Annotated in this window: 57 protein-coding genes, 1 tRNA gene and 1 riboswitch (2 of these 59 only partly in view); of the genes, 29 read left to right on the top strand and 29 right to left on the bottom strand. The window is 72.2% G+C overall.

Going from position 1 to position 55,379, the window contains the following annotated elements:
- Positions 1–1,334, top strand: the 3' portion of a protein-coding gene (locus ASD62_RS02190) for a glycoside hydrolase family 31 protein (protein ID WP_082580516.1). The gene continues 1,084 nt to the left of window position 1, outside the view; only the last 1,334 of its 2,418 coding nucleotides appear in the window; the start codon falls outside the window, past its left edge; it ends in the stop codon at positions 1,332–1,334.
- 62 nt (positions 1,335–1,396) lie between these two features.
- On the opposite strand, the gene ASD62_RS02185 is transcribed toward ASD62_RS02190, so the two are convergent.
- Positions 1,397–1,663: a hypothetical protein gene (locus ASD62_RS02185; protein ID WP_056914571.1), complete on the bottom strand. Its 267-nt coding sequence runs from the start codon at positions 1,661–1,663 to the stop codon at positions 1,397–1,399.
- Positions 1,664–1,872: 209 nt separating this feature from the next.
- Positions 1,873–2,751 carry a hypothetical protein gene (locus ASD62_RS02180; RefSeq protein ID WP_056914570.1) on the bottom strand — a complete coding sequence of 293 codons (879 nt, stop codon included), beginning with the start codon at positions 2,749–2,751 and terminating at the stop codon, positions 1,873–1,875.
- Positions 2,752–2,869: 118 nt separating this feature from the next.
- On the opposite strand from ASD62_RS02180, the gene ASD62_RS02175 reads away from it, so the two are divergent.
- Positions 2,870–3,646, top strand: a complete 777-nt coding sequence (locus ASD62_RS02175; protein WP_056914569.1) for an isocitrate lyase/phosphoenolpyruvate mutase family protein — start codon at positions 2,870–2,872, stop codon at positions 3,644–3,646.
- A 12-nt stretch (positions 3,647–3,658) separates the two neighbouring features.
- On the opposite strand, the gene ASD62_RS02170 is transcribed toward ASD62_RS02175, so the two are convergent.
- Positions 3,659–4,585 (bottom strand): acetamidase/formamidase family protein, encoded by a 927-nt coding sequence (locus tag ASD62_RS02170; RefSeq protein ID WP_056917091.1) that lies wholly within the window; start codon positions 4,583–4,585, stop codon positions 3,659–3,661.
- A gap of 125 nt (positions 4,586–4,710) precedes the next feature.
- Here ASD62_RS02170 and ASD62_RS02165 point away from each other — a divergent pair, with 125 nt between their 5' ends.
- Complete coding sequence (locus tag ASD62_RS02165) at positions 4,711–5,679, top strand: aldo/keto reductase (protein WP_056914568.1); 969 nt, start codon at positions 4,711–4,713, stop codon at positions 5,677–5,679.
- Between the two features lie 11 nt (positions 5,680–5,690).
- Here ASD62_RS02165 and ASD62_RS02160 read toward each other — a convergent pair whose 3' ends face one another.
- Entirely contained in the window at positions 5,691–6,698 is a 1,008-nt protein-coding gene (locus tag ASD62_RS02160; RefSeq protein WP_056914567.1) for a CNNM domain-containing protein, read from the bottom strand.
- The gene (locus tag ASD62_RS02155) at positions 6,695–8,110 is read right to left on the bottom strand and encodes a hemolysin family protein (protein WP_056914566.1); all 1,416 of its coding nucleotides are present in this window, start codon (positions 8,108–8,110) and stop codon (positions 6,695–6,697) included. Before ASD62_RS02155 ends, ASD62_RS02160 begins: the two co-directional genes overlap by 4 nt.
- Before the next feature lie 283 nt (positions 8,111–8,393).
- Here ASD62_RS02155 and ASD62_RS02150 point away from each other — a divergent pair, with 283 nt between their 5' ends.
- Both ASD62_RS02150 and ASD62_RS02145 read left to right on the top strand, forming a co-directional pair.
- On the top strand, positions 8,394–9,296 hold the full coding sequence (locus tag ASD62_RS02150; RefSeq protein ID WP_056914565.1) for a homocysteine S-methyltransferase family protein: 903 nt from the start codon (positions 8,394–8,396) through the stop codon (positions 9,294–9,296).
- The gene (locus ASD62_RS02145; protein WP_056914564.1) at positions 9,277–10,449 is read left to right on the top strand and encodes an acyl-CoA dehydrogenase family protein; all 1,173 of its coding nucleotides are present in this window, start codon (positions 9,277–9,279) and stop codon (positions 10,447–10,449) included. Before ASD62_RS02150 ends, ASD62_RS02145 begins: the two co-directional genes overlap by 20 nt.
- Here the strand turns inward: ASD62_RS02145 and ASD62_RS02140 are convergent.
- Positions 10,446–12,659 carry an ATP-binding protein gene (locus tag ASD62_RS02140; RefSeq protein WP_056914563.1) on the bottom strand — a complete coding sequence of 738 codons (2,214 nt, stop codon included), beginning with the start codon at positions 12,657–12,659 and terminating at the stop codon, positions 10,446–10,448. The two genes, ASD62_RS02145 and ASD62_RS02140, sit on opposite strands and share 4 nt — an antisense overlap.
- Positions 12,660–12,932: 273 nt before the next feature.
- Here ASD62_RS02140 and ASD62_RS02135 point away from each other — a divergent pair, with 273 nt between their 5' ends.
- Positions 12,933–14,615, top strand: a complete 1,683-nt coding sequence (locus ASD62_RS02135) for a glycoside hydrolase family 13 protein (protein WP_056914562.1) — start codon at positions 12,933–12,935, stop codon at positions 14,613–14,615.
- Positions 14,616–14,656: 41 nt separating this feature from the next.
- Here ASD62_RS02135 and ASD62_RS02130 read toward each other — a convergent pair whose 3' ends face one another.
- Positions 14,657–14,950, bottom strand: a complete 294-nt coding sequence (locus ASD62_RS02130) for a putative quinol monooxygenase (RefSeq protein ID WP_056917090.1) — start codon at positions 14,948–14,950, stop codon at positions 14,657–14,659.
- A gap of 202 nt (positions 14,951–15,152) precedes the next feature.
- Here ASD62_RS02130 and ASD62_RS02125 point away from each other — a divergent pair, with 202 nt between their 5' ends.
- Complete coding sequence (locus ASD62_RS02125; protein ID WP_162254746.1) at positions 15,153–17,231, top strand: SpoIIE family protein phosphatase; 2,079 nt, start codon at positions 15,153–15,155, stop codon at positions 17,229–17,231.
- On the opposite strand, the gene ASD62_RS02120 is transcribed toward ASD62_RS02125, so the two are convergent.
- Positions 17,206–17,979: a DUF4118 domain-containing protein gene (locus ASD62_RS02120; protein ID WP_235530744.1), complete on the bottom strand. Its 774-nt coding sequence runs from the start codon at positions 17,977–17,979 to the stop codon at positions 17,206–17,208. The two genes, ASD62_RS02125 and ASD62_RS02120, sit on opposite strands and share 26 nt — an antisense overlap.
- A 97-nt stretch (positions 17,980–18,076) precedes the next feature.
- Here ASD62_RS02120 and ASD62_RS02115 point away from each other — a divergent pair, with 97 nt between their 5' ends.
- Positions 18,077–18,499, top strand: a complete 423-nt coding sequence (locus ASD62_RS02115) for a VOC family protein (RefSeq protein ID WP_056914559.1) — start codon at positions 18,077–18,079, stop codon at positions 18,497–18,499.
- A gap of 3 nt (positions 18,500–18,502) precedes the next feature.
- On the opposite strand, the gene ASD62_RS02110 is transcribed toward ASD62_RS02115, so the two are convergent.
- Positions 18,503–19,486 carry a universal stress protein gene (locus tag ASD62_RS02110; RefSeq protein WP_056914558.1) on the bottom strand — a complete coding sequence of 328 codons (984 nt, stop codon included), beginning with the start codon at positions 19,484–19,486 and terminating at the stop codon, positions 18,503–18,505.
- 135 nt (positions 19,487–19,621) lie between these two features.
- Here ASD62_RS02110 and ASD62_RS02105 point away from each other — a divergent pair, with 135 nt between their 5' ends.
- On the top strand, positions 19,622–20,266 hold the full coding sequence (locus ASD62_RS02105; protein WP_056914557.1) for a CBS domain-containing protein: 645 nt from the start codon (positions 19,622–19,624) through the stop codon (positions 20,264–20,266).
- Between the two features lie 68 nt (positions 20,267–20,334).
- Here the strand turns inward: ASD62_RS02105 and ASD62_RS02100 are convergent, their stop codons facing one another.
- The gene (locus tag ASD62_RS02100; protein ID WP_056917089.1) at positions 20,335–20,919 is read right to left on the bottom strand and encodes a hypothetical protein; all 585 of its coding nucleotides are present in this window, start codon (positions 20,917–20,919) and stop codon (positions 20,335–20,337) included.
- Between the two features lie 92 nt (positions 20,920–21,011).
- Positions 21,012–21,494, bottom strand: a complete 483-nt coding sequence (locus ASD62_RS02095) for a universal stress protein (RefSeq protein ID WP_056914556.1) — start codon at positions 21,492–21,494, stop codon at positions 21,012–21,014.
- A 161-nt stretch (positions 21,495–21,655) separates the two neighbouring features.
- Here ASD62_RS02095 and ASD62_RS02090 point away from each other — a divergent pair, with 161 nt between their 5' ends.
- Positions 21,656–23,380, top strand: coding sequence for a GAF domain-containing sensor histidine kinase (locus ASD62_RS02090; RefSeq protein WP_056914555.1), 1,725 nt, complete (start codon positions 21,656–21,658; stop codon positions 23,378–23,380).
- Positions 23,381–23,447: 67 nt separating this feature from the next.
- Positions 23,448–24,104 (top strand): response regulator transcription factor, encoded by a 657-nt coding sequence (locus ASD62_RS02085; protein ID WP_056914554.1) that lies wholly within the window; start codon positions 23,448–23,450, stop codon positions 24,102–24,104.
- A gap of 89 nt (positions 24,105–24,193) precedes the next feature.
- Here the strand turns inward: ASD62_RS02085 and ASD62_RS02080 are convergent, their stop codons facing one another.
- Positions 24,194–24,676, bottom strand: coding sequence for a pyridoxamine 5'-phosphate oxidase family protein (locus ASD62_RS02080; RefSeq protein WP_056914553.1), 483 nt, complete (start codon positions 24,674–24,676; stop codon positions 24,194–24,196).
- Positions 24,677–24,731: 55 nt separating this feature from the next.
- Positions 24,732–25,610, bottom strand: coding sequence for a universal stress protein (locus ASD62_RS02075; protein ID WP_056914552.1), 879 nt, complete (start codon positions 25,608–25,610; stop codon positions 24,732–24,734).
- A gap of 134 nt (positions 25,611–25,744) precedes the next feature.
- Here ASD62_RS02075 and ASD62_RS02070 point away from each other — a divergent pair, with 134 nt between their 5' ends.
- Together ASD62_RS02070 and ASD62_RS02065 are read left to right on the top strand one after the other, a co-directional pair.
- Entirely contained in the window at positions 25,745–26,197 is a 453-nt protein-coding gene (locus tag ASD62_RS02070) for a pyridoxamine 5'-phosphate oxidase family protein (RefSeq protein ID WP_056914551.1), read from the top strand.
- A complete protein-coding gene (locus ASD62_RS02065; RefSeq protein ID WP_056914550.1) occupies positions 26,194–27,135 on the top strand; it encodes a universal stress protein in 942 nt (313 codons plus the stop codon). The genes ASD62_RS02070 and ASD62_RS02065 overlap by 4 nt, the downstream gene beginning before the upstream one ends.
- Before the next feature lie 29 nt (positions 27,136–27,164).
- Here the strand turns inward: ASD62_RS02065 and ASD62_RS02060 are convergent, their stop codons facing one another.
- The 3 genes from ASD62_RS02060 to ASD62_RS02050 form a co-directional block, all read right to left on the bottom strand.
- Positions 27,165–28,538 carry an MBL fold metallo-hydrolase RNA specificity domain-containing protein gene (locus ASD62_RS02060; RefSeq protein WP_056914549.1) on the bottom strand — a complete coding sequence of 458 codons (1,374 nt, stop codon included), beginning with the start codon at positions 28,536–28,538 and terminating at the stop codon, positions 27,165–27,167.
- On the bottom strand, positions 28,535–28,876 hold the full coding sequence (locus tag ASD62_RS02055; protein WP_056914548.1) for a hypothetical protein: 342 nt from the start codon (positions 28,874–28,876) through the stop codon (positions 28,535–28,537). Before ASD62_RS02055 ends, ASD62_RS02060 begins: the two co-directional genes overlap by 4 nt.
- 122 nt (positions 28,877–28,998) lie before the next feature.
- Complete coding sequence (locus ASD62_RS02050) at positions 28,999–30,132, bottom strand: DUF4185 domain-containing protein (RefSeq protein WP_056914547.1); 1,134 nt, start codon at positions 30,130–30,132, stop codon at positions 28,999–29,001.
- Between the two features lie 162 nt (positions 30,133–30,294).
- Positions 30,295–30,549: riboswitch (cobalamin riboswitch) on the top strand.
- A gap of 130 nt (positions 30,550–30,679) precedes the next feature.
- On the opposite strand from ASD62_RS02050, the gene ASD62_RS02045 reads away from it, so the two are divergent.
- The 3 genes from ASD62_RS02045 (at position 30,680) to ASD62_RS02035 (ending at position 34,405) form a co-directional block, all read left to right on the top strand.
- Positions 30,680–33,085 carry a ribonucleoside-diphosphate reductase subunit alpha gene (locus ASD62_RS02045; RefSeq protein WP_056914546.1) on the top strand — a complete coding sequence of 802 codons (2,406 nt, stop codon included), beginning with the start codon at positions 30,680–30,682 and terminating at the stop codon, positions 33,083–33,085.
- Positions 33,082–34,125, top strand: coding sequence for a ribonucleotide-diphosphate reductase subunit beta (locus ASD62_RS02040; RefSeq protein ID WP_056914545.1), 1,044 nt, complete (start codon positions 33,082–33,084; stop codon positions 34,123–34,125). The genes ASD62_RS02045 and ASD62_RS02040 overlap by 4 nt, the downstream gene beginning before the upstream one ends.
- Positions 34,126–34,198: 73 nt before the next feature.
- A complete protein-coding gene (locus tag ASD62_RS02035; protein ID WP_056914544.1) occupies positions 34,199–34,405 on the top strand; it encodes a hypothetical protein in 207 nt (68 codons plus the stop codon).
- 6 nt (positions 34,406–34,411) lie between these two features.
- Here the strand turns inward: ASD62_RS02035 and ASD62_RS02030 are convergent, their stop codons facing one another.
- Genes ASD62_RS02030 through ASD62_RS02020 form a run of 3 tightly spaced genes read right to left on the bottom strand, consistent with a single transcriptional unit; the run spans position 34,412 to position 36,634 of the window.
- A complete protein-coding gene (locus ASD62_RS02030; RefSeq protein WP_056914543.1) occupies positions 34,412–35,395 on the bottom strand; it encodes a magnesium transporter CorA family protein in 984 nt (327 codons plus the stop codon).
- Between the two features lie 10 nt (positions 35,396–35,405).
- Complete coding sequence (locus ASD62_RS02025) at positions 35,406–35,831, bottom strand: OsmC family protein (protein WP_056914542.1); 426 nt, start codon at positions 35,829–35,831, stop codon at positions 35,406–35,408.
- A 35-nt stretch (positions 35,832–35,866) separates the two neighbouring features.
- Complete coding sequence (locus ASD62_RS02020) at positions 35,867–36,634, bottom strand: SDR family NAD(P)-dependent oxidoreductase (protein ID WP_056914541.1); 768 nt, start codon at positions 36,632–36,634, stop codon at positions 35,867–35,869.
- Positions 36,635–36,797: 163 nt separating this feature from the next.
- Between ASD62_RS02020 and ASD62_RS02015 the strand changes: the two genes are divergently transcribed.
- Entirely contained in the window at positions 36,798–37,022 is a 225-nt protein-coding gene (locus tag ASD62_RS02015; RefSeq protein WP_056914540.1) for a hypothetical protein, read from the top strand.
- 12 nt (positions 37,023–37,034) lie between these two features.
- Here the strand turns inward: ASD62_RS02015 and ASD62_RS02010 are convergent, their stop codons facing one another.
- From ASD62_RS02010 to ASD62_RS01975, 8 genes are all read right to left on the bottom strand, one after another.
- Positions 37,035–37,877: a hypothetical protein gene (locus ASD62_RS02010; protein ID WP_200956831.1), complete on the bottom strand. Its 843-nt coding sequence runs from the start codon at positions 37,875–37,877 to the stop codon at positions 37,035–37,037.
- Complete coding sequence (locus ASD62_RS02005) at positions 37,874–38,620, bottom strand: hypothetical protein (RefSeq protein ID WP_157581213.1); 747 nt, start codon at positions 38,618–38,620, stop codon at positions 37,874–37,876. Before ASD62_RS02005 ends, ASD62_RS02010 begins: the two co-directional genes overlap by 4 nt.
- Positions 38,621–38,636: 16 nt before the next feature.
- Positions 38,637–39,560 carry a peptidoglycan-binding protein gene (locus tag ASD62_RS02000; RefSeq protein ID WP_056914537.1) on the bottom strand — a complete coding sequence of 308 codons (924 nt, stop codon included), beginning with the start codon at positions 39,558–39,560 and terminating at the stop codon, positions 38,637–38,639.
- Entirely contained in the window at positions 39,557–40,585 is a 1,029-nt protein-coding gene (locus tag ASD62_RS01995; RefSeq protein ID WP_056914536.1) for a hypothetical protein, read from the bottom strand. Before ASD62_RS01995 ends, ASD62_RS02000 begins: the two co-directional genes overlap by 4 nt.
- Positions 40,582–41,601 (bottom strand): serine protease, encoded by a 1,020-nt coding sequence (locus tag ASD62_RS01990; RefSeq protein WP_056914535.1) that lies wholly within the window; start codon positions 41,599–41,601, stop codon positions 40,582–40,584. The genes ASD62_RS01995 and ASD62_RS01990 overlap by 4 nt, the downstream gene beginning before the upstream one ends.
- Positions 41,602–41,770: 169 nt before the next feature.
- Complete coding sequence (locus tag ASD62_RS01985; RefSeq protein WP_056914534.1) at positions 41,771–42,418, bottom strand: FMN reductase; 648 nt, start codon at positions 42,416–42,418, stop codon at positions 41,771–41,773.
- The gene (locus ASD62_RS01980; protein ID WP_056914533.1) at positions 42,415–43,506 is read right to left on the bottom strand and encodes an LLM class flavin-dependent oxidoreductase; all 1,092 of its coding nucleotides are present in this window, start codon (positions 43,504–43,506) and stop codon (positions 42,415–42,417) included. The genes ASD62_RS01985 and ASD62_RS01980 overlap by 4 nt, the downstream gene beginning before the upstream one ends.
- A 94-nt stretch (positions 43,507–43,600) precedes the next feature.
- Positions 43,601–44,791 (bottom strand): CapA family protein, encoded by a 1,191-nt coding sequence (locus ASD62_RS01975; RefSeq protein ID WP_082580511.1) that lies wholly within the window; start codon positions 44,789–44,791, stop codon positions 43,601–43,603.
- Positions 44,792–44,826: 35 nt separating this feature from the next.
- Between ASD62_RS01975 and ASD62_RS01965 the strand changes: the two genes are divergently transcribed.
- The 11 genes from ASD62_RS01965 to ASD62_RS01920 all read left to right on the top strand — a co-directional run bounded on the left by ASD62_RS01965 (position 44,827) and on the right by ASD62_RS01920 (position 52,305).
- On the top strand, positions 44,827–45,873 hold the full coding sequence (locus ASD62_RS01965; RefSeq protein WP_056914530.1) for a chorismate-binding protein: 1,047 nt from the start codon (positions 44,827–44,829) through the stop codon (positions 45,871–45,873).
- Complete coding sequence (locus ASD62_RS01960; RefSeq protein WP_200956830.1) at positions 45,870–46,712, top strand: aminotransferase class IV; 843 nt, start codon at positions 45,870–45,872, stop codon at positions 46,710–46,712. Before ASD62_RS01965 ends, ASD62_RS01960 begins: the two co-directional genes overlap by 4 nt.
- On the top strand, positions 46,709–47,206 hold the full coding sequence (locus ASD62_RS01955; protein ID WP_157581210.1) for a TIGR02611 family protein: 498 nt from the start codon (positions 46,709–46,711) through the stop codon (positions 47,204–47,206). Before ASD62_RS01960 ends, ASD62_RS01955 begins: the two co-directional genes overlap by 4 nt.
- Positions 47,207–47,291: 85 nt before the next feature.
- Positions 47,292–47,368, top strand: a tRNA-Val gene (locus ASD62_RS01950).
- A 137-nt stretch (positions 47,369–47,505) separates the two neighbouring features.
- A complete protein-coding gene (locus tag ASD62_RS19990) occupies positions 47,506–47,676 on the top strand; it encodes a hypothetical protein (protein ID WP_157581207.1) in 171 nt (56 codons plus the stop codon).
- 78 nt (positions 47,677–47,754) lie between these two features.
- Complete coding sequence (locus ASD62_RS01945; RefSeq protein WP_056914529.1) at positions 47,755–48,507, top strand: dienelactone hydrolase family protein; 753 nt, start codon at positions 47,755–47,757, stop codon at positions 48,505–48,507.
- A 1-nt stretch (position 48,508) separates the two neighbouring features.
- Positions 48,509–48,769 carry a DUF6295 family protein gene (locus ASD62_RS01940; RefSeq protein WP_056914528.1) on the top strand — a complete coding sequence of 87 codons (261 nt, stop codon included), beginning with the start codon at positions 48,509–48,511 and terminating at the stop codon, positions 48,767–48,769.
- A complete protein-coding gene (locus tag ASD62_RS01935) occupies positions 48,769–49,122 on the top strand; it encodes an MOSC N-terminal beta barrel domain-containing protein (protein WP_056914527.1) in 354 nt (117 codons plus the stop codon). Before ASD62_RS01940 ends, ASD62_RS01935 begins: the two co-directional genes overlap by 1 nt.
- Positions 49,123–49,154: 32 nt before the next feature.
- On the top strand, positions 49,155–50,573 hold the full coding sequence (locus tag ASD62_RS01930; RefSeq protein ID WP_235530600.1) for an FAD-binding oxidoreductase: 1,419 nt from the start codon (positions 49,155–49,157) through the stop codon (positions 50,571–50,573).
- A complete protein-coding gene (locus tag ASD62_RS01925) occupies positions 50,570–51,883 on the top strand; it encodes a class I SAM-dependent methyltransferase (protein WP_056914525.1) in 1,314 nt (437 codons plus the stop codon). The genes ASD62_RS01930 and ASD62_RS01925 overlap by 4 nt, the downstream gene beginning before the upstream one ends.
- Positions 51,868–52,305, top strand: coding sequence for a VOC family protein (locus ASD62_RS01920; protein ID WP_235529160.1), 438 nt, complete (start codon positions 51,868–51,870; stop codon positions 52,303–52,305). Before ASD62_RS01925 ends, ASD62_RS01920 begins: the two co-directional genes overlap by 16 nt.
- On the opposite strand, the gene ASD62_RS01915 is transcribed toward ASD62_RS01920, so the two are convergent.
- Both ASD62_RS01915 and ASD62_RS01910 read right to left on the bottom strand, forming a co-directional pair.
- Entirely contained in the window at positions 52,302–54,218 is a 1,917-nt protein-coding gene (locus tag ASD62_RS01915) for an acyl-CoA dehydrogenase (RefSeq protein ID WP_082580510.1), read from the bottom strand. The genes ASD62_RS01920 and ASD62_RS01915 overlap by 4 nt on opposite strands.
- A 17-nt stretch (positions 54,219–54,235) precedes the next feature.
- Positions 54,236–54,886, bottom strand: coding sequence for a TetR/AcrR family transcriptional regulator (locus ASD62_RS01910; RefSeq protein ID WP_056914524.1), 651 nt, complete (start codon positions 54,884–54,886; stop codon positions 54,236–54,238).
- Between the two features lie 75 nt (positions 54,887–54,961).
- Between ASD62_RS01910 and ASD62_RS01905 the strand changes: the two genes are divergently transcribed.
- A protein-coding gene (locus ASD62_RS01905; protein WP_056914523.1) for an acetyl-CoA C-acetyltransferase crosses the window boundary here: on the top strand, positions 54,962–55,379 show its beginning. Its footprint extends 875 nt past the window's final position; the window shows 418 of its 1,293 coding nt (coding positions 1–418); the start codon lies at positions 54,962–54,964; its stop codon lies beyond the right edge, outside the window.

Raw genomic sequence — 55,379 nt, 5'->3', positions numbered from 1 at the left:
ACGGGCTCGAGCGCGACGTCTTCTGCCGGACCGAGGGCGGTGACACCTACATCGGCCAGGTCTGGCCCGGCAACACCGCGTTCCCGGACTTCGTCACGCCCGAGGCGCGCGCGTGGTGGGGAGAGCTCAACGCCAGGCACGTCCAGTCCGGCCTGGCCGGGATCTGGAACGACATGAACGGGCCGGCCACCGGGTCGATCGCGCCCGACGGCATGCGGTTCGGGCACGGCGAGTTCTCCCACGACCGCTACCGCAACCAGTACGCGTTGCTCATGGCCATGGGCACCACCGAGGGCCTGCGGGCAGCGATGCCGGAGCTGCGCACGTTCATCCTGTCGCGCGCCGGGTTCGCGGGCATCCAGCGGTATGCCGCGAACTGGATGGGCGACAACCTCTCCCGGTGGGACCACCTCTGGCTGAGCATCGCCATGGGTTCTGGTTTCGGGGTGTCGGGCCAGGCGTTCGTCGGTGCCGACGTGGGTGGGTTCGCGGGCAGCTCCGACCCCGAGCTCTTCACCCGGTGGATGCAGTACGGCGTGCTGACACCGTTCTGCCGCAACCACTCGATGATGGGGAACGTCGACCAGTACGCCTGGGCGTTCGGGCCGGTGGTCCAGGACCTCGTCCGCGAGGCGGTGCGCCTGAGGTACCGCCTGCTCCCCTACATCTACACAGCATTCGTCCGGGCCTCCGAGACCGGTGAGCCGGTGCAGCGGCCCCTGGTGTTCGACCACCAGTACGACGGCACCGTCCGCGACATCGACGACCAGTACCTGTTCGGGACCGACCTGCTCGTCGCCCCGGTGATCGACGCCGGGACGACCTCCCGGCAGGTCTACCTGCCCGAGGGGGACTGGTACGACTGGCACTCCGACGAGGTGCTGCCCGGCCGCTCGTTCGTCGTGGCCGCGACACCGATGGACCGCATCCCGGTCTACGCCCGTGGGGGAGCGGTTGTGCCGATGTGGGTGGAGGCCCCGGCATCGACCGACGGCCACCACCCCGAGGCGGTCGAGCTGCACGTCTTCGTCCCCCGGTCGGACGGCGTGCACACGTCACGACTGGTCGAGGACGACGGCCTGACGACCGCGTCGGTGCAGGGGGCTGCCTGGCGGACGACGTTCACGCTGACGCGGGACGGTGCCTCGGTGTCGCTGCGGGCCGGGGTGGAGGGCGAGGGCTATCCGCAGTTCCGGCGTCGCGCATTCCACCTCGTGCTGCACGGGGCTGCCCCGGCGAGCGTGGACCTGGACGGGACCGAGGTGCCGGTCCGGGACGCGGTGGCGGTGCTGCCCGTGGGTGCAGAGGAGTTCATGGCGACCTTCGTGCTCTGACCGGTCCCGCGACATCTGCGCGCAGGGGTGCGTCAACCACTCGACGTCCTGGTGACGCCGGCTCAGTCCAGGTCGGGTTCGAGGGCGCCTTGGTACGCGGCCCGGTAGAGCCGCGCGGCGGCGACCATCCGCCCACCCCCGGGGGTTCGGCACACGACGCGCATGGCGGGTGAGGCGTCGAACGGGGATGCGTCGGACCCCGAGGCGGCGGCGCGGCCGGCGTCCTCGGCGATGGCGGTCATGAGCTCGAGCTCGAGTGGGGGAACGGTGGAGGTGATGGCACCCGGGTCGAAGGGGACCGGCGAGGTGGCGTCGACAGATGCGGTCATCGGAGGTGGACCTTCCACGGGCGGGGTCGATGCAGGACCCGCCGGGGTCCGGGGCGATTCTCGGACGGTAGCAGGGCTCATGGGCGCACGCATCGCACGACGTCGATCCACGGACGGGCGGTTCCTGCGATGGCCTTCCTCCGCCGAGCGTCAGCAACGCCCGCTCGTGCCGACGTGGCCTGCGACGGCAGCACCACCGCTCCAGCCCCTCAGGTCCAGCCGGTCGTGTGGACCGGGCAGCGCCCAGGGCTGTGCGTGCTGCGCCGCCGGACCGCGGTGCGCACCGCCCAGCGGATCCGGCGTCGCGCGAGGAGCAGCAGCACGCCGACCCACAGCCCGACGGCCCATCGTTGTGGCCCGACGGGTGGGTCGGGCACCGGTCGGTAGCCGCCGTCGTCGAGTCCGGCTGCCTGCTCGAAGTGGTTCTCCGACCCGGGGAACAGGGTGTCGTCGACGAGGTACGCGACAGGCAGCAGGGCGATGCCACCGACGAGGGTGAACACCGCCCACTGGTCCACGTGGCGGGACTCGTGCTGCGCCAGGAGCCTGGCGCGGACCGGGTTCACGCGGGGGGTGGGGGAGGCGAGGAACACCTCGCCGACCATGCTGCCGGGGAGGTCCTTGGCGGCCGGGATGAAGGCCAGCGTGATCTGTGGGTCGCCGACGCTGCACAGCCCACGCCCCTTGAGCTCGGCGAACCCCAGCGCCAGCCCGCTGACCGGGGCGGTGAGCAGCGACCTGACGCGCGAGCGCACCGACGACCGGGCCGGCATGACGGGGTCGGCGATGGTCCGTCCCTCCGAGATCGAGATCGGTGCCACGCAGGCCGGCAGTGCCCGCGCCTTCTGCGACACCCGGAGCCCGAGCCCCACGACCGACAGCAGGGCGAGGACGACCATCGCCGCGAGCAGGCGGCGGTGACGACGCTGGCACAGGTCGCAGGCCAGGACTCGGCGTGGGCGCAGGACCCGGGTCCGGGGCAGGACCAGCAGCAGTCCCAGCACCCCGGCCCCGGCGAAGGCGACCACGGCCCACACGACCCGCATGGGTGCGGAGGTCGGGCGGCGCCGCCCGGGTCGGTCGTCCACGAGGGTCATCCTTGCGCCGCCCAGCCGCCCCGCGCCAGCCATGGGAAGGGGTGGGCGCCGCCTTGTCCCGGTTCGCGCTCGGAAGGCCGATTCGTTCTGGCTCAGGTAATTTCGAGTCATGACCTCCAATGCCGACAAGGCCCGTGAGCTCCTCCGACTCCACACCGACCCCGAACTGCTGCTCGTCGTCAACGTCTGGGACGTCATCACCGCGAAGGTGGTCGCGGACACCCCCGGCACCAAGGCGCTGGCGACCGCCAGCCACTCGATCGCCGCCTCCTACGGCTACCCCGACGGCGAGCAGATCCCGCGCGACCTCATGATCGAGGCCGTCGGCCGGATCGCGGCCGCGGTCGACCTGCCCGTGACCGCCGACCTCGAGGGCGGCTACGGCGACGCGGGGGAGACGGTGAGCCGCGCGATCGACGTCGGCATCGTCGGGGCGAACCTCGAGGACCAGATGAAGCCGCTGGCCGACTCGGTCCGTGCGGTCGAGGCTGCCGTCGCCGCCGGGGAGAGGGCCGGCATCCCCTTCGTCCTCAACGCCCGCACCGACGCCTTCGTCAAGGCCGGGGACCGCGACCTGCAGGAGGTCCTCGACGAGGCCGCTGCGCGCGGCCGCGCCTACCTCGACGCCGGAGCCTCGACGTTCTTCGTCCCGGGACCCCTGGACGAGGCCATGGTGAGCCGGCTCGTCGACGAGCTCGGCCCCCAGAAGGTCAACGTCATCGGCATCCCCGGTTCGGTGCCGCTGGCCCGCCTCCAGGAGCTGGGCGTCGCCCGGGTCTCCTACGGCCCGTGGAGCCAGAACGTCGCCCTGACGGCGCTGGCCGAGCTCGCCGAGGACGTGTATGCCGGTGGCGGACTGCCGGAGGGCACCCGCAAGCTCAACTGACGGCCGGGAGGGTCACCCGCGCAGCAGGGCCTCGTGGCCGAGTGAGGCGTGCACACCCCAGGTCTGGTTGGCGACCTGGGTGACGTGCAGGTCGACCGCTGCGCTCGACAGCCCCAGGGCCTCGGCGCGGGTGACCGAGAGCAGCGACTCCATCCACGTGACCATCGCGTCGAGGGCGGCAGCTGTGGCGGTGTTGAGGTCGGTGTCGAACCCCAGGGTCAGCCGGGCGGTCGGGGTGAGCGCGTGCACGGTCCGCAACGGCGGGTCGACGACGACGTCGAGCGCCATCGTCGTCGTCATCGGGCACTCGATCGCGGTCCCGCCGACCTCTCCGTGGCCCTGGGCCGCGTGGCCGTCGCCCGCCGTGAGGAGGGCGCCCGGGACGTTGACGGGCAGGAACAGCGTCGAACCGGCCACGAGGTCGCGGCAGTCCATGTTGCCGCCGCTCTCCGGCCTCGGAGGCACGGTCGACAGCTCTCCGTCGACGTCGCACGCCACGCCGACGACGCCCAGGAACGGTGCCAGCGGCACGGCATACCCGAGGTGGCTGCGGGCCAGGCCCGCGGCGGTGTCGACCTCCCACAGGAGGTGCCCACCGTGCCCCTCGCCCAGTCCGAGACGGTGGTTGAGCCACGAGTCGGCGCCGCCGGAGGCGGTCCAGCCCCACGGACCGGGGTCGATGGCGGAGAAGTGCACCGCGAGCACGTCGCCGGGACGCGCTCCGTCGACGGCCACGGGCCCGGTCAGGCAGTGACCACGGCGGGGAGTGAACATCCGCGGGCGGTCCTCACCGGGGAAGGTCTGGCGCTCGAGGTGGCCGCCCGAGTCGAGCGACTCCAGGACGACGGTGTCACCGGGTTGCACCGTGAGCACCGGGGGGCTGTCCCGGGAGACGGTCTCGACGACGGTGGCGGGGCTGACGGGGAGGTGGTGGATCACGGTGCTCCAGGTGGTGGTCCGGGTGGGGGTGGGCTGGTGCCGGGTGGCGGTGCGGGGCAGCCGAGGTGACGATGGGACCGACCCTGCCACAGCCGTCCGGCCGTGGCCCCTGCGGAGAGGACCCCATGGAGTACGTGAAGCTCGGATCCACCGGACTGGATGTCTCACGGATCGTGCTGGGGTGCATGAGCTTCGGCGAGCCGGACCGGGGCAACCACTCCTGGACCCTCGACGAGGAGGCCAGCCGGCCACTGCTGCGTCAGGCCGTGGAGGCGGGGATCACGTTCTTCGACACCGCGAACGTCTACTCGGCAGGCAGCAGCGAGGAGATCGTCGGACGCGCCCTGGCGGAGTACGGGCGCCGCGACGAGTTCGTCGTCGCGACCAAGGTGCACGGCCGCATGCACGACGGGCCGAACGGCGCCGGGCTGTCCCGCAAGGCGATCCTCGCCGCCATCGACGCCAGCCTCGCGCGCCTGGGCACCGACTTCGTCGACCTCTACCAGATCCACCGCTGGGACCCGCACACGCCGGTCGAGGAGACGATGGAGGCACTGCACGACGTCGTCCGGTCGGGGAAGGTGCGCTACCTCGGGGCGTCGTCGATGTGGGCGTGGCAGTTCGCCAAGGCGCAGGAGACCGCACGGGCCAACGGGTGGACGCCGTTCGTGTCGATGCAGGACCACTACAACCTCCTCAACCGCGAGGAGGAGCGCGAGATGCTGCCGTTGTGCGCCGACCAGGGGGTGGGGGTCATCCCGTGGAGCCCGCTGGCGCGCGGCCTGCTCACCCGGGAGTGGGGCGAGCAGACCAGTCGCAGCGAGACCGACGAGTTCGGCCGGACCCTGTACGGCGAGGCCGACCGGGCCGTCGTCGAGGCCGTGGGCGAGGTGGCGGCGGCCAGGGGCGTGCCCAGGGCGCAGGTCGCGCTGGCCTGGGTGCTGCGGAACCCGGTGGTGACCGCACCGATCGTCGGGGCGACCCGGGCGGGCCACCTCGAGGACGCCGTGGCGGCCCTGGACCTGGAGCTCACCGACGACGAGGTCGCGAGGCTCGAGGCACCGTACGTGCCGCACGCCCCCGCGGGGTTCTAGCCCGCAGCCGGTCAGGCCGGTTCGGGCATCAGGCGTTGCAGGATGTCGGGGACCCCGACCACCCCGAGCGCAGGGCCGCCCGGTTCGGCAACGACGACCAGCTGGGTGCTGGTCTGCTTCATCCGGGTCAGGGCCTGGTGGACCAGGGCACACGGTGGCATCGTCTCGGGGTGGCGCATGATCACGGTCACCGGTTGCCCGGGATCCGAGGTGAGGGCGTCGCGGACGTGGACGACGCCCAGGACGCTGCGTCCGTCGCGGACCAGGACCCGGAGGTGGCCGGTGCGCCGCGAGGTCTCCCAGAGGTCGGCCGCCGTCGCATCGACCCCGACCGAGGTCAGGGCCCCATGGTCGTCGACCAGGTCCGCCAGCGTGAGCGTCTGGAGGTCCAGCGCCCCGGAGAGCTGGGCGGAGTACGCCGTGTCGAGCGTCCCGACGCTGGTGGAGTGCTCCAGCAGGGACCGCAGGTCCTCGGGGCTGCGGCCCGAGGCCACCTGGTCCGTCGGCTCGACCCCGACCCGGCGCAGGCACCAGTTGGCGACCGCGTTGAGGGACCGCAGCAGGGGCCGGGTCGCCCACATGAACCCCCGCATCGGCAGCGCCAGCATCGTGGCGGAACGCTCGGGGTGGGCGATCGCCCACGACTTCGGCGCCATCTCGCCCACGACGAGGTGCAGGAACGTCACCACCACCAGGGCGAGGACGAAGGCGACGACGTCGGCGGCCCAGACCGGCAGGCCGGTGGCCTCCAGCGGCGGCATGAACCAGTGGTGGACCGCCGGCTTGGTGATCGCACCGAGGGCCAGGGTGCAGACGGTGATGCCGAGCTGGGAGCCGGCGAGCAGCAGGGTCAGCTCGTGCGAGCTGCGCAGCGCGGCACGTGCGGCCCGGCTGTGGTGCGCCGCGTCCTGGAGCCGGTGCCGCTTGGCCGACATGAGCGCGAACTCGATCGCGACGAAGAACGCGGACAGCGCGATGATGGCGACGGTGGCCGCGAGGATCACCCAGGTGTTGCTCATGACTGCTCCTCGGGCTGGTGCGGTCCAGCGGCATCCGCCTCGCCGCTCTGCGGCTCGGGGGCCCGCTCGACCCGCAGTCGGACGCTCGCGGGAACATACCGTTCGACCTCGAGCACCTCGATGACGGCGACGTAGGGCGTCGGCTCGCCGTCCTCGGCCAGCTCGGCCGGGTCGATCGGCAGCTCGACGACCACGGTGTCACCGGGGTCCGGCAGCGCCCCGTGGTGGGCGATGACGAGGCCGGACACGGTCTCGTGGTCACCGACGGGGAGGGCTCGGCCCAGCAGGCGCTCGGCCTCGTCCAGGGGCAGGTCGCCGGAGAGCAGCCACGAACCGTCCGCGTCGGGTGCGGGGACCGGCTCCGACACGGCGTCGTCGTGCTCGTCCGTCAGCTCGCCCACGAGCTCCTCCGCCATGTCCTCGAGCGTGAGGATGCCGGCGAACGAGCCGTACTCGTCGATCACGCAGGCCAGCTCACGCCGTCGCCCCACGAGCTCGCGGACGGCGTCGGGCAGGGCCATCGTCGTCGGCACCACGACCGGCTCCTGCATGAGCTCGGTGACCGACCGGGCGCCGAGGCCGGAGGTGGCGAGCACGTCGTACAGCTCGACCACCCCCAGCACGCTGTTTCCGTCCTCGGCCAGCACGGGGTAGCGGGAGTGGCCGGCCGCCATGAGGCTGCGGACGTCGTCGACGGTGTGGCGCGGGTCGACCGTGTCCACCCGCGGACGGGGGACCATCGCGTGCTCGACGTCGCGCCGGGGGAAGTCGAGGACGCGTTCGAGCAGCAGCGACAGCTCGGGGGAGAGGTCTCCGCTCTCGCGCGACTCCGCGACGATGTGCTCGAGGTCGCGGGCACTCGCGGAGTGCTCGACGTCGTGGACCGGCTGGATGCCCAGGGCACGCAGCAGGACGTTGGACGCCCGGTCGAACACCTGGATCAGCCACCCGAAGACCGTGAGGTAGATCGTCGTCGACCGCGACAGCCAGCGCGCGATCGGCTCGGGCCGGGCGATGGCGAGGTTCTTCGGGAAGAGCTCACCGAAGACCATCTGCACCACGGTGGAGAACCCGAGGGCGATCACCGTGCCGACGGCCAGTCCGACACCGGTCGGCACGGGCGTGCCACCGAGCAGGTCCGAGAAGGACTCACCGATCAGCGGTTCAGCCACGTAACCGACCACGAGCCCGGTGACGGTGATGCCGAGCTGGGCTCCGGACAACATGAAGGACGTGCGCCGGGTGACCGCAAGAGCGCGGGCGGCGACCGGGTCACCGGCCTCGGCACGGGAGGCCAGGCGGGACCGGTCCACGGCCATGTAGGCGAACTCCTGGGCCACGAAGTAGCCGGTGAGGGCGGTGATGAGCAGGACGACGAGGATGCCGAGCAGGAGGGACAGCACCGCGGTCACGCGTCAGCTCCCCCGTGGGGTGGGGTGGGACCGACGCGCCGGGCGCGTCCCGGCGTACTGGGGGGTTCCATGGATCTCCGTGGTCGGGTGCTCTGGTGCGGACAGGGTCACTCGGTGGTGGCAACGCCGCAGTGCCCTCCGGGGTTCCGTGGGTTCCCGTGGATTCCCGTGGGTTCCCTGGGAGTCCGTGGGATCCCGGCAGCGCACCCATCCTGCCGCACCGGGGCGGCAACGGACGCGCGAGCCCGTCGACGCGAGGGACGGGCCGGTCTACCGTGGACGGGTGCGCCTCACCGACGGCGGCCTCGAGACCTCGCTGATCTTCCACCAGGGCCTCGACCTGCCGGACTTCGCCGCCTTCCCGCTGCTCGACGACGAGCAGGGGCGGGCCGCGCTCCGGACGTACTGGGCGCCATACCTCGAGCTGGCCCGCGGGACGGGAGCCCACTTCCTCGTCGACACGGTGACGTGGCGCGCGAACGCGGACTGGGGCACCCGGCTGGGGTACGACGAGGCGGCGCTGCGCGAGGTCAACACGGAGGCCGTGCAGTTCGCCCGGGAGCTCGCCGACCAGCTGCCCTCGGCCAGCGTCAACGGGGTCCTCGGCCCCCGGGGCGACGGGTACGTCGTGGGCCACGAGATGGCGGCCGAAGGGGCGCAGGCCTACCACCGGCCGCAGGTCGCGGCGCTCGCCGAGGCGGGCGCGGACCAGGTCGCCCTGCTGACGGTCACGTACGTCGCGGAGGCGGTCGGGTTCGTCCGGGCGGCTCGCGACGTGGGGATCCCGGCAGTGGTGTCGTTCACGGTGGAGACCGACGGTCGCCTCCCCGGCGGTGTCGGCCTGCGGGAGGCCCTGGAGGTGGTGGACCACGAGACGGACGGGTCGGCGACGGGCTTCATGGTGAACTGCGCGCACCCCGACCACGTCGCGCCCGCCCTCGACGACGGGGACTGGGTCGGCCGACTGGTCGGGTTCCGCGGCAACGCCTCCCGGATGAGCCATGCGGAGCTCGACGCCGCCGAGGAGCTGGACGCCGGCGACCCGGACGAGCTCGGCCGGGCGTATGCCGCGTTGCTGCAACGGATGCCGGCCGTGGACGTGGTCGGGGGCTGCTGCGGCACCGACGACCGGCACGTGCGGGCGATCGCGGCTAGCGTGCTGGAGCATGGGCGCACCGACGACTGACTTCTACGGCCTCGAAGGCCACCTCGACGACGACGAGCGCGAGGTCCTGCTGGGGATGAGGGAGTTCCTCGCTCGCGAGGTGGCACCGATCATCACCGACCACTGGGTGCACGCGACCTTCCCGTTCGAGATCATCCCGGGGCTGGCGGCCCTGGGCACGGCAGGCCTCGCGTTCGACGGACCGGGTGGGGGCAAGCGCAGGTTCCTGCTCGACGGGATGCTCGCGATGGAGATGGCCAGGGTCGACCCGTCGATCGCGACGTTCCACGGCGTCCACAGCGGCCTGGCCATGGGTTCGATCCAGCTCTGCGGGTCCGACGAGCAGAAGGAGCGCTGGCTCCCGGCCATGGCGCGGTGGGAGAAGATCGGTGCCTTCGGGCTCACCGAGCCCGACGCCGGGTCGGGTGCCGCCGGTGGGCTGACCACCACCGCCACCCGCGACGGCGACGAGTGGGTGCTCGACGGCGAGAAGAAGTGGATCGGCAACGCGACCTTCGCCGACCTGACGATCATCTGGGCGCGCGACACGACCAGCGACGAGGTGCTCGGGTTCGTCGTCGAGAAGGACACCCCGGGGTTCAGCACCGAGGCGATCGGCGACAAGATCGCGCTGCGCGTCGTGCAGAACGCGCACATCACGCTCGACGGGGTGCGGGTGCCCGAGGCAAACCGGCTGCAGCACGCGAACTCCTTCGACGACACCGGTCGGGTCCTGCTCATGACCCGGGCCGGGGTGGCCTGGATGGCGGTGGGCTGTGCGCTGGGGGCCTACGAGCACGCGCTGGCCTACGCCACCGAGCGGGAGCAGTTCGGGCAGAAGATCGGTGGGTTCCAGCTCATCCAGGACCTGCTGGTCCAGATGCTCGGCAACACGACGGCCTCGGCAGCCCTGTGCGTGCAGCTGAGCCACCTGCAGGACGCGGGGAAGGCCACCGACGCCCAGGCCTCCCTGGCGAAGGCGTTCTGCACCGTGCGCATGCGCGAGACCGTGGGCTATGCCCGCGAGCTGTTGGGCGGCAACGGGATCCTGCTCGACCACCAGGTCGGCCGGTTCGTGGCGGACGCGGAGGCGATCTACTCCTACGAGGGCACGCGCGAGATCAACACCCTCATCGTCGGCCGCGAGATCACCGGCATCGGCGCCTTCGTCTAGCCGAGGTGGCCCCGGGCCGGCGCCCGCACCCCGGTGGCGTGGATGCGGGGCAGCGTGATCGTGAAGACCGACCCGCCGCCGGGCCGCGGCGCGTAGTCGATCTCGCCGTGGTGGGCTCGCGCGATGGAGTTGACGATGGTCAGGCCGAGTCCCGTGCCCTGGATGGCCTCGGCCTGGGCCGTGCTGGACCGGAAGAACCGCTCGAACAGGCGGTGCGCCTCGGCCTCGGGGACGCCCATGCCGGTGTCCTCCACCGCGATCCGCACGGTGTCGTCGTCGGTCTCGTCGACGCGCACGGTCACCCGACCACCCGCGGGGGTGAACTTCACGGCGTTGGAGGCCAGGTTGAGCAGGGCCCGCTCCAGCTGTCCCACGTCGCCGGCGACGAGGACGGGGTCGTGGGGCGCGACGACGGCCAGGGTGACCTCGGCGTCGCGAGCCATCTTCTCGAGGGCCTCGCACGCCTGCCACGAGCAGTGGACGACGTCCACCTCGGTGGGGGTGAACGAGAAGCTGCCCGCATCGACCCGCGACACCGCCAGCACGTCCTCGATGAGGGACAGCAGGCGGCCGGCGTTGCGCTCGACCTTCTCGACCATGCTCAGCTGGAGGCGGTTGAGGTCCCCGGCGTCACCCTCGGTGAGCATCTCCGCGTAGCCGATGACGCTGGTGATCGGCGTGCGCAGCTCGTGGCTGATGTTGGTGACGAAGTCGTCCTTGGCCTGGTCGAGCTCGGTGAGCCGTTCCACCGCCCGACGCTCCTTGTCCAGGGCCGAGCGCAGCTGGGCCTCGGCCTCGCGCCGCTCGGTGACGTCGACGAGCTGGGCCGTGTAGAGGTCGCCGCCGTACTCGTCGAGGGGGGACAGCGTCACCTCGAGCCAGGCCCGCGAGGGACGCGCCACCTGCACCTCGCCCTGCCAGCCAGGTGAGGCCTCGTCGTCGCTGAGCACCGACACGGGGGACCCCGGGACCACGGAGTCGACCTCGAGGGCGCTCACGGGGTCGAGCAGCAGCGACCAGCTCTCGTCCAGCAGGTCGGCCTCGGTGCGTCCGTCGTCGCCCGTGAGCAGGCGCAGGGCCACGGCATTGAGCTCGACCACCCGCAGGGCACCCTCTCGTCTACGCAGCAGCAGCATGCCGACTCGCGCGCCGTTGAAGCCGTGGCGGAACAACGCCTCGCTGCGCTCCAGCTCGGTCATCGCGACCTGGCGCTGCCGGATGGCCACGGACAGCGGGAGGACGAGGAGGGCCGCGCTGACCACGAACGCCTGCACCAGGGCCGTGATGACCTCGGGCGGCCGACCCGCCGACATGTGCGCGAACGGCCCTCCTCCCAGGGAGCTGAGCACGGTGCCGAGGATGCCTGCCGTCACGAGCTGCGCACAGACCGTGCGCTGGCCCATCCGCACCGCGCCCCACATCAGCGGGACGAACGGGACGAAGGCCAGTGGCAGGCTCTGTCCCGGGGCGAAGACGAGCGCGACCACGGCCAGCAGGGCCAGCCACTGGGTGATGCGCTCGGTCCGGCGCCGGCGCGGCGTCGGAGAGGCGCCGAGGAACCACGGCAGCACCAGCAGGAGGGCCGCCCCGTGCGAGGCGCCGACGGCGCGGGCCACGTCGAGGAAGTCCCCGGTGCCGGAGAGCTGGACGGTGACACCGGCTCCCACGGCGATGACCGCGACCCCCGCCGTGCACGCCTTGAGGAAGTGACCGAGTCCGGCCATCGACGCGAGTGCGGTCCGGGCCCCGCCGGCGCGGACGAGCAGGACGGTGACGACGACGGTCTCGGCGAGGTTCGCGGCAGCGAACCCGAGTGCGACGGGCAGGGACCGGTCACCGAGGAGGTTGCCGATGACGGAGACCACGAACAGCCCGGCGCCGAGCACCCAGCGCTGCCGCCCGCGCAGCCAGAGGAGCGCAGCAACGGAGACCCCTGCGGCCGGCCACCACGCCGCCACGCTGGATCCCGACGGGGCCAGGACCACGGAGGTGCTGGTGAGTGCGAGGACGGTGCCCAGCAGGCCGGTGAGGGCCACGACGGGGCGGACCCCGTCGGGCAGCCCGTCGAACCAGGTGCGCAGGGCCCCGTCCGGGCCGACCCTGACCACGGGCTCGCGGACGTGCACGGTGGCGCTGGCGCCCTGCGGGACGTCCGGGTGGCCGTCGGCGGCTCGGCGTGCGGGTGTGGGGCGGTGGCTGCCGGACCTCACGGGGTCCGTCCCGGGCTCGGGACGGGCACGACGCGCGCAACGGACACGCGAACACCTGACTCTCGGCCGGGGGGAGGGGACGAGGGCGATTCTGCCCGAACGCGGCCCGTTATCCCACCAACGCGCCGCACCAGTGGGGGACAGGGGTATGGCGCGGCGGCGCCATACCCCTGTCCGCGCAGGACCGTGCCCACTAGGTTCGGTTCCGCAGCCGAGGGCGAGCCGTGGGCGGCCCGTCACCGATCCGTTCCCGATCCGTTCCAGGAGTGGCCCATGAGCAGCGCCGCGGACACCTCCGGCACCGAGTCGCCGGGCCCCGACGGGGCCGAGGCGTGGTGGCGCAGTGCGGTGATGTACCAGGTGTACCCGCGCAGCTTCGCCGACGGGAACGGTGACGGCGAGGGCGACCTGCCCGGGCTGCGGGAGCGCCTGCCCTACCTCGCCGACCTCGGTGTCGACGGGCTCTGGATCTCCCCGTGGTTCCCCTCGCCGATGGCCGACGGTGGGTACGACGTCAGCGACTTCACGGACATCCACCCGATGTTCGGGACCCTGGAGGACGCCGACGCGGTGCTGCGCGACGCCCGGGCCCTCGGACTGCGCGTCATCATCGACCTCGTCCCCAACCACACCTCCGACCAGCACCCGTGGTTCCTCGCGGCGCTCGCCGGAGGACGCGGCGCACCGGAACGGGCGCGGTACTTCTTCCGCGACGGCCGCGGCGACGGTGGCGACGAGCCGCCGAACAACTGGATCAGCGCCTTCGGTGGACCGGCGTGGAGCCGGGTCACCGAGCCGGACGGGTCCCCGGGCCAGTGGTACCTGCACCTCTTCGCCCCCGAGCAGCCGGACCTCGACTGGAGCAACCCCGACGTCCTCGACGACTTCGACGACGTGCTGCGGTTCTGGTTCGACCGAGGGGTCGACGGCCTGCGGATCGACGCCGCCCCGGCCATGTCCAAGAAGGCCGGCCTGCCCGACGCCGACTACGGCGGGGTGCTGCAGTTCCGCACCGTGGACTGGGACGACAACCCCCACTGGGACGTCGAGACCGTCCACGAGATCTTCCGCCGCTGGCGCGCGATCGCCGACTCCTACGACGGGGAGCGCGTGTTCGTCGCCGAGGCCGTCGTCAGCACCCCGGAACGGCTGAGCAAGTACCTGCGCCCCGACGAGATGCACACGGCGTTCAACTTCCCCTACCTCAAGGGTCCGTGGGAGGCCACCGCGCTGCGCACGGTCATCGACGACACGCTCGCGTCCTTCGCCCCCATGGGCATCCCCGCCACCTGGGTGCTGACGAGCCACGACGAGATCCGGCCGGTGACGAGGTACGGCCGGACGACGACGAGCTCGTACTTCATCACCGATGGTGAGGGCGAGGTGCCCGACCTCGAGCTGGGCACCCGGCGGGCGCGGGCGGCCGCGATGCTCATGCTCGCGCTGCCCGGGGGCGCGTACATCTACCAGGGTGAGGAGCTCGGCCTCCCCAACGTCGACGACCTGCCGGACGAGGTCCTGCAGGACCCCATGTTCCTGCGCAGCGGCGGGGAGATGCGAGGTCGAGACGGCTGCCGCGTGCCGCTGCCGTGGTCCGGCACCGAGCCGCCGTTCGGGTTCTCGCCCGAGGGCGTCGACCCGTGGCTCCCGCAGCCCGAGTCCTGGCGCGACCTCACGGTCGAGGCCGAGCTCGCCGACCCCGGCTCCACCCTGTCGTTGCACCGCGAGGCACTTCGGCTGCGGCACGAGCTCCCCGGGCTCGCTGCGGCGGGACTTGCCTGGCGGGAGTCGTCGTCAGGGGTGCTGGACTTCGAGCGGGGGGCGTCCCTGCGCTGCGTCGTGAACCTCTCGGGACAGTCGGTACCGCTCGAGGGCTGCACCGTCCTCCTGTCGAGCATCCCGCTCGAGGACGGCGCCCTGCCGGCGGACGCGACGGCTTGGGTCAGTCCGGGCTGACGCCGCCGCGTCCGGGAGTGGTGCGGTCCGGTCGACCGGCCTCAGGCGACCGGGCTCAGGGGGTGGATGGCGATGTCTCCGCCGAGGTGGTCGGCGCTGGCGGTCATGGCCTCGGCGATGTGCGGCGTCGTGAGGTGGGCGTCGAGGTCGGCCTGAGCGCGCCACCGCTCCAGCGTGACGAACGTCCCGGGAGCGGCCCCGGACTCGAACAGGTCGTAGGCCAGGCAGCCCTCCTCCTCGCGGGTGGCGGCGGCGAGCGTGGTGAGCAGGGCTCGAACGGTCTCCTCCGACCCGGGCTTGGCAGGAATGGTGGCGACGACGTGGAGCTCGGTCATGGTGGTGCCTCTCGGGTCGGGTGCTCCCCACACTAGGTCCGCGTGGTCCGGGCCGCAGGTGAGCGCGAAGTGGCAGTGGGACGGGACACAGGGCCCGATCCGGGCCATTCCGGACGACGACCCGACGATGCGGGCCCGGATGTCGTCGTCGTGGTCCCGGACCAGTTCCCCCTCGGCCACCTCGGGGAGGTACTGTCGCCCCGTGGATGCACGATCGGACCATGTACGCGCAGGTCAGGACCTTGGGGGAGCTGTCACCGGGGACAGCGCCGAGGCTCGCGAACGCGCGGCCGCGGACGCCCGGGTGGGCGCCGCCGACACCGTCCGAGACGTCTTCGACCAGCTCGGCGTGATGGTCGTCGCGTGGGAGGGACCGGAGCACGTGGCGGTCGCGGCCAACGCGCCGTACCGCCAGTACGTCGGCCGCGACGCCTTCATCGGCCAGCCGTGGAGCCGGGTCATGCCGGAGCTCGAGGGGCAGCAGTTCCTCGAGATCCTCGACCGTGTCTACTCCTCGGGCGAGACGCACGTCGGTTCGGAGTGGCGGTTCCAGATCCGGCGGGACGACACCGACCAGCTCCACGAGATCTACGTCGACTTCACCGTCACCCCACGGCGCGACGCCGACGGCCGGACCATCGGCGCCGTGTGCTCGGTGGTCGACGTCACCGACCGCGTCCACGAACGTCACGAGGCGGCCCTGCGCACCGCGCACGCGCAGGAGCGGTACGAGGCGGTGCACGACGTCGTCGTGGAGCTGCAGCGCGCCCTGCTGTCCATGTCGTTGCCGGTCCTGCCCACGGCCACGATCGCCGCGCGCTACCTCGTCGCCGCGCACGACCAGGCCGCCGGCGGCGACTGGTTCGACGCCTTCGTCCTCGACTCCGGCATGCTCGCGCTCGTGGTGGGCGACGTGGTCGGGCACGGCGTCGTGGCCTCTGCCGCGATGGGCCAGCTGAGGGCGGTGCTCGAGGAGCTGCTGCGCACCGAACGCGAGCTCGACACGGTGCTCGGCCGCCTCGACACGTATGCGGCGCACAACCCGACCATGCGTGCGGCCACCGTGGCAGTGGTGCTGCTCGACCCCGAGACGGGGAAGGTGGTCTACGGCCGGTGCGGCCACCCCGCTCCGCTCGTGCTGGCCGAGGACGGGACCACCCGCCTGCTCGATGCCGGCGCCGGGGGACCGTTGGGGACGGGGGCGATCCAGTCGCTGGCGCACACCACGCTGGCCCGGGGGGAGGTCGTCCTGCTCTACAGCGATGGCCTCGTCGAGCGCAGCGGCCACTCCCTGGACGACGGCGTCCGTGAGCTGAGCAAGGTGGCCTCCGACGCCATGGTCAACCGAAGCCTGCCCGTGAACGCCGCAGCCTCCGCGGCCGACCGCGTGGCCGAGCTCACCATGGAGCTGATGACGCGGAGCGGCCACGAGGACGACGTGACGGTGCTCGTCGCCCAGCGCCTCGCCCAGCGGGTCGAGGACCTCGACCTGCGCCTGACCGCGACGCGAGAGAGCCTGCACCAGGTCAACGCCGCGTTCGGGGCGTGGCTGGCTGCGCTCGGGCCGTCGGCGGCGGACCGGTTCGCCCTCGAGCTGGCCGTGACCGAGGCCGTCACCAACGTCATCGAGCACGCCTACCCGGGGGGACGACCGGGGGTGCTCAACCTCATCGCCTCGGTCCTGCCGACGGGAGGAATCGCGGTGCGCGTCGGCGACGAGGGGCGCTGGCAGGCGCCGCCGTCGAAGGCGGCGACGGGAGGACGGGGCCTGCTGCTCATGTCGCAGGTCGTCGACGAGGCCGAGGTCCTGCACCCGCCCCAGTCCGCGAACGCCCCGGAGGGGGACCGCGGGACGACCGTCGTCCTTCGTCACCGGGCGCACCGAGACGCCGTGATGGCCTCGGGCCGCAGCCTCCTGCACGACGAGACGCGGGAGGGTGACTTCCCCGAGGCCGACTTCGAGGTGGTCGTGGACGACTGCGACGAGGGGCCGGTCGTGCGCCTCACCGGGACCGTCGACCTCGACACCGCCGAACGCGCGAGGGCGGCACTGCTCGGGGCTGCGCGTGGTGGGGTGCGTTCCCTGACGATCGACCTGACCGGGGTGCACCAGCTCGCCAGCGCGGGTGTCCGGGCGTTGTTCGAGGTTCGCGAGCAGCTGCTCGCCAACCGCAAGCAGCTGGTCATCGTCGCCGAACCGGGCAGCCCGGCAGCGATCGTCCTCGAGCTCGTCTCGCTGGCCTACCACCATCCCCTCACTGCGCCGCCGACGACCGCCTGAGGTCCGGGCGGGGCCGCGTCACCAGCGCGGTCGCCACCTGGTCTGCCAGCAGCACGGCGGTGCGGCGCTGGTCGCGGGTCGGGCGGATGACGCGCGAGGCGGCGGTGAGCAGGAAGGTGCCGAGGACCTCGCCGGCGGCGGTGACCTCCACCGCGACCTCCGTGTCCACGGGCAGGCCGTCGCGGTCGACGTCGTGGCTGCTGCCGCGGCCGGTCAGGGCGCCGGTGCGCGACAACCGCGGCACCCCCGGTGCTGCCGGGCCGGCCTGGAAACGGCACCGGTCCAGCCCGAGGACGGCGGTGATCCGCTCACACACGTCGGCCACGAGGACGTCGACGGGGCGGTCCGCTCCCTGGGCCGCATCGGCGCTCGCGACGAGGCCGTCCAGGAAGCCCGAGGCCCGGCTCGCGCGGGCCTGCTGCCGCCGCCCCCACAGGGACAGCTCGGTGACGGCCACGCCGACCAGCATGAGCAGGGCCATCGCCTCGAGGTCCTCGCGGTCGTGGATCGCGAGCTGTCCGTAGGGTCGGGTCAGCAGGACGTCGAACCAGACGGCTGCCGAGGCAGCAGCGAGCAACCCGGCCGAGCGCAGTCCGGTGGACGCCGCCGCGACGACGAGGACCACGAGGACCAGGACGGCCGGCGCGTTGGCGACCTCGGCACGCACCGTGGTGAGGGCGAGGCACGCGAGCAGCGGGAGGCCGGCCGCGAGGCCGAGGACGAGGGGGCGGCCCGAGGACGCCGTCATGGTGGTCACACCTCCATGACGCCGCGCCGGTCGGCGAGGGTCAAGGGGCCTTGACGCGATCCATACGCCGGATGTCGGTGTGTGCGAGGGTGGTCACGTGCCCGTACCCGTCGAAGGATTCGCCCACGTCCGCCTCACCGTCACCGACCTCGCCCGGTCGAAGGAGTTCTACGACGCCGTCTTCGGGTGGGACGTCGCCTTGGAGGTGCCCGAGGGCGCCGACGAGCAGACCCGTGAGCAGCTCGCGTTCCTCTACGGGGGAGTGATCTACACGTTCGGCGGGGGCCTGTTCGGCCTGCGTCCCGTCGCGCCGGAGTCCGACGAGTTCTCCGAGGACCGCGTGGGTCTGGACCACGTGGCCTTCGCCGTCGCGTCCTTGGCGGAGCTCGAGGCGGCCGCGGCCACCCTCGACGAGCTCGGCGTCGCCCACGAGGACATCAAGGACCTGGGCCGGATGTCGATCCTGGAGTTCCGCGACCCCGACGGTGTCGCGCTGGAGCTGACCGCCCCGACCGGCTGACGGTCAGAGGCGTTCGCGCACCGGTGGCACAGGGAGCCGGATGCCCCTGGGGCTGTGGCCGTGCCGCTGGTGCTCCTCCGACGCCTCGCTCCCGGAGGGGTGCACGACGGCGACGGGGCAGTGGGCCGCCCTGACGACGGCCTGCGACACCGAACCCTTGACCCAACCCGAGACGACGCCGCGCCCACGGGTGCCCACCACGAGCAGGCAGGCGTTCTCGCTCAGCCGGGCCAGCTCCTCGACGGGGTGTCCCTGGACGACCGAGCGTCGGACGTCGACGTCGGGGTACTGCTCCCCGAACCCGGCGAGGGCCTCCGACGTGACCGACCGCTCCTGCTCACCGGCCTGCTCCCAGTCGACCGACCACGCCATGGAGGCCGAGGCGCCCTCGACGGCGTCGAGCTGCCAGGTGTGCACGACGGTGATCCCGACCCCGCGGGAGGCTGCCTGCTCGAAGGCGAAGGCGAGTGCGGCCACCGAGGTCTCGGTGCCGTCGACGCCGACCACGACCCGCGCGTCCGGGACGGAACGGGTCGCCGCCTCGTGGACCACGACGACCGGGCTGTGCGCGTGGGCGCAGACGTGGGTGGAGACCGAACCCATGAGCAGGCCCCGGAGGGGACCGAGCCCGCGCGCCCCGACCACGACCAGGGCGGCGTCGCGCGAGGCGCCCACCAGGGCCTCTCCCGGCGACCCGGCGCCCGTCTCCACGGCGACCTCGAGCCCGGGGTGTGCACTGCGGACCCGCGCCGCAGCCTGGGTGGCGGCGTCGACGGCTGCCCTCCGGACGGAGTCGTCGAGGTCGGTGACGACCGTCCCCCCGGGCACGCCGGCCCTGACGGCGGGGTAGGTCGGCAGCGAGTAGGCGTGCACGACCAGCAGTCGGCAGCGGCTGCGGGCGGCTTCGACGGCAGCCCACTCGAGGGCCAGCTCGCTGGTGTGGGACAGGTCGATGCCGACGACCACGGTGCGGTGGTTGGTGTCCATGGAATGCTCCTGGTTCTCGTCTCTGTGGAGTCCACGGTGGCTGCGAGATCCCTGTCGGCACAGGGCACTTGGTCCCTGTGCCGCTCCATCGACGACCGACAGGGTGGGGTCACCACTTCCCTCGAAGGAGACTCCATGCTGGTGCGCGAGCTCATGACCGTCCCGGCCCACAGCGTCCGCACGGGGAGCACCCTCGAGCTGGCGATCCAGCTGCTGGCCCGGGCCAAGCTGTCCGCGCTCCCCGTCGTCGATGCCGACCACCGGGTGGTCGGCATCGTCAGCGAGGCCGACATCCTGCGGCTGCACCTCACCCCGGACCCGCGGGCGCACCTGCGCCCCATGGAGATCGAGGCCGGGCCGTGGCCACAGCTCGTGGACGAGGTGATGACCCCCGACCCCGTGACCGTGCTGGAGACCTCGGACGTGGCGGAGCTCGGGCAGCTGCTGGCCGACACCGGCTGGAAGAGTGTTCCCGTGACCCGGGACCGGGTCCTGGTCGGGATGGTCAGCCGCAGCGACATCCTGCGGTCGATGACCACGTCGGACAGCGTGATCCGCCGGCACCTCACGAGGGAGTTCGCAGCCCTGGGCCGGGCCCGCTGGTCGGTGAGCGTCGCCGAGGGCGAGGTGACGGTGTCCGGCACGCGGGGTGGGCGCGAGGCCCGCCTCGCGCAGGTGATGGCGTCGGCGGTCGCCGGGGTGCGCCGCGTGGTCGTCACCGGTGGCGTGGTCGGTGACCAGGACCCCTCGAGCGGTCAGCCGGGTGGTGCGGGCGCCTGACGCGAGCCGGACGGAGCACGACCGCGACACCGGAGGTGGTGCCGCGGTCGTCCTCGAGCCGGCTGGTGCTAGCGCAGCCAGCGGTGGTGCCGCACGACGGTCAGGCGGTTCCACGCCCTCCCTAGACCGAGGTGCTTCCCGGCACCCGAGGCGAGCAGGACGACCAGGGCCAGGGCGTACACGAGGTGGTCGTCCATGAAGGGGTTGTTGTCCGGGGGCAGGTAGGCGCTCCACATCATCACCAGCATGGCCGAGCCGGCCACGGTCGCGATGCGCATCCCCACGCCGAGGACCAACGCGACGCCGATGCCGAACAGGCCGAGCATGAACAGCCAGTCGGCCCAGGCCGCGCCGGCGAAGCTGCTGTAGAAGTCCTTGAGCGGTCCGGCGGTCCCGAACGTCAGGAACCCCTTGGTGGGTGAGCCCCCGTTGACCCAGGCGGCATCGCCGAACCGGTCGACCACGCCGGTCTTGGCGTCCCTCCCGGTGGCGAACCCGAGGGCGAACAGCTTGTCCAGGAAGGCCCACAGGAACACCCATCCCAGGGCGAGGCGAAGGAGTCCGAGGGCGGTACCCAGACCCTGCTGCTGGGAGGGTTCCTGAGGCGCCTTGGTGGTACTGGTCGATCCGCGGTGGCGCGAGATGGTGGACATCGTCTTCTCCTTGTCAGGCATGGCTGGGGCCGTGGGACGGGGTCGAGCGACCCCTCCCTCGGCGCCGTGGCGCCAAGAGCCCAGTCATGACGTTAGGAGCCGGATGCCGCTGTCTCCCAGTGGCTTTGGTCCCTGACGTCCGATGTGGCGGCACGCGGCACGACGTGCACCGGGCACCGTGCGTGCGCCGAGCAGTAGGCACCCACCTGCGTCCCACCGGGACCCGCGTCGTCGCTGCTCCGGTCCTGCCCCACGACCAGCCCGACGGCCTTGGAGCTGCGCTCGACGAGGACGACCGCGGGGTCGCCGGTGGGTGACTCGAAGGTCACGCCACGGTGCTTCCCGTGGCGCAACGCCTTGAGCCCGGCCGCGAACGTCGCGCTCTCGGCCTCGGCCCGCTCGGTGGGGTCGAGCCCCACCGGCACGACCTGGACGAACCGGATCGAGGCGCCCAGGCTCGCGGCCAGCTCGACCCCCCGGACGGCGACACCCAGTGCCATGCCGTCGTTGACGAGGCCGACGACCACCTCTCGCGCGGTCGGGTCGGGGTGGCTGGGTCGAGGCACGTTGGTCATGGGGCCAGTCTCTGCGAACCTGCGCGCGGACCGACACGGGCGAAGGTCCCGCCCACCGTCGCCCGTCGAGGTCCGGCACCGGGCACGGCCCGTATGCCGCCGCAGCGGCGCCGTTCGCGGCACACCGGTCCCGCGCCGCCGGCCCCGCCTATCCTCGGGCCATGGACCCCGGCAAACCCCACGCAGTCCCTGTCCCGTCCTCACCGCAGACCGATGGCCTGCTGGACGCGGTCATCGCGGTCAGCGCCGGGCTCGAGCTCTCCGAGGTGCTCACGCGCATCGTCCGGTCCGCGTGCACGCTGGTGGGCGCCCGGTACGGCGCTCTGGGGGTCCTGGCACCGGATCGCGACCACCTGATGGAGTTCATCACCCACGGCCTGGGGGAGGAGGAACGGCAACGGATCGGCGACCCACCCCGAGGGCACGGCGTGCTCGGCCTGCTCATCCGCGACCCGCGTCCGCGCCGGATCGCCGACATCACGTCCCACCCCGACTCGTACGGGTTCCCGCCCAACCACCCGCCGATGAGCAGCTTCCTCGGGGCACCGATCCGCGTCCGGGACGAGGTGTTCGGCAACCTGTACCTCGCGGTGAAGGAGGGGGCGCCCGAGTTCTCCGACGAGGACCAGGAGCTCGTCGTGGCCCTGGCCGCTGCGGCGGGTGTGGCCATCGAGAACGCCCGCCTCTACGAACGCACCCAGGTCCAGCGCCAGTGGGCGCAGGCCGTGGCCGACGTGACCCAGGCGCTGCTCGAGGGGGAGACCGAGACCGCCGCCCTGGGGGTCGTCGCCGACCAGGTCTGCCGCGTGTCGGGGGCGAGGGCCTGTGCCATCGCCCTGGAGCGCGAAGGGCTGCCGCAGGTGGTCGGAGTGGTGCACCGGCGTGACAGCGGTGCCGTCGAGATCCCCGACGGGAAAGGCGATTTCGGCACCCTGGCCGGACCGCACTGGGAGCAGGTGCGTGACGTCCGCCAGCCCCTGCTGCTCATCCCGGGGGAGCAGCAGGCCGCAGTGGCGGAGATCGTCGACGACGTCGTGGCCATCACCGGGGTCGAGAGCTCCGGCCCGACCGCGCTCGTGCCGATCGTCGCCGGAGCCACCCCAGTGGGGGCCTTGCTGGTCTGCTGGGAGTCGGCCGACCAGGACGTGGCGTCCGGGGTGCTCGGGCCGTTGCAGGAGTTCGCCCAGCACGTGGGGCTCGCGCTGGTGGCGGCCAGCGCCCAGAAGGACCGGGCCGTGGTCGCCCTGCTGGAGGACCGGGAGCGCATCGCGCGGGACATGCACGACCACGTGATCCAGCGGCTCTTCGCCACGGGGCTGTCCCTCCAGGCCAGCGGGAGGCTGGCGCAGCACCCGATGGTGCGGTCCCGGCTCGAGGAGGCGGTGGGGGAGCTCGACCTCGCCATCAAGGACATCAGGCAGGCCATCTACCAGCTGACCCCCCTCCCGGCGCCGACCGGCCTGCGGGGTCGGCTGGAGGAGCTGGTCGGCAGCTACACCGACGTGCTGGGCTTCGCGGCGCGGCTGGAGCTGTTCGGTGAGGCCGTGGGCATCACCCCGGAGCAGGAGCAGGACGTGGCGGCGGTGGTCCGCGAGGGCCTGGCCAACGTGGCCCGTCACGCGCAGGCGACCTCGGCGACGGTCCGGGTGTCGATGGGGCCGAGCCTCGAGGTCGTCATCGTCGACGACGGCGTCGGCGCACCGGCGACCGGCCGGCGCAGCGGCCTGGCCAACCTCGCCGAGCGCGCTGCGGCCCGGGGCGGTCAGTGCGCCGTCAGTGCCGCACACCCGTGCGGCACCCGCCTCACGTGGAGCGTCCCCACGGGCGGCGGTGCGGCCCCTGCCGGTCGTGCTGCCCGACCGGGGGGACCATGGTCCCGGGCGTGAGCGCCGCCAGGTGTCATCGTGGTCTCGGCGTCATCGTCGCCACCACCAGCACGCCCGAAGGAGCACCATGACGACGATCTTCCTCCTGGACGACCACGAGATCGTGCGCCGTGGCCTGCGTGAGCTGCTCGAGGGCACACCGGGTTTCACGGTGATCGGGGAGTCGGGGTCGGCCCAGGAGGCCGCCCGTCGCATCCCGGCGCTGCGCCCCGACGTGGCGATCTTCGACGCCCGGCTCCCCGACGGGTCCGGGATCGAGGCGTGCCGCCAGGTGCGGTCGGTCGACCCGTCCATCGCCGGGCTGATCCTGACGTCGTTCGACGACGACACCGCGCTCACGGCTGCGATCCTGGCCGGTGCCGCCGGGTACCTGCTCAAGGACATCCGTGGCAACGGTCTCGTCGAGGCCATCGAGCGGGTCGCCCGCGGCGAGAACCTGCTGGACCCCGAGCGGGCACGTCGGGTGCGCACCGACTGGTCGCAGGACCACGACGCCGACCCCCGGCTGCGGTCCCTCAGCCCCCAGGAGCGCCGCATCCTCGACCACATCGCCGCAGGGCTGACCAACCGCCAGATCGGCGAGGCCATGTCCCTGGCGGAGAAGACGGTGAAGAACTACGTCACGTCGGTCCTGGCCAAGATGAACATGGAGCGACGCACGCAGGCCGCCGTCTACGTCGCCACCCACGGCGCCGGTGGTCGCGGCGGGCGCGCCGTCCCGTAGGCGACCGGGAAGGCATCCGCGGGGCCGGGTCCACCACCGAGCCCACCACGAGCCCACCTTCGAGCGCACCTTCGAGCCCACCACCGACGTCAGCCGGGCAGGAGCATCCGACCGGTGACCTGACGGGTGGACACCCGGACCCAGCGCGCCTCGCGCTCGTCGAGCCTGACCCACGGACGACGGGCGAGCGAGACCAGCCGAGCGGCCTCGGCCTCGTCGGTGACGACCGCGGCCGTCCCGTGCACGAGCACGGACCAGCCCGAACGGGCTGCCGCGTCCCACTCGTCGACCTGGAAGGACACGGCGTCCCCGTCCAGCGCGGCCTGGATCTTGGAGCCTCCGGCGGTCCGGAAGCAGATGTCCACCCCGTCGAGCAGGTGGTTGACGGGGAGCACCGCGATCTCGCCGTCGAGTGGGAACGCCAGGCGGCCGACGGGGGCCGCCCCCAGACGGTTCAGGCAGTCCTCCAGGTCGAGGACCCGCAGGCCCGTGTGGTCGGTGGCGTATGCGGTGCCCGGCCCTTCCCGAGGGACGGCGCCGGGGACGGCGGGGGAGGTGTCGAGGTCGTTCATGGGAGCTCCTTGTCCGAAGGGGTGGACGGGGTGGCAGGGGTGCCGCCCCCGGTGGTCAGGGGGTGCCCGGATGGCTGGACGGCACGACGGTCAGGGGGCACCGGGCGTGCGTCACGAGCGACGCGCTCACCGAACCCAGGAGCAGACCCCGGAAGCCACCGCGGCCGCGTGTCCCGACGACGAGCAACTGGGCGTCGCGCGACTCCTCGGCGAGGATCGTCGCGGCGTGGCCGCGGACGAGGGTGGTGGCGACGTGGACGTCGGGGTACTTCTCCTGCCACCCGGCCAGCATCTCGGCGACCTCGAGTCGTTGGGACTCGGCGACGTCGCGCCACTCGCCCTCCCAGTCGCGCCCCGACAGGAACGGGTCGGGCTCCTCCCACCACCACGTGTGGACAGCGAGCAGGGGAGCCTCGCGGGAGGAGGCCTCGGCGAACGCCCAGGCGACAGCGGGCATCGACTGCTCCGAGGCGTCCACGCCGACGACGACCGGTCCGTGGGCCTTCCAGTCACCCCGGTGCGGAGCCAGCAGCACGGGGCAGCGGGCGTGCGCGGCGACGGCGCGACTGGTCGAGCCCAGGAGCAGCCCGGAGGCGCGGCCGAGACCACCCGAGTCGACGACGACGAGGTCGGCCGTCCGGCTGGCGTCGACGAGCGCTGCAGCCGGGTCGGCGACGACGGTCCCGCGGGTCACCTCGAGGTCGGGCGCGGCCTCGCGCGCCTGACGGGCTGCCGCCTCGGCGACGAGGTCCTGCGCCTCCAGCCGCTCGGTCGTCCAGGGCACGATCCCCACACCTGTCGCGTGCAGGACGTGCAGGGGCCGACGCAGGCGACGGGCCTCCTCGACGGCGACGTCCAGCGCCCGGTGGGCGGCCGCCGACCCGTCGACCCCGACGACCACGGCGTGCCGCGGTGGTTCGTCCAACCTGTTCATGACCAGCTCCTCTCGCTCTCCTGCCTGCCCACGGTCGCCCTGAGGGGGCATCGGCGGGAGGGGCGAAGGTCCCGGACGTGGGCACGGGACCTTCGCCCCATACGGCTGTTGCGGGCCGGGAGGACGCTGCTGTCATGACCACGAGCACCGCACCCGCCACCCACGAGATCCCCCGGCACGAGTGCTGGGCCCTGCTGCGCGAGGCCGTCGTCGGACGGCTCGCGACGGCCATCGACGGCCAGCCGGAGATCTTCCCGGTCAACCACGTCGTCGACCACGCGTCGATCGTCATCCGCACCGCTGCCGGCACCAAGCTCGAGAGCGCCCTGGGCCACCTCGTGGCGTTCGAGGTCGACGGGTACGACGTGGCCACCGCCACTGCGTGGAGCGTCGTCGTCAAGGGCCGGGCGGCCGAGGTGTCCCGGCTGCACGACGTCCTCGAGGCCCTGTCCCTGCCGCTGTTCCCGTGGCACGACTCGGTGAAGCCGCACTTCCTGCGGGTCGAGGCGGACGAGGTCAGCGGGCGTCGGTTCGCCGTCGCCGGCGGCGTCCACCGCAGCGAGCCGTCCGGCCCGGCGACACCATGACGACGCGGCCGGAGGAGGGCCTGGCGGTCGTCGTCGGGTGCGACGGGTCCTGGGAGTCCGTCGAGGCGGTCGACGTGGCCGTCGAGGAGGCTCGGCGCCGAGCGCTCCCGCTGGTCGTCCTCACCGTCGAGGACGGTCGCGGCGCCGGGCTGCACGACCTGCGCGACTGGTCCCGGGCGAGCGCCGAAGGCGCGCTGTGGGCCGGTGCGATCGGGTGTCGTGCGCTCGAGCGCGTGGGCGACCGGGTCCCTGTCACGGCCCTCACCGCCACGGAGGTGGACTCCCCCCAGCTCGACGGGCTCGCCGGGGGGACGGCCCTGCTCGTCGTGGGCCGGCACGGCTCCGGGGGACTCGGGGCCTTCGCCTCCGGCTCGACCAGCGAACAGCTCGTCCGCCGCCTTCGGTGCCCCGTGCTCGTGGCCGGCCCGAGGCCCGGGGCTGGCGCGGTCCACCGGGTCGGCGGGCCGCACCCGGTGGTCGTCGTGGGCGTCGACGACGAACCGAGCGCCGCCGTCGTGCTGCGTGTCGCCGTCGAGGCGGCCCAGCTCCGGGGCTGGGCCCTCACGGTCGTGCACGCCGTCCCGCGGACGGACACCGAGCTGCACCTGCTCGCGCGGGGTGTCTGGGAGCGGCACGGCGACCTCCTGTTGGCCCAGCGGTCGCCCGACCACTCCCTGGCCCGGGTCGTCGTCGAGGTCGAACGACCGGTGCCGGCGCTGCTGTCCCACGCCGGACCCCACGACCTGGTCGTCGTGGGGACCCACGGGGAAGGTCGGCTCGCAGGACTCATCAGCGGGTCCGTCGCCCGTGGCGTCCTCGACCGGATGCCCTGCGACGTGCTGGTCGTCCCGCCCCACGTCGTCGCGCCCGACGCCGTCCCGGTGCCCCGACCCGACCAGGTCGCGGCCGCCGCGGTCGAACCCGACCGCCGGCACTGATCCCCGCCGGCACTGATCCCCGCCGGTCCTCAGGGAACGACGACGCGCTCCCCGAGGCGCGGGACGACGACCGTCGCACCCGTCTCCCGACGCAACCGGTCGGCCAGCGCGGCGGCGGCCTGCGGCTCGCCGTGCGTCACGAAGACCGCCTCGGGCGGCTGGACGAGACCGATGACCCACGCGACCAGCTCGTCGGCGTCGGCGTGCACCGAGAAGCCCTGGTCCTGGACGACCTCGGCCCGCACCCGGACGTACGCCCCGGCGATCTTGACCTCGTGGGCGCCCTCGGCGAGCGCCCGACCCCGGGTGCCGACGGCCTGGTAGCCCGTCAGGACGACGGTGTTGCGGCGGTCAGGGAGGAGGGTGCGCAGGTGGTGCACGACCCTCCCGCCGGACGCCATCCCGGACGAGGAGACGATGATGCTCGGCTCCTTGGGGCGGTTGACCCGTTCCGACTCCTGTGCGGTCGGGAGGGTGCGCAACCCCGGCAGCCGCACGAGGTCGTCGCTGACGCCGAGGCGGAGCTCGTCCCGGTGCCGGGGGTCCCGGTAGACGTCGAGGACCCTCAGGGCCATCGGACTGTCCACGTACACGGGGACCTGCGGGATCCGGTGCTCGTGCCAGAGCAGGCTCAGGGCGTTGAGGACCAGCTCGGTGCGGTCGACGGCGAACGCGGGGACGAGCACCGAGCCGCCGCGCGCGACGGTGCGACGGATCGTCTCGGCGAGCAGGTGGTGGTCGGGGTCGAGGGAGGGGTGGCTGCGGTCGCCGTAGGTCGACTCCACCACCACGGTGCGTGCGGCCGGCGCGGGCTCCCGAGGGCGCAGGACAGGATGCTCCGGGCGCCCCAGGTCGCCGGAGAACAGCACCGTGGTGTCGGCGGTGGTCAGGTGCGCGCTGGCGGACCCGAGGACGTGTCCGGCACGGACGAGGACCAGGGTGCCTGCCCCCTCCAGGGCCACCGACACGCCATACCCCGTCTGCCGGAACTGTCGCAGCGCCTGCTCGACGTCCCCGGCGGTGTACAGCGGCACGGGCGGGTCGTGCCGGGAGTAGCCACTGGTGCGGGCGTAGGACGCCTCCTCCTCGAGGAGGTGGGCGCTGTCGCGCAGGACGATCGGCGCGAGGTCCGCGGTGCCGGGCGTGCACCACACCGGACCGTCCAGGCCCTGGCGCACGAGGGCAGGGAGGTAGCCGCAGTGGTCGAGGTGCGCGTGGGTCAGCACCACGTCGTCGATGCCTGCGGGTGAGACGGGGAAGGGATCCCAGTTCCGGTGCCCCCACTGGCGTTCGCCCTGGTAGAGGCCGCAGTCGACGAGGGTTCGGGCCCCGGAGTGCTCGACCAGGGTCCTGCTGCCCGTGACCGTCCCCGCGGCACCCAGGAAGGTGAGCACCGTGGTCATCGGTCGGCCCGCCGGCCCGGTCGGTGGGCAGCGGACTGCGACGCCGAGGGGCACACCACGGCCACGGCCGTCCCGGGGTGGTCCCGGCGGACGCGCTCCACCGCACCGACGAGGCTGCGCACGACGGTGCGGTCGTGCGCCCCCAGCGCCACGAGGACGGCGTCGCAGCCTGGGTCGTCGGCGAGGGCGTCGACGGCCGCGGCGAGGCTCGTCGACGTGCAGGAGGGGGTGAGGTCGACGACGTCACGGACGCTGGCAGAGGGGGCGGCGCACGACACGAGCCGGAGGGCCCGCCCTCCCCGCGAGGAGGTGTGGGGCGCGGACGTCGTCGGGCACATGGTCGGGCTCCTCGCTCGAGAGCGGTGGTGCAGCTGTGCTCACCCCACTGTCGTCGTCGGTGGCGACACCCGGGCAGAGACCTAGGTCCCTTCCCGCGGGCCGCAGCGAGGTCCTGCCGCGGTCAGGGGCGGTCGATCTCCGCGAACACCGGGCGCCCCAGGGTGGGCTGGGACAGCAGTCGACCGAAGTCGGTGGTGTTGCGCGAGATCGAGATGAGGAGCCGTCCGTCTGCCAGCCGTATGCCGGGATGGGCCAGGGGGGCGTAACGCAGCTGCCCGGCGGGGTCGCGGAACTCGGCACGGACCCCACGCCTCGGGGTCCACGGCCCGGTGGGCGAGCCCGACGTCCACGAGTAGACCGTGCTGCCGAGGTCGCCGTCGCGCTTCGAGACGACGACGAAACGCCCGTCCACGACGTCGACCGACAGGGTCTGCGACACCCCACCCTCAGCCGGGAGCACGGCCGTCGCGGAGTCGGGGTCGAGCGACCAGCGCACCCCGTCCCAGAACTGCCAGGTGCCGCGGTCCCGCGCGTCGGCCGCCGGGGCGCGGGCGACGTACAGGGCTCGTCCGAAGGAGGTACGCCCGGGCAACCGCGTGCCGTAGACGTAGATCCACCGACCCTGGACCGTCATCGCCGAACCCCAGTTGACCTGGTCGGCCGCCGTGCTGTCCGGGGTGATGTCGAGCTGGCTCTGCAGCTGCGGAGACCCGGCCGTCGTGGCGTCGAAAACCGTTGCGCTGCTACCGAGATACGTGAAGTCGAGAGCGCCGGCCGTGCCTCTGCGGATGCGCGCCGAGATGACCACGAGCAGGGTCCGATCGCCGCGTCGCAGGGTGGCGACGGACATGGGCCAGTGCACGACACCGTCCTCGCGGTCGCGGATGACCGGACCACTGTCCCGCGTCTGCACCTGCGAGGTGCACAAGCCGCTCGTCACCAGCATCGAGTTGGCGACGACCCGGGGACGGACGTCATCGCGACGGACGGTGTCGCCGAAGACCCACACGATCCGACCGTCCGGCAGCCTCGTGCTGGCGCCGATGTCACCGGCCTGCCACAGGGGCAGGTCGAGCCCGGCGACGACGCGGTTCAGCTCGTCCACCGTCACCGCCGGCGGGGTCGTGCCCGTGACCACCGGGCACGAGGGCGTGAGCCGCGGGTATGCCGCCTGCGTCGAGACCCGGGGTCCGGTCCCGCCGCCGGTCCGCGAGGGCGTCGCGGTGCACCCGGCCAGCGTCGTGGCGGCGAGCACCAGCGCCAGGACTCGCCTCCGTCCGGTAGTCGAAGCCGTCGAAGGGGCAGCCGACGGGTGGCGGACCGGTCGCCGGGGCCGGGGGAGTGCGGGCACGGAGGAAGCGTAGGGCGGCGACACGCGGACCCCACATGTGGTGCTGTCAATCGCCCCCGTCACCCGCATATGGTGTGTCTCGCTGGTCCGGGTCCCGTGCACACGGGACCCGGGGCAAGAGGGAACCCGGTGCGAGTCCGGGACTGCCCCGCAGCGGTGAGTGGAAACGACAGTCGTCACCAAGCACTGCACGCCTCGGCGTGTGGGAAGCGACGGCCAGTAGGTGTCTCGCCGGGTCCCAGGACCGTCCACGGACGGTCGGGGGAGCCGGCAACGACGGGTCCACGAGTCCGAAGACCTGCCAGCGGCCGCGCACACCGTGCGCGGTTGAGTCGTGGCCTCGAGGGTGGGTCACCCGGCTTCTGCAGTCCCGTGTCGGTGTGCCGGCACGGCTGCGTCGTCGTCCCCCCTCGCGCCCGCGGCACCGATTCGCTCGCGAGGAGAGAGCAGGATGACCCAGGCCCCCGTGGTCGACCCGTCGACCACCAGCACCACCCCCACCCGTCGGACGAGCATGGCCGTGCGCAAGCGCAACGGCGACAGCGAACCCGTCGACGTCATGAAGATCGTCCGCGCCGTCGAGCGCTGGTGCGACGACCTCGGCGAGGTCGACCCCATGGCGATCGCCACCCGCACGATCAGCGGCCTCTACGACGGTGCGACGACCGCCGAGCTCGACCGCCTGTCCATCCAGACCGCCGCGGAGATGACGGCGAGCGAGCCGGAGTACTCGCGGCTCGCCGCGCGCCTGCTGTCCAACTACATCGACAAGGAGGTGCGCGGACAGCAGATCGCGTCGTTCAGCCAGGCCGTCCGCCTCGGCCACCTCGAGGGCCTCATCGGCGACGAGACCGCCGCCTTCGTGGAGGCCAACGCCCGCAAGCTCGACCACGCCGTCGACGTGTCGAACGACCGTCGCTTCGAGTACTTCGGGCTGCGGACCGTGTACGACCGCTACCTGCTGCGGCACCCCGAGACCCGCAGCGTCATCGAGACCCCGCAGTACTTCCTGCTGCGCGTCGCCTGCGGCCTCTCGCGCACCCCGCAGGAGGCCATCGCCTTCTACCGGCTGATGGCATCGCTGGCCTACCTGCCCAGCTCGCCCACGCTGTTCAACTCCGGCACGCGGCACACCCAGATGTCCTCGTGCTACCTCGTGGACTCGCCGCAGGACCAGCTCGAGTCGATCTACGACCGCTACGCCCAGGTCGCGAAGCTCTCGAAGTTCGCCGGGGGCATTGGGATCTCGTGGTCCCGGGTCCGCTCGCGAGGCGCCCTGATCCGGGGCACGAACGGCCACTCCAACGGCATCGTCCCGTGGCTGCGCACGCTCGACTCGTCGGTCTCCGCCGTCAACCAGGGCGGCCGTCGCAAGGGTGCGGCCTGCGTCTACCTCGAGCCGTGGCACCCCGACATCGAGGAGTTCCTCGAGCTGCGTGACAACACCGGCGAGGACGCACGGCGCACCCACAACCTCAACCTCGCCAACTGGATCCCCGACGAGTTCATGCGCCGGGTGGAGGCGGACGAGCAGTGGAGCCTGATCGACCCCGACCAGGTGCCCGAGCTCCCCGACCTGTGGGGCCCCGCCTTCGAGGCCGCGTATGCCGCCGCGGAGCGCGACGGCCGCGTGGTGCGCACCGTCAGCGCGCGCGAGCTCTACGGCAAGATGATGCGGACGCTCGCCCAGACGGGCAACGGCTGGATGACGTTCAAGGACGCCAGCAACCGCACCTGCAACCAGACCAGCGACGACCAGGTGGTCGGCTCACCGGTGGTCCACCTGTCCAACCTCTGCACGGAGATCATCGAGGTCTCCAGCAACGACGAGACCGCGGTCTGCAACCTCGGCTCGGTCAACCTCGCCCAGCACCTCACCACCGGCCGCGATGCCGTCGACTGGGCGAAGCTGCGCGCCACCGTCCGCACCGCGGTGACCTACCTCGACCGGGTCATCGACATCAACTACTACCCGAGCGAGGAGTCGGCGGCCTCCAACCCGCGCTGGCGCCCCGTGGGACTCGGGGTGATGGGGCTGCAGGACGTCTTCTTCGCCCTGCGGCTGCCGTTCGACTCCGACGAGGCCAAGGAGCTGTCCACCCGCATCGCCGAGGAGGTCTACCTCTCGGCGCTCGAGCGGTCGACCGAGCTGGCCTCCGTGCACGGTCCGCACCCTGCATACGAGCAGACGCGCGCGGCTCGCGGCGATCTCCAGCCGGACCTCTGGGACGTGACCCCGACGCAGGCGGAGCGTTGGACGGAGCTGCGGAAGGCCATCAAGGAGAACGGTCTTCGCAACTCCCTGCTCATCGCCATCGCGCCGACGGCGACCATCGCGTCGATCGCCGGGGTGTACGAGTGCATCGAGCCGCAGGTGTCGACGCTGTTCAAGCGGGAGACGCTGTCGGGGGAGTTCCTCCAGGTCAACACGGCGCTGGTGCGCGAGCTCAAGGCGCGCGACCTGTGGACCCCCGAGGTGCGTGAGGCGATCAAGCGCAGCGAGGGGTCGGTGCAGGGCATCACGGCGATCCCCGAGGACGTCCGCCACCTCTTCCGCACGGCGTGGGAGCTGCCGCAGAAGGCGCTCATCGAGCTGGCGGCCGCGCGCCAGCCGTACATCGACCAGAGCCAGTCGCTCAACCTCTTCCTCGCGTCACCGACCATCGGGAAGCTCAGCTCGATGTACCTCTACGCGTGGAAGGCCGGGCTCAAGACGACCTACTACCTGAGGTCCCGCCCGGCCACGCGCATCCAGCAGGCCACGATCGGCCTGACCGCCGCCCCACCCACCGTCACCGACGAGGCAGCCATCGCGTGCTCCCTCGAGAACCCCGAGAGCTGCGAGGCCTGCGAATGACCACCACGACCGACACCACCACGACCGGCCCGACCGCCACGAAGATGCTGCTCGACCCCGGGATGAACCTCACCCTGCGGCCGATGCGCTACCCGCACTTCTACGAGCGGTACCGCGACGCCATCAAGAACACCTGGACCGTGGAGGAGGTGGACCTGCACAGCGACCTCAAGGACCTCCAGCGGCTGACGGCGGCCGAACGACACCTCGTCAGCCGTTTGGTGGCGTTCTTCGCGACCGGCGACACGATCGTCGCGAACAACCTCGTCCTCAACCTCTACCAGCACGTCAACTCACCGGAGGGACGGCTCTACCTCAGCCGTCAGCTGTTCGAGGAGGCCGTGCACGTGCAGTTCTACCTGACGCTGCTCGACACCTACGTGCCTGACGAGAAGGAGCGGCACGAGGCGTTCGCCGCGGTCGACAACATCCCGTCGATCAAGGCCAAGGCGGACTTCTGCTTCGAGTGGATCGACACCGTGTTCGAGCTCGACCAGCTCGAGACGCGTGAGCACCGCAGGGCGTTCCTGCTCAACCTGATCTGCTTCGCGGCGTGCATCGAGGGGTTGTTCTTCTACGGCGCCTTCGCGTACGTCTACTTCCTGCGGTCCCGGGGTCTGCTCAACGGTCTGGCCAGCGGCACCAACTGGGTGTTCCGCGACGAGTCGATGCACATGGCGTTCGCCTTCGACGTCGTCGACACGGTGCGGGCCGAGGAGCCCGACCTGTTCGACGACGAGCTCGCCGACCAGGTGCGGGCGATGATCCGGGCCGCCGTGGACGCCGAGGCGCAGTTCGCCGAGGACCTGCTCGGCGGGGGAGTGGCGGGCCTGTCCACCGCGGACATGCGCACGTACCTCGAGTCGGTCGCCGACCGACGGCTCGAGCAGCTCGGCCTCGCGCCGGAGTACGGCTCGAAGAACCCGCTGGCGTTCATGGAGCTCCAGGACGTGCAGGAGCTGTCGAACTTCTTCGAGCGCCGCGTGTCCGCCTACCAGATGGGGGTCAGCGGCTCGGTCGGGTTCGACGAGGACTTCTGAGCCCTGGTCGGGCGCCTCGCGAGGGGGAGGCGCCCGACCAGCCGCGGAGGCGGTGCGGGGTTAGGGTCGCGGTATGAAGCCTGTGCGCGTGGCCCTCGGTGCCTTCCTCGTCCTCATCGGGGTGGTCTGGTTCCTCCAGGGCATCGACGTCCTCGGCGGCAGCGTGATGAGCGGCGTGACCCTGTGGGCCGTCATCGGCCCGGTCGTCGCGGTCGTCGGGGTCGTGCTGGCCCTCAGCGGCCTGCGGGGCGGTCGTCACCGCACCCTCCACGAGGACTGACCGAGGTCACCACCAGCCCTGGCGGCGGGCCCAGCGCAGCAGCCAGAGGCTGATCGACGTCATCACGGCGAGGACGACGACGAGCTGGACCCAGTGGGTGCTCTGGTTGACGATCACGTTCATCCCGTAGACCGAGGCGATGGCGGTGACCGGCAGCGTGATCGCGGCGATGACCGCCAGCCGCTCCATCGCCACGGTCATCTTCGTCGTGACCCGGGTCTGGTAGAGCTCGATGACGCCGAACAGGAACGCGCTCTCGCCGTCGGCGAGGCTGCGCACCCGGTCGAACTGCTCACTCAGGTCCTGGGCATGGCGCCGGGACTGCGTGGAGGAGAAGCGGTCCAGCGAGGCGAGCCTGCCGAAGATCTCGTGGGCCTGCCCCGCCTGCGTCCGGGAGATCAGGAGCTCGTGGCGGAGGAGGAACAGCTGCTCGAGCAGCACCTCCGGCTGCCGGAAGTCCGATCCCATGACCTGCATCTCGAGGGCGGGGAGACGGGCTGCCACCGAGCGCACCACCTCGCTCTGCCGCCGCGCCATGGCCGACCCGATCGCGTACGAGAGGTCCCCGGGAGTGGTGGGCCGGAGCCGTCCCGCGGCGATGCGTTCGCGGACGGCGTCGGTCTGGGCGGTGGCCTCGGACGCGGGGACGGCGGGGTTGCGTGGGCCGTGGACGGTGACGAGGTAGCGGGCACCGACGAGCTGGTCGAGCTCGAGCATGTGGACGTGCCCGCCCTCCCCGGGGAGTGGCGTGTGCACGACGACGAAGGTGTGGTCCTCGTAACCGTGGACCGTCGGGACGAAGTTGCGCTCTCGGCAGGCCTTGAGCACCAACGGGTGCGCGTGGAGCACGTCCCGCAGGACGTGCTCCACCTCGTCGTCGAAGTCCGGGGCGTCCACCCAGACGAAGCCCTCGGAGCGGGCCAGCAGCGCGGCGATGTCCGAGGACGGGTGAGGTTCGATCCCGTCCGCCGTCACCAGCCAGGTGTCCACCGGTCCCGGCTCACTCGCTGAAGCTGGACTCCAGCGTGATGGGCACCGACAGCGCCTGGCTCACCGGGCAGCCCGCCTTGGCGGCCTGGGCGGCCTCGTCGAACTGCTCGGCCGTCAGTCCGGGGACGACACCCGTGACCGTGAGCGCGACCCCGGTGATGCCGGTGCCCGGTTGGAACGTCACTGCCGCGGTGGTGTCGATCGACGTGGCCGGCGTGCCCGCCTGGGCCAGCCCGTGCGAGAGCGCCATCGAGAAGCAGGTCGAGTGCGCTGCTGCGATGAGCTCCTCCGGACTGGTCCTGCCGTTCGCCTCCTCCGCGCGCGAGGGCCAGGTCACGTCGTACGTCCCGAGGCCGGACGAGTCGAGGGTGACGCTCCCGGCACCCTCCATGAGGGAGCCCTCCCAGTGGGCCGAGGCGTTGCGGGTGGTGGCCATGACTTCTCCTGACGGTGTGGGTGGATGGGGGTGGGTCAGAACGTGGTGTACCCGCCGTCGGCCACGAGGACCGACCCCGTGACGAACGACGACGCGTCGCTGGCGAGGAAGACCACGGCGGGCGCGAGCTCCTCGACGGTGCCGTAGCGCCGCATCGGTGCGTCGTCGATCCAGTGCTGGCGGAACTTCGGGTCGTCGACCGGCGACATGTCGGTCTTGATGTAGCCGGGGGCGAGGGCGTTGACCCGGACTCCGTGCGGCGCCCACTCGGCGGCGAGGCTGCGGGTCAGGTGGTGGACCGCGGCCTTCGAGGCGTTGTACGCGGGCTGCCACTGTGGTCGGTTGACGATGAAGCCCGACATCGAGCCGATGTTGACGATCGACCCGGACCCCTCGGCGACGAAGTGACGACCGAACGTCTGCGAGCAGGTCCACACGGCGTCGACGTTGACCGCCATGACGGCCCGCCAGTCCTCCGGCGTGACGTCCAGGGCGGGTGCGTGGACGCAGGCACCGGCGTTGTTGACGAGGATGTCGACCCGCCCGAAGGCTGCGAGCGTCGCGTCGAGCACGCGTTGGACGTCGTCGGGCACGGTGACGTCGGCCTCGACGAACTCGGTGCGGATGTCCTTGGCGCGCAACGTCGCGAGCACACCCTCCGCTGCGGACACGTCACGTCCGACGAGGACCACGCTGGCGCCGGCGTCCCCGAGCGCCTCGGCGAACCCGGCACCGAGCCCGCGCGTCCCTCCGGTCACGACGGCGACGCGGCCCGCGAGGGAGAAACGCTCCAGTGCACTCATGCGAGCCAATCTATGGGGCAGCGCGTATCAGGGCGAGGGGTGTGGACCTCCTGTCTCGTGACGGCGACGACGACGACGACGAGCGTGGGAGCGGACGATGACGATCCTCGGCAAGCTCTGAAACCCGCGCGACACCGGGGGCCACGCGCCATACCCTCACGGCATGGCAGGACGACCGGAGGGGTTCGCGTTCGAGCGACGCGGCGAAGAGGTCGTGGTGACGCACCACGGCCGGCTCGCCTCCGTGCTGCGCGGACGTCGCGCGGCGGAGTTCCTCGAGGACGCGCAGCGCGGTGACCCGCAGGAGCTCATGGCGCGGGTGACCGGGAACTACCGGCGCGGCAACGAGCGCCGGGCCCGGCAGCACCCCCGCAACCGCGACCGCTGAGCCGGGGGGCATTCAGGGGGCGACGAACTGGACCCGCGTGCTGTCGTTCCACCGCACGACGATGGTCGCGCTGCCTGGCCGGTGCGGGCAGGGGGAGACCTGCTCGGAGCAGGGGACGAGGAACATCCGGTCGCCGTTCTGGACCAGCAGGCGCAGCCCTCGGTACCGGTAGCGGAAGGTCTGTCCCTCCTCGACCGGCAACGCCGTCTCGGTGACGTCGGGGCTGCGCAGGTACAACCGTTCGCGGGTGTCGACGACGACCCGCGGGAGGTCCTCGAGGTGCCCCGCCTGCTCCTGTGCCAGTCCCGTCCCCGACCACTGGGCCACGGTGGCGTTGGCCCAGAAGATGGCTGCCGCCACGGTGATCCAGAGGGCGACCCGCAGCCGGATCGAGCTCCCTCGCAACCCCAGGGTGTATGCCGTGACGGTGCCTCCCAGCGCCATGAGGACTGGCGTGACCAGGGGGTAGTACGGCCACCGGCCGACCATCGCGTAGGCGAACAGCAGCACGAGCCCGGCGGTGAGGAGCCCCATTCCGACGGCGAGGGCGAGCGAGGCGCGTCGCGTCAGTCGCGGCGCGAGCCAGCGGTTCGCGGCGATGGCACCGGCCACCAGCAGGACCAGGACGAGCAGCGGCACGAGCAGCGGACCCGGGCTGCGCATGACGAAGCTCTGGGTCGAGAGCCCGATCGTGTCGACGTCCAGCCCGAAGTAGAGGTACTGCGCCCGGGTCGAGACGTAGCCGAAGTAGAACAGCAGGGTGCTCAGTGCGGTGGCGGGCGCCACGATGTTGCCGGCCACGCTGTAGACGCGGTCCCACGAGACCCCGCGGGCCGGCTCGTCGGCGGCCATCATCCGCCGTCGGTCGTGGCGTCCGTGCCCGTGTCGGTGCCCGAGTCGCTGCTCGTGTCGGTGCTGGCATCGCCGGACCCGGGCGGCAGCTGCGGCACGTTGAGCGACACCGAGAGCTGCTGCTCGTTCGCGAGCGCGCCGACGAAGTGCCGACACGTCGCCGAGGTCGGGTCGGGGCAGAAGACGAGGCCGGCGAAGCCGAGCGAGGGGTTCGCGTCCTGGGCGACGTCGCCGGTGGCCCGGACGGGGAGGTCGCACTGCAGGGCCGATGTCCGGAAGACGTAGTGCAGGCAGCTCGGGCGTTCCGAGCCGCACCCCTGGTCGACCGCCTCGAACGACGCGGGGTCGAACAGCACCCGGGTGATCTCGATGCCGGTCCCCCGCGGGATCTGCCCGTCGGGACTGGCGATCCACGTGACGTGGGCGCACTGGAGCCGGGGGTCGTCACCGTCGTCCTGCGCATCGCCGCCGATGGGGAGCCTGGCCACCGCGATCGCCGGGGCGTCGTCCGAGGTCGAGCTGTCGGAGCTGTCCGGGGTCGTGGGCTCGGGTTCGGGGGAGTCGAAGGTCTCGCTGTCCCCGGACGCCTGCGAGGAGCCGTTGCCGGGGTCGCCGGCTGCGGTCGCACCACCCGAGCCACCGCTCGCCGCGCACCCACCCAGCAGGAGCACCCCGACGGCCAGCACCGCCGCCGCGTGCGACCGGGCAGGTCGTGACGTGCGGTGCGAAGCGCGGTGCGTCCTCATCACGGGTCGTCCGTCCCTAGGTCACCGGGGTGGTCCAGAGCGCGGACCACGTCCTCGGCCCGACCTCACCGTCCACCTCGAGCCCCTTGTCCTGCTGGAACCCGCGGACGACGCGGTCGGTCACGGGCCCGAACTCGCCGTCGGCGTCGAGCTCCCACCCGCGCTGGACGAGGCGGCGCTGGAGGGCCAGCACCCCCGGGCCGGTGGACCCCTTCCTCATCAGTCCCGGGAACGGCGGGGGCGTCCCCACCGGGGCTCGGGCGGTCCCGCGGGAGGCCGTCGCGGCGTCACCACGGCCCTGCGTGGCAGCCGCCTTGGTGAGTGGCACCGCTCCCGAGTACGCGGGGTAGCCGTAGCCCACGATGAAGCGGGTCGAGCGGTCGTGGACCCAGACGCCGTCGCTCTTGCCGGGGATGGCGGCGTTGCCCTCGATCGTGCGGACGCGTCCGTTCGCGAGGGGTTCGACGACGAGCCCGATGTGGTCGATGGCGTCGATCCGGCGACCGCCGTCCCAGTCGAAGAACACCGCGGCGCCCGGACGGGGTTCGTGGCCGAACCGCCCTTGGCCGTCCCACCACCGCGCGCACGCCACGGTGGAGGCGAACTTGCCCAGCAGGTCGTAGTCGCCGGCCACCCCGAACCCCACGCGGGACACGAAGATGTTGCACCAGGCGACACCGTTCCAGCCGTACTGCGCCCCGAACGGCTGCCGGTTGCTGCCGACCGGGTCCTCGATGGTCCCGCGGTGGCGCAGGGCCTCGGCGAGGACCGCACCGGCCAGGCCCGCGGCCTCGTGCTCGCCGGGTGAGGGGAGCTCGACCGCGTCCTGGTCGGGGACCTCGCCGTCGCCCTCCTTGGGGCCGTTGTCGGTCTGCACGGGCTCGTCCTCGGGCTCACCGAGGCTGTTGGTGTGGACGTCCGTCCCCTCGGTCGAGGTCATGGAACCTCCTGCGCCGCACCGACCGCGTCGAGGACGGCTGCCGCGACATCGGGGTCCGAGAGGTAGTCCTGGATGGAGTGCGGGTCCGAGGGGTTCTGCGCCCGTTCGTCCCGCATCGCGTCACTGCCCGGTGCGAACAAGGGGGTCAGCGGGTGCACCAGCGCCACGACGTCGTGCTCGTCGTAGGCGTTGAGCCACCTGAGCGTTCCACCGACCGGTTCGATCCCCCCCGGTATGCCGCGGTCCGCGTCCCCTTCGGCGCCGCCCCAGAGGTTCCGCTTCACGACCGCGTACCCGTCGGGGGAGCCGGCCGTGACCAGCAGCCGCACGCGAGGTCCGGGGGTGTAGCGCTGCAGGGCGTCGTAGGCCACACAGCTGCCGAGGCTGTGGCCGACGACGACGAGGTCGGTGTGGCCGTCGGCAGAGGCCTGCGCGATGGCGGCGGACACGACCTCCTGGACGGCGTCCCGCATGGCGTCGTCCTCGAGGTAGTAGGCCACGTCGGACAGGAACCTCGTGATGATCGCCTGCGGCGCACCGGTCTTGTCGCTGATGAAGCGCAACGCCTCCCGCACGACCTTGGGGCGCAGCAGGTCGCCCCACGACGCCTCCTCGCCGCTGGCCCGGGCCTTCTCCACGTCCCGGGCAGCACCGGCCAGCTCGGGGTCGGTCTGTTCCAGCCGGCGGGAGGCGACGAAGCCGATCTCGGCGGCGCCGTCGAGCAGGAGGTCTTCCCCGGTGGCCTTCGCCTGGGCGGCGACGTCGAGCCCCTCGAGCTGTGGCGCCGTTCCACCGGCCTTCTCGTGGGCGGCGATCCGGTCCGCGAGGACGTTGCCGTAGTAGGGGAAGTAGACGGCGCCGGCGTCGGGCTGGGCCCGTCCGGCGAGGGTCGCCCCCTTGGCGAGCCCGGCCAGCCACTCGCGCTTCTTGCGGGCGACGTAGTCGGCGACCGCGGCGTCACTGCGGTCGCTCCCCGCAGGCATCTGCTGGCTGCGACCGTGGATGAGGAGCAGGGCGGTGCTCATATGTTTCCTCCCAGTCCGAGCATCTGGCCGACGAGGTCCTTGGCCTCGGTGCCGTTGCTCTCGTCGAGGGTCCGCGCACGGAGGTCGGCGACCAGTGCGGAGACCCGGATTCCCTTGTTGGCGACCCAGACCCGTTTGGACTCCGGCGTCTCGTCGGTGGCGAGGTTGCCCTCGGCGTCGACGTACTGGTTCTGCGCGTTGCGTTTCTGCTCGCTGGCGTGGTGGAGGGCCACGAGCTCCCACGTGTCGCTGAGGACGGGTGACCCGGACGAGCCCGGCTCGGTGTCGGCGCCATAGAGGACGAAGGTGTCGTCGACGACCTCGAGCAGCAGGTTGTTGCGGACGCAGATCTCCCGTGTGCGACCCGACGGATGCTGGATCACGTTGACGTTCTGGCCCACCACGATCTTGCCCACGCCGCCGTGCAGCGGGATCGAACCGAACTGCTGACCCGGGGGCTGGCCGTCCAGCGGCGCCACAGCGACGACCGTGTAGTCGAGGGCATCGCGGGGGCTCGTCACGAAGCAGCGCTCGGGCTGCAGGGCGACCTTGCGCGGGGTGATGTTGCCGTCGGCGTCCTCGACGTAGCGGAACCACGCCACCGACCCGGAGGCCGTCTCGGGTGAGTCGATGACGTGGTTGTTGGTCATCAGCAGCCAGGGCGACACGAGGAACCCCGTGCCGAGCTCGCTGGTGGTGTTGATCTTCGCCACGGCATCGGCCTTGGTCGCGCCGGTGCTCAGCCACGCCCCGGCGAGGAAGTCGGCGTTCTGGAAGATGCGCTCGAGGGCCGCATCGACGTCGGGCGCCGCGGCGTCCTTGGCGACCGGCTCCCCGCGGCGCCGGGCGAACGCCTTCTTGCGGGCGAGCGGCTCGCTGCGCCAGGCCTGTCCGGGCTGCGCCGCGACCGCGCTGATGCGTGCCAGCGTCTCGGGCCCGAGCCGGAGCTCGGGCTCCCCACGTGGTCCGTGCCGGTCGCCTTCGTTCGGCTCCGGCAACGCACTGACGACTGCCATCTCTGCCCACCTCCGTGTGGTGATCCTGTCCACGGCACGAGTCGGAGGAATTCGCTGCGGATGACTCAGGGTGCGCCCGGTGGCAGCACGGCGGCATCAGCAATCTGACGTAGCGGATACCGGCGTTTCCGTGCTGCTACCGGGGCACAAGCGACATCCCGGCGTGGGTTCAGCGGGCCAGCAGCTCCTCGAAGGGCACCGGGTCGGCGAGCTCGGTGCCGCTGCGGGCCGGTGCCGCCGCAGCGGCACGCCCCGACACGAGGTCGGCGAGCTCGGCCGCGGCGACCTCGACACGGGTGGACAGCCCCTGGCCCGGGTCGCCACCGCCCCAGTCCTCGGACGCCGCGAACACACCCGTCGGGACCGTCACGGCCTTGAGGTAGGCGAACATCGGACGCATCGCGTGCTCGAGGACCAGGGAGTGGCGGGCAGTGCCTGCGGTGGCCGCCATCAGCACCGGGGTGCCCCGCAGGGAACCCTCGTCGAGGACGTCGAAGAAGGTCTTGAACAGGCCGCTGTAGGACGCCTGGAACACCGGCGTCACCGCGATCACGGCGTCGGCCGAGGCGACGGCGTCGACGGCCTCACGCAGCGCACCGCTGGGGAAGCCGGTGAGGAGCGCGTTCGCCAGGTCGTGGGCGTGCTCACGGAGGTCGACCACGTCGACGGTCGCCTCCTGCCCGCGCTCGAGCAGCGCGTCGCGGGTGGCGGCGGCGAGCCGCTCGCCGAGCAGGCGGGTCGACGACGGCTGTCCGAGGCCCGCCTGGACCACCACGACCCGGCGTGGGCGCGACTGGGACGACAGGGGACTCGTCATCGGGAGACCTCCAGGGATCGGGCCGCGGCGAGGCGGCTGGCGTGGGTCGGGGCGTCCGGCACGTGGGCCGGCTTGCGGGCGGCGGCGATCCTGCGCAGCTCGGGGACGACCTGCGTGCCGAGGATCTCGACCTGCTCCATCACGGTCGAGTGCGGCAGCCCCGCGTGGTCGATGAGGAAGAGCTGGCGCTGGTAGTCGCCGACGGAGTCGGCCATCGCGGCATACCGCTCGATGACCTGCTGGGGCGAACCCACCGTGAGGGGCGTCTCCCGGCTGAACTCCTCCAGCGACGGGCCGTGGCCGTAGACGGGGGCGTTGTCGAAGTACGGGCGGAACTCCCGCACCGCGTCCTGGCTGTTGGCCCGCATGAAGACCTGCCCACCGAGGCCGACGATGGCCTGGTCGGCCGAGCCGTGGCCGTAGTGCTCGAAGCGGCGACGGTAGAGCGCGACCATCTGACGGGTGTGGCTCATCGGCCAGAAGATGTTGTTGTGGAAGAAGCCGTCGCCGTAGTAGGCCGCCTGCTCGGCGATCTCGGGGCTGCGGATCGAGCCGTGCCAGACGAACGGCGCGATGCCGTCGAGCGGGCGCGGGGTGGCGGTGAAGGACTGCAACGGGGTGCGGTACTTGCCCTCCCAGGTGACGACGTCCTCGGTCCAGAGCCGGCGCAGCAGCGCGTAGTTCTCCACGGCGAGGGCGATGCCGTCGCGGATGTCCTTGCCGAACCACGGGTACACCGGGCCGGTGTTGCCGCGGCCCATCATGAGGTCGACACGACCGTCGGCGAGGTGCTGCAGCGTCGCGTAGTCCTCGGCGATCTTCACGGGGTCGTTCGTCGTGATGAGGGTCGTCGAGGTGGACAGCAGCAGCCGCGAGGTCTGGGCGGCGATGAATCCCAGCGTCGTGGTGGGGGAGGACGGCACGAACGGGGGGTTGTGGTGCTCACCGGTCGCGAAGACGTCCAGCCCGACCTGCTCGACGTGCTTGGCGAGCTCGACGGTGTCCTTGACGCGCTGGTGCTCGCTGACGGTGGTGCCCGTGGTGGGGTCGGTGGTCAGGTCGCCGACGGTGAAGATCCCGAACTGCATCGGTCTCGCCTCTCGTGTAGGTAGTTGCGAATTCAACTACATCAACCCGCGAGGTGTCACATCCATTCCCCGCGCACGGGGTGCGCGGCGCACGTCAGCTCGGCCGGGACTCGAGCCCGGTGCACGCGTTCGCCTGCTCCCAGAGCCCGTGGAGCCGCTTGGTGTCCGCGGCCCCCGGACGACGGGGTATGCCGTCGATGCCGATGAGCATGGGCGTCCAGCTCGCGGTGCGCACCACGCTGTGGCCGTTCGACCCGGTGCCCTTCGCGGCCTTGACGTCCAGGGCCAAGGTGAGCACGCCGGACCTGGAGTCCGGCTCCTTGCTGCGCCACCACACGAAGTTGCCGAGCCCGTACGCGACGTAGGAGCGCCCGAGCCACCCGGCGCCGTTGACCCGGTGGGAGTGGCCGCCGACGATGATGTCGGCTCCTGCCTCCTCGAGGACCTGCGCGGTCTCCGCGGACAGCGGGTCGGGGCACTTCTGGTAGTCCAGTCCCCAGTGCAGGAAGACCACGACCACGTCGTACTTCCTGGACGCTGCGGCAACGGCCCTGCGCAGCCGGGTCACCGGGGCGGCGCTGGCGATGCCGCCCTTGCCCGGTCCGGCCGAGTAGCGCGAGAGGGTCATCTCGAAGACCTCGGAGGCGCCGAAGACAGCGACCCGCAGGCCCTTGGCCGACAGGACCGCCGGGGCGAAGGCCTCGTCCTCGTCGGCGCCGATGCCCACGACCGGGATGGGGCTCGTCCGCTTCGCGGCGAGGGTGTCCTGCAGCCCGACCGGTCCGTAGTCCACGCCGTGGTTGTTGGCCATGCTCACGGCGTCGACTCCGGCGCCCTGCACGGTCCTCAGCGCCGAGGCGGGGGCCCGGAAATGGAACTCCTTGCCGATCTTCGTCCCTCGCGTCGTGATCGCCGTCTCCAGGTTGACCATGGCGAGGTCGGCGGCGCCGAGGGAGTCCTGCAGCTCGGCGAGGCCGTCGGGACGTGACGCCAGGGGGGCGAGGTAGTCCTCGAAGTGGACGTCCCCGGCGAACGCCATCGTCAGGGTGTTCGGGTCGCTCGGCCGGGCGGCCGTGGTGGAGCTGGGCGACGCCGTCGTCGACGACGTCCCGGGCGCGCGCGTCGTGGTCGTGGCGGACGTGCCGCTCGCACTCGGGGTCCCGCCGGGCCGGGTGCTCGGGCTGCCCGTCCGGCTGGTGGCGGTCCCGTCGGAGGCGCCCGCGGAGCAGGAGGCCGTGAGCGTGACCGCGAGGGCGGCAGCGGTGACCGCTGCGAGTGGGCGCATGAGCGCCGAGTGTAGGTCGCCCTAGGATCGCCATCGTGGAGGCGGCCGCATCGGGACACGGGCGGTTCGGGTCGCTCGTCGCGACCGGGCCCGTCGAGGTGCGTCGGGACCTGTCCGGGCTGGAGGCGCTCGACGGCCTGGGCTCGGGGTTCTGGGCCGTGGTCGCCGAGTTCGAGGGGTCGGTCACTGCCGTGCGGTTCGCCCACGTGACGCGTCAGCCGCCGAAGGCGCGCACCGTGCCGTGGGTGCCGCTGCGCGGGGAGTGGGGCACCAGCCTCGACGAGGCGGGCTACCTCGCAGGGGTGCGGGAGATCCGCGACCGCATCGCCGCCGGCACCGTCTACCAGGTCAACCTCTGCCGGGTGATGTCGCACGAGCTGGCCGAGGAGGCCGACCTCGACGGCCTGGCGCAGCTGCTCGCGCGGGGCAACCCCGCGCCATACGCCTCGCGCATCCACGTGCCGGACGCGGGACTCGACGTCGTGTGCGCGAGCCCGGAGGCGTTCCTGCTGCGCGACGGTGACCAGCTGGAGTCGCGGCCCATCAAGGGCACCGCGACCCACCTCGAGGCGATGCTGCCCAAGGACTACGCCGAGAACGTCATGATCGTCGACCTGGTGCGCAACGACCTGTCGCACGTCAGCCGCCCCGGCACCGTGCGGGTCGATCACCTCTGCGCACCGGAGGAGCACCCCGGCCTCGTGCACCTCGTGTCGACGGTCTCCGGCGAGCTGCGTCCCGGGGCGAGCTGGGAGGACGTCATGGCCGCCACCTTCCCACCCGGGTCGGTGTCCGGCGCACCGAAACACACTGCGCTGCAAGCCATCGCCGACCTCGAACCGGTCCCTCGCGGTCCGTACTGCGGGGCCGTCGGGTGGGTCGACGCCGATGCGGGCACGGCGGAACTCGCCGTCGGCATCCGGACGTTCTGGGCAGAGCGGGCTGCGGACGGACGACGGTGGTTGCGGTTCGGTACCGGTGCAGGCATCACGTGGGGATCGGACCCCGCGGGTGAGTGGGAGGAGACCCGGGTCAAGGCCGCACGGCTGGTCGGGCTCGCATCTGGGAGGGTGGACGCATGAGCAGCGTGAGGGTCTGGGTCAACGGTCGGCTGACAGGGGTGGACGAGCCGTCCATCGCGGCGCTCGACCACGGGGTGACCGTCGGGGACGGCGCGTTCGAGACCGCGAAGGTCGACCACGGGCAGGTGTTCGCGGCCACCCGCCACGCCCGTCGGCTCGACCGCACGATGGCCGGGCTCGGCCTGCCGCCGGCCGACCACGACCGCCTCGCCGAGGGCATCGAGGCGGTGCTGTCCGCGGGCGACCCGATCGAGTTCGGTCGGCTGCGCTACTCCGTCACCGGAGGCGCCGGCCCACTCGGGTCCGACCGGGACGACAGCCCACTCACGTACATCGTCACCGCCGGCGCCCAACCGCGACCGCCGGCGAGCGCCTCGGTCGCCGTCACCCCGTGGACGCGCAACGAGCGCTCCGCCGTCGCCGGCCTCAAGACGACCTCGTATGCCGAGAACGTCGTCGCCCTCGCGTACGCCAAGGAGCGCGGGGCGATCGAGGCGGTGTTCGCGAACACCCGTGGAGAGCTGTGCGAGTGCACCGGGTCCAACATCTTCGTCGTCGTCGACGGGGTGCTGCGCACGCCGCCCCTGGACTCCGGCTGCCTGGCCGGTATCACCCGCGAGGTCACCATCGAGTGGTGCCGTGAGGACGGGATGGAGGTCGTCGAGGAGGCCCTGCCGCTGGACGTCCTCGACAGCGCCGACGAGGTGTTCATCACGAGCAGCACCAAGGACGTCCTGCCGATCCACGCCGTCGACGACCGCACCCTCGAGGTGGGCCCGGTGACCCGGCGCGCGGCCGAGGTGTTCGCCCGGCTCTGTCAGGAGAGAATGGATCCGTGACCGACCAGACACGGGGCCGCACCCCCGAGGCCAGGCAGGACCAGCAGCAGTCGCCCTCCGACGAACGACGCCGGTCACGAGACCGGGAGAACGACCGGGAGAAGGACTGGGAGTGGCGGCGCAAGATCCGCTCGAACCCCCACAGCCACCGCATCTACAAGTGGGTCGTGGGGATCGTCGGCGCCCTCGTCACCATCGCCGGACTGATCGCCGTGCCCGCTCCGGGACCCGGCTGGCTGATCGTCTTCGTCGGCATCGGCATCCTGGCGTCGGAGTTCGAGTGGGCCCAGCGGCTGCTCGACTGGGGCAAGGCGCGCCTCGCCGACTGGAACGACTGGATCGGCCCCAAGCCGCTCTGGGTCAAGGGCCTCGTCGGGCTCCTGACCGCAGCGCTGGTGGCGCTCGTGTTCTACGGGCTGTTCCTCCTGTCGGGCGTGCCCGGGTTCCTGCCGGACGTCATCGAGGACTGGCTGAACTCCCTGCCCGGCCTCTGACCGGTCGGCGACGCCCCGACAGACCCCCGGATTTCGCCCATCGCACCCGCTCCCGCTATTCTTCGGCAGGCCCGCAAGGGCACCTGGACGTGTAGCTCAGTTGGTTAGAGCGTTCGCTTCACACGCGAGAGGCCATGGGTTCGAGTCCCTTCACGTCCACCAGGTCGGCACCAGCCGCCCATGCCGTCCGTCGAAGCCCTTCCCGTTCCGGGGAGGGCTTCGACGCGTTGCGGGTGGGTTCCGCGGCAGGTTCCGCATCCCCGCGGGGTCTCGTCGCGTCATACGGGAGGCGGGCGAACATGAGGGCGGACACCGGCAGCGGCACCACGACCCTCGACGAGGTCCAGGCCATGTGCCAGCTCCTCGGGGCGGTGGCCGTCAAGCAGGGGATCGACCTCGACCAGGTCTTCGAGGGCACGACCACGGGGACGAGCTGCCAGGCGGTGGCGCAGCAGGCCGCCCACCCCTGACGGCGGGTCCTCCGGTGGAGGCGGTCCGGACGAGGGGAGGGACGCGGCGGCGAGCAACCGAGGAATAGCATCCGGAGGGTGAGCGACTCGATGCACACCACAACCATCCGGATCGCCGGCGCCGACGGCGACGAGATCGAGGCCTACCTCGCCCGGCCCGACGGCGACGCCCCCCGCGGCGGGGTCGTGGTGATCCACCACATGCCCGGCTACGACCGGGCCACCAAGGAGATCGTGCGCCGGTTCGCCGAGCTGGGGTACGACGCGATCTGCCCGAACCTCTACTGGCGCGAGGCTCCCGGCGCCGACCCGTCCGACGCGGCCGCGGCCGCCCGGGCGAACGGCGGGGTCCCGGATGCGCGGCTCGTCGGCGACGTCGGTGGTGCCGCGGCACACCTGCGGTCACTCCCGAGCAGCAACGGGAAGGTCGGTGTCATCGGGTACTGCTCCGGCGGCCGCCAGAGCGTCCTGGCCGCCTGCCACCTCGACGTCGACGCGGCGGTGGACTGCTACGGGGCGTTCGTCACGGGCACGCCGCCGGAGGGGTTCCCGCTCAAGGTGACCAACCTCGTGGACCAGCTCCCCGGACTGCGCGCGCCGCTGCTCGGCCTCTTCGGAGCGGACGACAAGACCCCCAGCCCCGAGCACGTCGCCGAGCTCGACACGCGCCTGACCGAGCTGGGGAAGCCGCACGAGTTCCACTCCTACGAGGGCGCGCCGCACGCGTTCTTCGCGGTGGACCGACCGTCCTACCGGCCCGAGGCCGCCAACGACGGCTGGGAACGCATCGCCACCTTCTTCGCCACCCACCTCTCCACGCAAGGGGCCTGACGTGTGCACGTACGCCACCGTGACCGAGTCCGTCGACGGCAGCGCCAAGGGACCGGGGGGCCAGTGGTTCCACGTCAGCGACGCGACCGTCTACTACGACCACCCCGTCCACGCCATGGCCGAGCACACCCTCAACATCGACCTGGCCGACCCTTCGAGAGGACCGGGGCAGCGGGTCGCGGTCGAGCTGACCCGTGCGTCGGCCACCCGGCTCCGCGATGCCATCGACACCGCCCTGGCGTCGGCACCCGAGGGGGTCTGATGGCGACGCCGACGGTCCAGAGCCTGCACACGTACCCCGTCAAGGGCGAGCCCGGCCTCACGCTCGAGGCCGTCGTCGTCGACGACGCGGGTCTGGAGGGCGACCGCCGCAAGAAGGCACCCGTGCAGGTCATCGCCGCCGAGGACGTCCGCGACGACACGCGGGCCAACGTGGTCGTCACGCTGGCCTCGGCCGACCTCGCCGCGACCGTGGGCTCGGTGCTGCGCGTGGGGGAGGTCGTGCTCGACGTCACGGGCCCCGCCGGCGGCTGCCCCGGGGTGTATGCCGCGGTGAGCCGCCGCGGCACGGTGCGGGTGGGGGACCCCGTGACCACGGATCAAGAACCCGCGTGACGACTGTTGCACGCGCGGCATAAGGTCGAGCCGTGGTCAGCTTGACGACGACAACGGGGCAGGGGCGGTCGGCACCGCTTCCGATGGTGCCTGCGGCCGCGCACGAGGCCGCCGTCGCACGGCTGGCGGCGAGCTACCGCGCCATACCGGCCGATGCCACGGTGCGGCTCGCGAAGAAGACGTCCAACCTGTTCCGGGCCCGGGCCAGGACCGACGCCCCCGGCCTGGACGTCTCCGGGCTCGGTGGCGTGCTGTCGGTCGACCCGGTGGCCCGCACGGCCGACGTCCAGGGCATGTGCACGTACGCCGACCTCGTGGACGCCACGCTCGCGCACGGGCTGGCACCGCTCGTCGTCCCGCAGCTGAAGACGATCACGCTCGGCGGAGCGGTCACGGGACTGGGCATCGAGTCGACGTCGTTCCGCAGCGGGCTGCCGCACGAGTCCGTGCTCGAGATGGACATCCTCACGGGCAGCGGCGAGATCGTGACCGCCCGCCCCGAGGGGGAGCACGCGGACCTGTTCCACGGCTTCCCCAACTCCTACGGGACGCTCGGCTACGCCACCCGGCTGCGCATCTCCCTGGAGGAGGTCGATGCTGCGGTGGCGCTGCGGCACCTGCGGTTCCACGACCTCGAGTCGCTCGTCACGGCGATGGGGGCCGTCGTCGACACCGGAGAGCACGAGGGGGAGCGGGTCGACTACCTCGACGGCGTGGTGTTCTCGGCCACCGAGGCCTACCTCACGCTGGGGCGGCGCTCTCCCCTCACGGGGGCGCCCAGCGACTACACCGGCATGGACGTCTACTACCGGTCGATCCAGCACGACGGTGCTCGCCCGCGCACCGACCTGCTCACCACCCACGACTACCTGTGGCGCTGGGACACCGACTGGTTCTGGTGCAGCAGGGCGTTCGGGGTGCAGCGGCCTGGCATCCGTCGGCTGTGGCCGAAGCGGTTCCGCAACAGCGCGTCCTACTGGAAGCTCATCGCGCTCGACCACCGGTTCGACGTGGCCGACCGGCTCGAGGCCCGCAAGGGTCGGCCACCGCGCGAACGCGTCGTGCAGGACATCGAGGTGCCGCTGGGGCGCACGGCCGAGTTCGTCGAGTGGTTCCTGCGCGAGGTGCCGATCGAGCCGATCTGGCTCTGCCCCGTGCGCAGCTCCGGCAGCTGGCCCCTGTACCCCCTGCGGCCCGGGGAGACGTACGTCAACGTCGGGTTCTGGTCCAGCGTCCCCCGCGACCCCGACGACCCCGGCGCGACCAACCGCCTCATCGAGGCGAAGGTCACCGAGCTCGACGGCCACAAGTCCCTCTACTCCGACTCCTACTACGACGAGGGTGAGTTCTGGCAGCACTACGGCGGCGCGACGTACGCGGCGCTCAAGGCCAGGTACGACCCCCGTTCCCGACTGCTCGATCTCTACTCCAAGGCGGTGCGACGCACATGACGATCCTCAAGAGCAACCGACCCGACTCCGACGTCCTCCCGGCAAAGCTGTCGATGGCCCAGATCCTCGATGCCGTGACCTCGGGGGAGATGCCGTTGCGGTTCACCGCCTACGACGGCTCCCGTACCGGCCCCGAGGACGCCGAGTTCGGCCTCGACCTGCGGACCCCGCGCGGTGCCAGCTACCTCGCGACGGCACCCGGGGACCTCGGTATGGCGCGCGCCTACGTCGCCGGGGACCTCGACCTCATCGGGGTCCACCCCGGTGACCCCTACCCGCTGCTCGCGGCGATGGGCGAGGTGCACTTCCAGATGCCGGCGCCGAAGACCGCTGCGGCGATCGCCCGGTCGCTCGGGGTGGAGCTGCTCAAGCCCCCGCCGCCGCCGCCCCAGGAGTCCCTGCCGAGGTGGCGTCGAGTCGCCGAGGGGCTGCGGCACACCCGGACCCGTGACGCCGAGGCGATCCACCACCACTACGACGTCTCGAACGCGTTCTACGAGCGTGTCCTCGGCCCGTCGATGACGTACACCTGCGCGGCCTACCCGCAGGACTCCTCGACGCTGGAGGAGGCGCAGGAGAACAAGTACCGCCTCGTCTTCGACAAGCTGCGGCTCAAGCCCGGTGACCGGTTGCTCGACATCGGCTGTGGCTGGGGCGGCATGGTGCGGTATGCCGCGCGGCGCGGGGTCCGCGTCATCGGCGCCACCCTGTCGGCCGAGCAGGCCCAGTGGGCCCAGGAGGCGATCGAGCGCGAGGGGCTGGCGCACCTGGCCGAGGTCCGCCACACCGACTACCGCGACGTCGCGGAGACGGGCTTCGACGCGATCTCCTCGATCGGCCTCACCGAGCACATCGGCGTGCGCAACTACCCGTCGTACTTCCGCTTCATCGAGGACCGGCTGCGCCCGGGTGGCCTGCTGCTCAACCACTGCATCACCCGTCCCGACAACAGGCGCACCTCCACCGGGGCGTTCATCGACCGCTACGTGTTCCCCGACGGTGAGCTGACCGGCTCCGGCACGATCATCGCCGCGATCCAGGACGTCGGCGGGCTCGAGGTGCGCCACGAGGAGAACCTGCGCGAGCACTACGCCCGCACCCTGGCGGGGTGGTGCGACAACCTGCGGGACAACTGGGACGCCTGCGTGGCGGAGGTGGGCGAGGCCACGGCCCGCGTCTGGGGCCTCTACATGGCGGGGTCGCGACTGGGGTTCGAGCGCAACGTCGTCCAGCTCCACCAGGTGCTGGCGGTCAAGCTCGGTGACAAGGGTGCGGCAGGCCTTCCGCTGCGACCGTGGTGGGACGGCTGATGGACCAGCGGATCTCGCTGGTCACCCTCGGCGTGGGCGACCTCGCCCGCGCCGAGGCGTTCTACACGGCGCTCGGCTGGCGCCGGGGCAACGACGAGGACGAGGTGGCGTTCTTCCAGTGCGGTGGCATCGTCCTCGCGCTCTGGGACCGCACCGCCCTGGCCGAGGACTCGGTGGTCACCGATGACGGCGGCTGGGGCGGGGTGACGCTGGCGCTCAACGTCGCCAGCCCTGCAGAGGTCGACTCCGTCCTCGAGGAGGCCCGCGCAGCCGGGGCCACCATCGGCCGCGGCGGCGCCGACACGGTGTGGGGCGGGTACTCCGGCATCTTCGTCGACCCCGAGGGCCACCCCTGGGAGGTCGCCCACAACCCGTTCTGGACCGTCACCGACGACGGCCGCACGCTGCTGCGCGCCCCCTAGTCCAGCGGAGCGAGCAGCTCGGTCCCCAGCCACTCCTTCGGGATGCCGAACGCGTCGACGAGCTCCTGGGCGTGCGGTCGCAGGGTCGCGCAGAGGTCGTTGACCGCGGCGGTGACCTGCTTGCTCCGGGCCGGGGTGATCCGGCCGTGCTCGAGGTACCAGCCCTTGTCGGCCTCGATCTGGCTCAGCGCGTAGAGGTCGCACACGGTGGAGAGCATCGCCGCCGCCGTGCGGTCCTCGCAGGCGTCGATGCCGGCGACGAAGGCCTCGAGAATGGTGCGGTCGACGTGGGCGCGGGCCGCCTCGACGACGTGGTCCTGGGCGAGGTTGAAGACCTCGAAGAGGTCGGCGCCCGGCTTGCCCGCCTTGCGCAGGCGCAGGGCGAGGGTCTCGAGCAGGTGCCGCTCGCGGTCCTCGAACAGCGCCAGCTGCCAACCGCGGTCGGTGGGCCCCTTCTCGCTGTCGCGTCCCGGCGCCGCGGCGACCAGGCGCTCGACCAACCCGCGGGCAGCCGTGCGCTCGATGACGGCCCCGGCGAACTGGCGGGCCCCGAAGCGCACCATCCCAAGGGTGTCGAGGTTGCCGAAGCTGTCGCGGTAGTCGGTCAGCAGGCCCTTGGCGACGAGCTGGAGCAGCACCGTGTTGTCGCCCTCGAAGGTCGTGAACACGTCGGTGTCGGCCTTGAGCGCGGGCAGCCGGTTGACGGCGAGGTACCCCGCGCCACCGCAGGCCTCCCGGCACATCTGGATGGTCGTGGTGGCGTGGGTCGTGGAGACCGCCTTGATGCCGGCGGCACGGGCCTCGAGCTCGCGCTGGCCGTGCTCGTCGACCTCGTCGGGAGCGCTCTGGACGTCGTGCATCAACGAGACGAGCTCGTTCTGGGCGAGCTGGAGGGCGTAGGACTTCGCGAGGGCCGGGAGGAGCTTGCGCTGGTGGGCCCGGTAGTCGAGCAGGACGACCTCGTCCTCGGCGCCGGGCGGGGTGAACTGGCGGCGGTGACCGGCATACGTCACGGCGAGGGTGAGCGCGGTCCGCGTGGCCGAGCCCGCGGCACCGGCGACGCTGACCCGGCCGCGGACGAGGGTGCCGAGCATGGTGAAGAAACGGCGGGTCGAGTTCTCGATGGGGGAGGTGTACCGCCCCTGGTCGTCGATGTCGCCGTACCGGTTGAGCAGGTTGGTGCGCGGCACCCGGACGTGGTCGAAGGACAGCCGGCCGTTGTCCACGCCCGCCAGGCCTGCCTTGGCCCCGCAGTCGCCGATGGTGACGCCGGGCAGGGGCGTGCCGTCTTCGTCGCGGATGGGCACGAGGACGCAGTGCACGCCGTGGCTCTCACCGTCGGTGATGAGCTGGGCGAAGACCGCGGCGAGCCGGCCGTCGCGGGCGGCGCCGCCGATGTAGTCCTTGCGGCTGCGCAGGTCGGGCGTGTTGACGACGAGCTCGTCGGTCGCGGGGTCGTACGTCGCCGTGGTGCCGAGCGACTGCACGTCGGAGCCGTGCCCGGTCTCCGTCATCGCGAAGCAGCCCGGGAGCGTGGCGTCGATGATGCGAGGCAGGTATGCCGCGTGGTGCGCGGCGGTGCCGAGGTTGGCCACCGCGCCACCGAAGAGGCCCCAGTGCACGCCGGCCTTGACCATGACCGACAGGTCGGCGTGGCCGAGCATCTCGAACGCCGTCACCGACCCGCCGAGGTCGCCGTTGCCGCCGGCCTCCTTGGGGAAGCCGCGCGCGGGGTGACCGGTCGCGGCGATCTTCTGGACCTGGTCGGCGACCCGCGCGCGGTACTCCTCCATGGTCAGCTCCGCCTCGGGGGCGGCGAAGTCGCTGGGGGACAGGTCGGTGCGGGCCTCGTCCTTGATGTGGGCCCACCGCCCGTCGAGGGCGCGGCGCAGCTCGGTGGCGAGGTCGGTCATGGTGGCTCCTTGGACGATCAGGACGGGTCGGGCCAGGCGGCGGACAGTCCGCCCCAGGCCAGGTCGGTGAGGTGTGCGGTGAGGTCGGGGCGGGTCAGCGAGGGGTCCGCCAGCCACTGGTCGGCAGCCGCCCGGACCATGCCCACGACGCCGGCCCCCCACACCGTGGCGGGCGAGGTGTCGCGGCCGACCGAGGCGAGGGCTGCGCCGATCAGCGCGGACATCTGGTCGGCGATGTGGCTCGTCACGGCCAGGGCGGGGTCGCCACCGGACGGGGCGTCGAGCAGGGGGGCGTTGACGACGAAGCGGTAGACCTCCGGATCGCGCTCGACGAGGGCGAGGTAGGAGTCGATCGCCGCGGCGATGATCGCCCGGGGTGACCCCCCGGCGCGGGCGAGGTCGGGCGACCCGCCCCCCATGGCGGACCCGAGGTCGCGCAGGATCCGCGCGTCCACGCTCTCCGACACGGCGGCATACAGGCCGGAGCGGTCGGTGAAGTGGCGGTAGAAGACCGTCTTGGACGTGCCGGCTGCCGCCGCGATGTCGTCCATGCCGACCCCGGCACCGTGCTCCCGGATGGCGCGCAGGGTGGCCTCGACGAGCTCACGGCGCCGGCTGGCGCGGTGCTCGTCCCAGCGGGTGCTGCGACCGTCGGTGGTGGTGCTCACGCTGTCGACGGTAGCAGGTACCAGCCGTACCTGCTACCGTCGGTATCAGTAACCCTCGACCTCCAGGAGCATCTCGTGGCCGCATCAGCGAAGCCCCGCCGCGCCGCCGTCATCGGTGGCAACCGCATCCCGTTCGCCCGTGCCAACAGCACGTACGCCAAGGCCTCCAACCAGGACATGCTCACCGCGTCCCTCGAAGGCCTCGTGGCCCGGTTCGGGCTGGCGGGGGAGCCGGTCGGCGAGGTCGCCGCCGGAGCGGTGCTCAAGCACAGCCGCGACTTCAACCTCACCCGTGAGTCCGTCCTGGGTTCGAGCCTCGCGCCGACCACCCCGGCGTACGACGTGCAGCAGGCCTGCGGCACCGGGCTCGAGGCGACCGTCCTCGTGGCGAACAAGATCGCCCTGGGTCAGGTCGAGTCCGGCATCGCCGGCGGTACCGACACGGCCTCCGACGCGCCCATCGCCGTGAACGAGGGGCTGCGCGAGACGCTGC

Source organism: Phycicoccus sp. Root563 (assembly GCF_001427915.1).
In the GTDB taxonomy this organism is placed as follows: Bacteria; Actinomycetota; Actinomycetes; order Actinomycetales; family Dermatophilaceae; genus Pedococcus.
The sequence above is the reverse complement of the archived record's forward strand: the minus strand, read 5'-3'. Positions and strand labels throughout refer to the sequence as shown.

Bases quoted from the DNA above. Each gene is read 5' to 3' on its own strand.
- ASD62_RS02185 (WP_056914571.1), bottom strand. From the start codon at position 1,663: ATGACCGCATCTGTCGACGCCACCTCGCCGGTCCCCTTCGACCCGGGT.
- ASD62_RS02175 (WP_056914569.1), top strand. From the start codon at position 2,870: ATGACCTCCAATGCCGACAAGGCCCGTGAGCTCCTCCGACTCCACACC.
- ASD62_RS02165 (WP_056914568.1), top strand. From the start codon at position 4,711: ATGGAGTACGTGAAGCTCGGATCCACCGGACTGGATGTCTCACGGATC.
- ASD62_RS02160 (WP_056914567.1), bottom strand. From the start codon at position 6,698: ATGAGCAACACCTGGGTGATCCTCGCGGCCACCGTCGCCATCATCGCG.
- ASD62_RS02145 (WP_056914564.1), top strand. From the start codon at position 9,277: ATGGGCGCACCGACGACTGACTTCTACGGCCTCGAAGGCCACCTCGAC.
- ASD62_RS02135 (WP_056914562.1), top strand. From the start codon at position 12,933: ATGAGCAGCGCCGCGGACACCTCCGGCACCGAGTCGCCGGGCCCCGAC.
- ASD62_RS02130 (WP_056917090.1), bottom strand. From the start codon at position 14,950: ATGACCGAGCTCCACGTCGTCGCCACCATTCCTGCCAAGCCCGGGTCG.
- ASD62_RS02120 (WP_235530744.1), bottom strand. From the start codon at position 17,979: ATGACGGCGTCCTCGGGCCGCCCCCTCGTCCTCGGCCTCGCGGCCGGC.
- ASD62_RS02110 (WP_056914558.1), bottom strand. From the start codon at position 19,486: ATGGACACCAACCACCGCACCGTGGTCGTCGGCATCGACCTGTCCCAC.
- ASD62_RS02105 (WP_056914557.1), top strand. From the start codon at position 19,622: ATGCTGGTGCGCGAGCTCATGACCGTCCCGGCCCACAGCGTCCGCACG.
- ASD62_RS02100 (WP_056917089.1), bottom strand. From the start codon at position 20,919: ATGTCCACCATCTCGCGCCACCGCGGATCGACCAGTACCACCAAGGCG.
- ASD62_RS02095 (WP_056914556.1), bottom strand. From the start codon at position 21,494: ATGACCAACGTGCCTCGACCCAGCCACCCCGACCCGACCGCGCGAGAG.
- ASD62_RS02090 (WP_056914555.1), top strand. From the start codon at position 21,656: ATGGACCCCGGCAAACCCCACGCAGTCCCTGTCCCGTCCTCACCGCAG.
- ASD62_RS02085 (WP_056914554.1), top strand. From the start codon at position 23,448: ATGACGACGATCTTCCTCCTGGACGACCACGAGATCGTGCGCCGTGGC.
- ASD62_RS02080 (WP_056914553.1), bottom strand. From the start codon at position 24,676: ATGAACGACCTCGACACCTCCCCCGCCGTCCCCGGCGCCGTCCCTCGG.
- ASD62_RS02075 (WP_056914552.1), bottom strand. From the start codon at position 25,610: ATGAACAGGTTGGACGAACCACCGCGGCACGCCGTGGTCGTCGGGGTC.
- ASD62_RS02070 (WP_056914551.1), top strand. From the start codon at position 25,745: ATGACCACGAGCACCGCACCCGCCACCCACGAGATCCCCCGGCACGAG.
- ASD62_RS02065 (WP_056914550.1), top strand. From the start codon at position 26,194: ATGACGACGCGGCCGGAGGAGGGCCTGGCGGTCGTCGTCGGGTGCGAC.
- ASD62_RS02060 (WP_056914549.1), bottom strand. From the start codon at position 28,538: ATGACCACGGTGCTCACCTTCCTGGGTGCCGCGGGGACGGTCACGGGC.
- ASD62_RS02055 (WP_056914548.1), bottom strand. From the start codon at position 28,876: ATGTGCCCGACGACGTCCGCGCCCCACACCTCCTCGCGGGGAGGGCGG.
- ASD62_RS02045 (WP_056914546.1), top strand. From the start codon at position 30,680: ATGACCCAGGCCCCCGTGGTCGACCCGTCGACCACCAGCACCACCCCC.
- ASD62_RS02040 (WP_056914545.1), top strand. From the start codon at position 33,082: ATGACCACCACGACCGACACCACCACGACCGGCCCGACCGCCACGAAG.
- ASD62_RS02035 (WP_056914544.1), top strand. From the start codon at position 34,199: ATGAAGCCTGTGCGCGTGGCCCTCGGTGCCTTCCTCGTCCTCATCGGG.
- ASD62_RS02025 (WP_056914542.1), bottom strand. From the start codon at position 35,831: ATGGCCACCACCCGCAACGCCTCGGCCCACTGGGAGGGCTCCCTCATG.
- ASD62_RS02020 (WP_056914541.1), bottom strand. From the start codon at position 36,634: ATGAGTGCACTGGAGCGTTTCTCCCTCGCGGGCCGCGTCGCCGTCGTG.
- ASD62_RS02015 (WP_056914540.1), top strand. From the start codon at position 36,798: ATGGCAGGACGACCGGAGGGGTTCGCGTTCGAGCGACGCGGCGAAGAG.
- ASD62_RS02010 (WP_200956831.1), bottom strand. From the start codon at position 37,877: ATGATGGCCGCCGACGAGCCGGCCCGCGGGGTCTCGTGGGACCGCGTC.
- ASD62_RS02005 (WP_157581213.1), bottom strand. From the start codon at position 38,620: ATGAGGACGCACCGCGCTTCGCACCGCACGTCACGACCTGCCCGGTCG.
- ASD62_RS02000 (WP_056914537.1), bottom strand. From the start codon at position 39,560: ATGACCTCGACCGAGGGGACGGACGTCCACACCAACAGCCTCGGTGAG.
- ASD62_RS01995 (WP_056914536.1), bottom strand. From the start codon at position 40,585: ATGAGCACCGCCCTGCTCCTCATCCACGGTCGCAGCCAGCAGATGCCT.
- ASD62_RS01990 (WP_056914535.1), bottom strand. From the start codon at position 41,601: ATGGCAGTCGTCAGTGCGTTGCCGGAGCCGAACGAAGGCGACCGGCAC.
- ASD62_RS01985 (WP_056914534.1), bottom strand. From the start codon at position 42,418: ATGACGAGTCCCCTGTCGTCCCAGTCGCGCCCACGCCGGGTCGTGGTG.
- ASD62_RS01980 (WP_056914533.1), bottom strand. From the start codon at position 43,506: ATGCAGTTCGGGATCTTCACCGTCGGCGACCTGACCACCGACCCCACC.
- ASD62_RS01975 (WP_082580511.1), bottom strand. From the start codon at position 44,791: ATGCGCCCACTCGCAGCGGTCACCGCTGCCGCCCTCGCGGTCACGCTC.
- ASD62_RS01960 (WP_200956830.1), top strand. From the start codon at position 45,870: ATGAGCAGCGTGAGGGTCTGGGTCAACGGTCGGCTGACAGGGGTGGAC.
- ASD62_RS19990 (WP_157581207.1), top strand. From the start codon at position 47,506: ATGAGGGCGGACACCGGCAGCGGCACCACGACCCTCGACGAGGTCCAG.
- ASD62_RS01935 (WP_056914527.1), top strand. From the start codon at position 48,769: ATGGCGACGCCGACGGTCCAGAGCCTGCACACGTACCCCGTCAAGGGC.
- ASD62_RS01925 (WP_056914525.1), top strand. From the start codon at position 50,570: ATGACGATCCTCAAGAGCAACCGACCCGACTCCGACGTCCTCCCGGCA.
- ASD62_RS01915 (WP_082580510.1), bottom strand. From the start codon at position 54,218: ATGACCGACCTCGCCACCGAGCTGCGCCGCGCCCTCGACGGGCGGTGG.